A 57,671-nucleotide genomic window follows, 5' to 3' on the forward strand; every position below is an offset into this window, starting at 1 on the left:
GGCCAAGAAGGCGGCGACCGCCAAGAAGACCGTCGCCAAGAAGGCGGCGACGGCCAAGACGGCCGCGAAGAAGACCGTGGCGAAGCGGGCGACGAAGAAGACCGCGGCGGCCGAGCAGCAGTCGCTGCCCTCCGTCTCGGCTCCGACCGAAGCCTGATCCGCCTGGACCGTGGGCCCCGCCGAGTGGCGGGGCCCACGGCCGTGCGGGACCCGGTTTGACCCCCTGGAACCGGCCCCGTAACCTAGACCGTCGGCATGTCTTAGACGATTACGTTTAAAACGTGCCGCGCTCCTGAGCACCTTCCTCCCGCTGAGCACCATGCGCGGGAGAGGCCGCTCGTCCAATCCGGATCGTTCTGGCCCCGTCCTCGCGACGGGTCCTGCCTGAGCGGCTGGCTTCAGGAGCATCCGTCCCGAGTGAGAGAGAGATCCGCGTGTACGCCATCGTGCGCAGCGGTGGTCGCCAGCACAAGGTTGCTGTCGGCGACATCGTTGAAGTTGACAAGATTCCCACTGCCAAGGTTGGCGACACGGTCGAGCTCTCGACCCTGCTCGTTGTCGACGGCGAAGCCGTGACCAGCGACCCGTGGGTCCTGGCCGGCATCAAGGTCCAGGCCGAGATCGTGGACCACCACAAGGGTGCGAAGATCGACATCCTTCGGTACAAGAACAAGACCGGCTACCGCCGTCGCCAGGGTCACCGCCAGCAGTACACGGCGATCAAGGTCACCGGTATCCCCGCGGCTGCGAAGTAAGAGGGACTGAGACATGGCACACAAGAAGGGCGCATCGTCCACCCGGAACGGGCGCGATTCCAACGCTCAGCGGCTCGGCGTGAAGCGCTTCGGCGGTCAGGTCGTTTCCGCTGGTGAGATCCTCGTCCGCCAGCGCGGCACCCACTTCCACCCGGGTTCGGGTGTCGGTCGTGGTGGCGACGACACGCTGTTCGCGCTGCTGGCCGGTTCGGTCCAGTTCGGCACGCACCGCGGCCGCAAGGTCGTCAACATCGTTCCGGCCGCCTGATCCAGCTTCTGCTGAATCAGTCGTTCGAAGCATCCCGAGGGCGGATCTCAACTCTTCCCGGCGCGAGCCGGGAAGAGAGATCCGCCCTCGGCGCGTTGTCACATAGACACGTTTAATGGGCAGCAAGGCCTGCCCGGGACATTCCCGTATGTATCTGGAGGAACACCCATGACCACCTTCGTGGACCGCGTCGAGCTGCACGTCGCCGCGGGTAACGGGGGCCACGGCTGCGCCTCCGTTCACCGGGAGAAGTTCAAGCCGCTCGGCGGCCCCGATGGCGGCAACGGCGGCCGTGGCGGCGACGTCATCCTGGTGGTGGAGCAGGCGATCACCACGCTGCTCGACTACCACCACAGCCCCCACCGCAAGGCCACCAACGGCAAGCCCGGCGAGGGCGGCAACCGCTCCGGCAAGGACGGCCAGGACCTGGTCCTGCCCGTGCCGGACGGCACCGTCGTCCTCGACAAGGAGGGCAACGTCCTCGCCGACCTCGTCGGTCAGGGCACCACCTTCGTCGCCGCCGAGGGCGGCCGCGGCGGTCTCGGCAACGCCGCGCTCTCCTCCGCCCGCCGCAAGGCTCCCGGCTTCGCGCTCCTCGGCGTCCCGGGCACCACCGGCGACATCATCCTGGAGCTGAAGACCGTCGCCGACGTGGCGCTGGTCGGCTTCCCGAGCGCCGGCAAGTCCTCGCTGATCTCGGTGCTCTCCGCCGCCAAGCCGAAGATCGCGGACTACCCGTTCACGACGCTGGTCCCCAACCTCGGCGTGGTCACCGCGGGCTCCACCGTCTACACGATCGCCGACGTCCCGGGCCTGATCCCCGGCGCCAGCCAGGGCAAGGGCCTCGGCCTGGAGTTCCTGCGCCACGTCGAGCGCTGCTCGGTGCTCGTGCACGTCCTGGACACCGCCACCCTGGAGTCCGACCGCGACCCCGTCGCCGACCTCGACGTCATCGAGGAAGAGCTGCGGATCTACGGCGGGGGCCTGGAGAAGCGCCCGCGCCTGGTCGTCCTCAACAAGGTCGACATCCCGGACGGCAAGGAGCTGGCCGAGATGGTCCGCCCGGACCTGGAGGCCCGCGGCTACAAGGTCTTCGAGGTCTCCGCGGTCGACCGCACGGGTCTGAAGGAGCTGTCCTTCTTCCTCGCCGAGGGCATCGCGAAGGCCCGTGCGCGCAAGCCGAAGGAGGAGGCGACCCGCATCGTCATCCGTCCCAAGGCCGTGGACGACGCCGGCTTCACCGTCACCTACGACGAGGTCGAGGAGCTGTACCGCGTGCGCGGCGAGAAGCCGGAGCGCTGGGTCCGCCAGACCGACTTCAACATCGACGAGGCCGTCGGCTACCTCGCCGACCGGCTCAACCGCCTCGGTGTCGAGGAGGCCCTGCGCAAGGCCGGTGCCCGTGCGGGCGACGGCGTGGCCATCGGCCCCGACGAGAACGCGGTCGTCTTCGACTGGGAGCCGACCATGATGGCCGGCGCCGAGATGCTGGGCCGCCGCGGTGAGGACCACCGCCTTGAGGCGCCGCGTCCGGCCACCACCCGCCGCAAGGAGAAGGAAGCCAAGCGCGGGGACGCGGCCCAGCAGGAGTACGACGAGTTCCGTCCCTTCTGACCGGACCGCGACGGGTACCCGGCCGGGCTACGGCCGGGTACCCGCCGGGCCCGCGGGGTTCCGCTTGAACCTCTGCTCGAGCCCCGTTCGGTCGACTGGTCTTAAGGTCACCTTTACTCGCGTGGCCTAGGATCCACGGGTGACGAGCACCCATACCCCCACAGTCTCCGTTGTGGTGATCGCGTACAACGACGCCGAGCTCGTGGGCGAGGCCGTTGCCTCGGCCCTCGCCCAGGGTCCGGTTGTCGCCGAAGTCATCGCGGTCAACGATGCCTCCTCCGACGGCACCGCTCTGGTGCTGGACGAGCTGGGCGCCCGCCACCCCCGCGTGAAGGTCGTACACCGCACGGAGAACAGCGGGGGGTGCGGCACCCCGCGCAACGACGGGATCGCGGCCGCGACCGCCCCGTACGTCCTGTTCCTGGACAGCGACGACGTCCTGCCGCCGGGGGCGGTCGACGCGCTGGTCCGGGCCGCCGGGGAACACGAGGCTCCGGTCACGGTCGGCGCCTGCGTCCGCCGCGAGCTGCCCGAGGGCCGCGACGTGCCCTGGGTACCGGGCCTGTACACCCCGGGCGAGGTCATCGAGACGCCGGCGGACCGTCCCGAACTGGTCCGGGACACCCTCTGCGTCAACAAGCTGTACAGCCGGGCCTTCCTGGACAAGCACGAGATCCGCTTCCCCGACGGCCGGTTCGTCTACGAGGACTTCGTCTTCACCGCCCGCGTGCTCGCGGCCGGCCCGCGCATCGCGGTCATCGGCGACCTCGTCTACGTGTGGCACGTGCGCCGGGACGCGGCCCAGGTGTCGATCTCCCTGGACCGCAAGGACGTCGGCAACTGGCGGGCGCGCGTCGAGGCCCACCGCACGGCCTCCCGGATCATCACCGGGTCCTCGCCCCGGCTGGGCCGGGCCTGCCAGGTCAAGTTCCTGGAGTACGACCTGCGCATGTACCTGCGCGAGCTCGGCAAGGACCCCGGGTACCAGGCCGCCTGGTGGACGCTGACCCGCGACTACGTCGCCGGTTTCGCCGACGCCGACGTGGAGGCCGCCGGCGCGCACGCCCGCTGGATCGTACGGGTGCTGCTCGCCACCGCGGCTGTGCCCGCCCCCGCCGACCTGCTGCGGCTGACCCGCTTCGCGGCCGACCCGCCGCGGCTGCTCCCCCCGTACGCGAAGCGCGCCGACGGGACACCGGTGTGGAGCGAGGCGCTGCCGGTGGAGCTGGACCGGCTGGACGAGCTGGAGACCTCCGAGCTGCCCGTCACCGTCGACGCCGAGCCGAGCGGCGTCGCCAGGATCCGGCTGCGCGTGCACGACCTGTACGGACGGCTCGCCGCGGCCGGCCCGCGCACGGTCCAACTGCGCTTCCTGCCCCGCAACGACCCCGGCAAGCCCCTGGTCGCCGAACCGGTGGAGCTGCGCCGCACGAGCGACGGCAGCCACTGGACCGCGGAACTGCCCTTCCGGCTCACCACGCTGGCGACCCTGGGGCGCGGCGAGGGCCGGCGCGGGATGCAGGCGTGGGACGTCAAGGTGGGCGTGGAGTGCGCCGACGGCAGCTCCCTGCTCACCTCTCCGCGCCCCCTGGGCAGCCTGCTCCACCGGCGGGTGCTGCCCAGCAGCCGGTACGGTGTGCTCTTGGCCCAGCCTTACCGCACCGCCGGCGGATCACTGGCGCTGCGGCTCGCGCCCGGTGCCGCGGGAGTCGTGAGCCTCGCACGCAACCGCATCTACCGGGCCCGCAGGAAAGTCGGCTAGAGCGGGGCCGGGGGCCGGTAGCCGCGGCCAGGGACACGAAAGAGAACTAGGGAGTTACGCATGACGTTTCTGATCACTGGTGGTGCTGGTTACATCGGGGCGCACGTCGTCCGCGCGATGCTGCTCGCGGGTGAGGAGGTCGTGGTTCTGGACGACCTCTCCACGGGCAACGCCGACCGCGTCCCGGAGGGCGTGCCGCTGGTGGTCGGTTCCGTGCTGGACCGGAAGGTCCTGGACGAGACCTTCGCCCAGCACGAGATCACCGGCGTGGTCCACCTCGCGGGCAAGAAGCAGGTCGGCGAGTCCGTCGAGAAGCCCCTGCACTACTACCACGAGAACGTGCACGGCCTCACGGTCCTGCTCGGTGCCGTGGCGGCCGCGGGCATCCGCAACTTCCTCTTCTCCTCCTCCGCCTCCGTGTACGGGATGCCCGACGTAGACCTCGTCACCGAGGACACGCCGTGCCTGCCGCTGAGCCCCTACGGCGAGACGAAGCTGGCCGGCGAATGGCTGGTCCGCGCCGCCGGCAAGGCACACGGGATCTCCACCGCCTGCCTGCGCTACTTCAACGTGGCGGGCGCCGCCACCCCGAAGCTCGCCGACACCGGGGTCTTCAACCTGGTCCCGATGATCTTCGAGCGCTTCGACAAGGGCGAGGGCGCGCGGATCTTCGGCGACGACTACCCGACCCCGGACGGCACCTGCATCCGCGACTACATCCACGTCGCGGACCTCGCGGAGGCCCACGTGGTGGCGGCCCGCAAGCTCGTCGAGTGGGGCGCGCAGGGCGAGTTCAGGGACCTGACCGTCAACATCGGCCGCGGCGAGGGCGTGTCCGTCCGCGAGATGGTCGAGCTCGTGAACGAGACCACCGGCCACACCGACGCCGCCTACGCGCCCGCGGTCTCCCCGCGCCGTGCCGGCGACCCGGCGAAGGTCGTCGCCTCCGCCGACCGGATCACCGCCGAGCTGGGCTGGAAGGCCCGCCACGACGTGCGCGAGATGATCTCCTCGGCCTGGGAGGGCTGGGAGGCCCGCGACAAGGCCTGACAGGCCCGGCCACGGCCGCGTACGAAGGCGCCCGCCCCGGACTCGACCGGGGCGGGCGCCTTCGTGCGTACGGTCTGGATCAGCGCTCCAGGAAGGAGAACAGCTCCTCCCACCGGTCGGTGATCTCGGCGCTGGAGTACCGCTGCACGTGGTGGAACGCGGTGTTTCCCAGCCGGTCGCGCAGTGCGCGGTCGGACATCAGCCGGTTCAGCAGTCCGGCGAGCTCCATCGTGTTGCCGAGCCGGGCCAGCAGCCCGTCCTCGCCGTGCTCGACGATCTCCCGTACGCCCGGCGCGCAGTCGAAGGCGGCCACCGGCACGCCCGCGGCCATCGCCTCCAGCAGCGTGATCGGGAACCCCTCGGCGCGCGAGGCCTGGGCGAAGACCGAGGCCCCGCGCAGCGCTCCCAGAACGTCGTCCGTGCTGCCCATCCACTCCACGGAGTCCTCGACCCCGAGCTCGGCGGCGTGCGCCCGCAGCGTGGGCTCCTCCACGCCCGCCCCGTAGATCCGCAGGACCCAGCCGGGGTGTTGGGGCGAGGCGTCCGCCCACGCGTCGAGCAGCAGGTCCACGCCCTTCTCGAAGGCGAGGCGGCCGACGCTCGCCACGACCTTCTCGGTGCGCGGGGCGGGGGAGTCGGGCATGAACGGCAGCGGGTTCGGCATGCTGGCGACGTTCTCCATGCCCGAGCGGATCCAGAGGTCCGCGTCCTCGGGGGTCAGCACGAGCATCCGGTCGACCTCCCCGTAGAGGCGGCGGACGCGCTGGCCCCGGGTGGACTTCTGGCTGGCCTCGAAGGACTCGTGGCTCATGCCGATGACGGTGAACCCCTTGGTGTCGGCGAGGGCCACCCACTCCATCGCCCAGACCTGGGTCACGATCAGGACGCCGCCGGGACGGGCCGCGCGCAGCAGCTCGCCCAACTGGTCCGCCTTGGCCCGCATCTTGGCCCGGCGGGCCGCCTGGCGGCGCCGCTCGGGCGCGTTGAGCCGGCCCTTGATGCCGCGCAGCTTGCGGGCCGCGGGCGGCGGGGCGTCGTACAGCGTGGTCGTCTCGTACGGCAGGTCGGCGGGGAGCTTCTGACGGATCTCCTCGGCGACGGGGGAGATGCCGACGACGTGCACCCGGTGTCCGCGCTCGCTGAACAGCCGGGCCATCTGGTGCGACCAGGTCGTCACGCCGCCGAGCTCGTCGACGCTGTTGGAGACGAGGAAGACGTCACGTCCCCCGGCCGGGTCCCGCGGGGCCTCGGCGCTGTGCACGGAGGCGGTCTGCTGGGTCACTTGCCGCTCCTGGTGAAGAACTTCTCGACGATCCGGGCGGCCGCGTCCCCGCGGTCGTACTCGCCGAACTCGGTGAGGAAGCGCTGGCGCGCCTCGGCGTACTTGGCGTCGGCCTCGTCGAAGGCGGCGAGGGCCTGCAGCAGTTCGTCCGCCGTGGCCACGACCGGGCCCGGGGCCTTCTCCTTCAGGTCGAAGTAGGTGCCGCGGATGTCCGTCGCGTACTGCTCGTAGTCGTACGCGAAGAACAGCATGGGCCGGTCCAGGACCGCGTAGTCGAACATCACGGACGAGTAGTCGGTGATCAGCCCGTCGGCGAGCGCCAGCAGCGGCGTGATGTCGTGGTGCCTGGACACGTTGATGACCCGGCCCGCGACCGACGGCGGCAGCGAGACGCTGTTGAGGTAGTGCGTGCGCACCAGCAGCGTGAAGCGGTCACCGAGCCGGTCGGCGAACTCCTCCACGTCGAAGGGGAACTCGAAGCCCTCGACGGCGCCGTCCGCGTTCGCCCGGAAGGTGGGCGCGTACAGCAGCACCTTCTTCTCCGGGTCGATCCCCAACTCGCCGGCGAGGGGCCCGCGGACCCGCTCGCCGCTCTGCGCCTCGGAGCGCTGCGCCGCGACCAGGGCGTCGTTGCGCGGGTAGCCGGTGCGCAGCAGCACCTCGTCCCGCAGGCGGAAGCCCTTGGCGAGGGTGCGGGTGTCGTGCTCGGAGCGGATCAGGAAGTGGTCGAAGCGGTCGACGGCCGCCTGGAAGCGGAGCTGGCCCGCGCGGTCCTGAGCCTTGGTGCGGGGCTCGTGGAAGCCCATCCGCTTGAGCGCCGAGCCGTGCCAGGTCTGGATGTACGTGGTTCCCGGGCGCTTGGCCAGGGCCAGCGGGAAGCCCTGGTTGTCGACCCAGTACTCGGCCTGCGCCAGCGCGCGCAGGTACGGCCAGCTCCAGCGCCGCACCAGCGTGGCCTCCTTGGGGAAGCCGGTGGGCTTGCCGCCCGCGTACGACCAGATCGCCTCGAAGGGCACGCCGCGCCGCACCATCTCCTCGTAGATCGCCTTCGGGCTGTCGCTGTACTGCTTGCCCATGTGGCTCTCGAAGACGACGGTGCCCTTCTTGACCGGCAGCTTCGAGAAGACCTCGTGGTAGATCTTCACCTTCTGCTCGCCCGAGCCGAGGTTGCGGCGGGTCCGCAGCGCCTTGCGCAAGCCCCGCTTGACCACGCCGGCGGCCTTGCCGTGCATCGCGCTGTTGATCAGCGTCTGGGTGCGCACGGCTGCGGCGCCCTCGGCGGTCAGGACGTAGGAGAGGTTGCCCTTCTTGGTGACCTCGGGCTCGAAGCGGTCGGAGACCAGCCGCGTCAGCCGGGGGCGCACGCGCAGCCGGGCCGCCCTCTCCAGGTCGACCCCGCCGACCGAGACGCGGGTGGTGAGCCGGGAGCCGCCGGCCGTCAACTTCAGGCGTACGTCCCAGACCGCGTCGATGATGCCGAGGGGGCGGACGGTGCTCCCGATGTCGGCCGTGACGTTCCACTCGATCGTGTCACCGGCGTGGCGCACGGTTGACACCGGGAAGCTGAACGAGCGGACCCCGATCTGCCGGCGCGCCCGGAGTTCGAGCGAGGCCTTCAGTTCCGTTTCGGGGCTGATCCGGCCCAGCGGGTTCACGACGGCGCCGGACAGGGTGACGGTGCCGCGGCCGTCGTCCTCGTAGGAGGTGAGTCGGTTGCCCAGGGTGAGAGCGGTCAGCGGCGTGGTGTCGAAGCCCTGGTCGGTGACGTCCAGTATCCGGCGGGCCTCGACGTCGTCGAGGTGTGCCGCGCACCAGTAGACGCGGCCATCGCGCTCGGCGAGCGGGGAGGTGAGCCGCCCCTTGTTGATCATGGCGTCGGCGGCCGCGAGGAGGTTGTCCCAGTCCTCCTTGCCCAGCAGGTAGGCGCAGATGGCCTGGAGGTTCGTGACGTGGCCGTACGCCGCCGGGTCGATGCCGGCCAGATAGCCGTTGGCGAGCCGGGCGAACTGCCGGCGGTAGGCGTCGCCGACCAGGGGCAGGTCCCGCAGGTGCAGCACCAGGTCGTGCTTGAGGAACTTGGCGTCCTTCGCGGACTTGATCTCCGAGTGGCCCTTGGCGGCCAGCAGCTCGTCGACGCGGCGGTGGATCTCCATCCGGTGGGCGAAGTTCTCGATCTCGTGGCGCCGGTTGCTGATCGACTTCGCCGCCGCGTTCTCGATCACGTTCCAGAAGTAGACGCGGTTCGGGATGAGCGTGATGCGGCGGGCGGCGACGTAGGCCTGCGCGGAGAAGAGCAGGTCCTCGTAGTGGATGCCGACCGGGAACTCCAGGCCCTCCTCCAGCAGGAACGCGCGCCGGTAGCACTTGTTCGTGGAGAGGGTGTCGTAGACCAGCAGGTCGGGGTACTCGGTGATCGACTCCAGCGTGCGGGTGTGCGCGTAGATCCACGGGTACCACTCCGTGGTCTTGCCCCACCGGTTGTCGAGGTGCACGCGTACGCACATGCCCGAGACCAGGTCGGAGTCCGTCCGCTCGGCGGCGTCCAGCATGTTGCGGCAGGCATTGCGTTCCAGCACGTCGTCGCTGTCCAGGAACATGACGTAGGTGCCGGTGGCCTGCTTGATGCCGTGATTGCGCGGGGCGCCGCAGCCCCCGCTGTTCTCCGGAAGCCGGAAGGCGCGCACCCTCCCCGGATGCGCGGCCTCGAGCTCCTGGGCGACCGCGTAGGACCGGTCCTTGCTGCAGTCGTCGACGATCACGACTTCGACCCCGTGCAGGGTCTGGTCCAAAACCGACTGGACGGCTGTCGGCAGACGCTCTGCGTCGTTGTAGACGATGACGACCACGGAGACGTCAGGCACGTGCACCTCGATCCCTTTGTTTCATTCCGTTTATCCAGTCAAAGCTACCGTGTGCCGCACTCACCCCCGGCAGCCCCGCGACCGGCGTGCATACTTCTAAGGAAGAGGTGAGTGGCTGGTCCGGTCGCCGACAATCACCCGTTCGGACCCGCAGGAAGTGCTCATGAAGCTGTCCGTAGTAGTCCCTTGCTACAACGAGGAAGCCGTCATCGACAGCTTCGACACGGAGATCCGCAAGGTCCTGGACGCCCTCCCCGTCGCGTACGAAGTCTGCTACGTCGACGACGGCAGCCGGGACGGCACCCTCGGCAAGCTCCGCAAGATCGCGGCCCAGTACACCGACCAGACCCGCTACGTCTCCTTCAGCCGGAACTTCGGCAAGGAGGCCGGCATGCTCGCGGGCCTGCGCGAGGCCACCGGGGACGCCGTGGTCATCATGGACGCGGACCTCCAGCACCCGCCGGAGCTCATCGCCACCATGCTCGACTACTACCGGCAGGGACACGACCAGATCATCGCCCGCCGCACCCGCGAGGGCGACAAGAAGCTCCGCACGGCGCTGAGCCGCCTCTACTACCGGGGCATCAACCGGTGGGTCGACGTGGAGCTCACCGACGGTGTCGGCGACTTCCGGCTGCTGTCCCGTCCCGCCGTGGACGCCCTGCTGTCTCTGCCCGAGTACAACCGCTTCTCCAAGGGCCTCTTCTCCTGGATCGGCTTCGACACCGTCCACTTCGACTACCGCAACGCCCAGCGCGAGGCCGGCGAGACGAAGTGGAAGTTCGGCTCCCTGGTGAACTACGGCATGGACGGGTTGATCTCCTTCAACAACCGGCCGCTGCGCATCGGGATCTGGGCGGGCGTGTCGCTGGTCGGGCTGACCGCCCTGTACGCCCTGTGGATCGCGATCTCGGCGATGACCAACGGCGTGGACTCCCCGGGCTACGTCACCCTCGTCGCGATCATCGTCGGCCTCGGCGGCGTTCAGATGATCATGCTGGGGCTGATCGGCGAGTACATCGGCCGCATCTACTACGAGACCAAGCGCCGGCCGCACTTCCTCGTGAAGGAGTCGCACGGCGCCGAGCCGTCGTCCCGGGACCTGCGCGGCGCCGGGGACGCGAGGAAGACCGGGGGCACCATCGTGTCCGAGAGCGTGATCGCGGAGCGCAGCAGCTGATGCCGAACACATCCGACAGGAAGACGCAGCTGGGCCAGATCGTCCGGTTCGCACTGGTGGGCGGCGTCAACACCGGCACCTTCTTCGTGCTGTACCTGCTCCTGCACCCCTTCATGCCCTACTTCGCCGCCTACTCCCTCGCCTTCGTGCTGGCCATGGTCGGGTCGTTCTTCATGAACACCTACTTCACCTACCGGACCCGGCCCACCTGGAAGAAGTTCCTGCTCTTCCCGCTGACCAACATCACGAACTACGTGATCCAGTCCGCCGGCCTGTACGCGCTCGTGACCTGGGCCGACATGAACACCAAGATCGCACCCTTGGTAGCGGCGGTCCTGGCCATCCCGTTCACCTTCGTCCTCTCCCGCAAGATCCTCATCCCGGGGACGAAGCCGGAGGCCGGAGAATCGGAGCAGGCGCGCAGTACGTCCACGGTCTGAAACCCGAGGGCGGCCCCGTCCGGCTACCCCGTAGATTGAGCGGACAGGGTCAGTCACGGCGAGGGGCAAGGGGACAGAAGTGTCAGCGGCTAGGCAGGGTGTGCTCGACGCGCGCAGGATCGTGGTCAAGGTCGGCTCCTCCTCCCTGACCACGGCGGCCGGCGGACTCGACGCCGACCGGGTCGACGCCCTGGTCGACGTACTGGCCAAGGCCCGCAGCGGCGGCGAGAAGGAGATCGTCCTGGTCTCCAGCGGAGCCATCGCCGCCGGACTGTCCCCGCTCGGCCTGCGCCGCCGCCCCACCGACCTGGCCCGCCAGCAGGCCGCCGCCAGCGTCGGCCAGGGCCTGCTCGTCGCCCGGTACACCGCCTCCTTCGCCCGGTACGGGGTCCGCGTGGGCCAGGTGCTGCTCACCACCGACGACACCAGCCGGCGCGCGCACTACCGCAACGCCTACCGGACCCTGGACCAGCTCCTCGCCATGGGCGCGCTGCCCGTCGTGAACGAGAACGACACCGTCGCCACCGACGAGATCCGCTTCGGCGACAACGACCGGCTCGCCGCGCTCGTGGCCCACCTCGTCCGCGCCGACCTCCTCGTCCTGCTCTCCGACGTCGACGGCCTGTACGACGGGGACCCGTCCCTGCCCGGCACCAGCCGCATCGACGAGGTCCGCGGCCCCGAGGACATCGCGCACGTGAGCATCGGCAGCGCCGGCAAGGCGGGTGTCGGCACCGGCGGCATGGCCACCAAGGTCGAGGCGGCGCGCATCGCCGCGGCGGCCGGCATCCCGGTCGTCCTCACCTCGGCCAGCCAGGCCGCGGACGCCCTGGCCGGACGGGCGACGGGCACCCTCTTCCACTCGACGGGCCGCCGCTCCACCGACCGGCTGCTCTGGCTCCAACACGCGTCGACCCCGCAGGGGCACCTCGTACTGGACGACGGGGCCGTCCGTGCGGTGACCGAGCGCGGCAGCTCGCTGCTGCCCGCGGGCATCGCCTCGGTCGAGGGCGACTTCGTCGCCGGCGACCCCGTCGAACTGCGCTCGGCCGACGGCCGGGCCGTCGCCCGCGGCCTCGTCAACTTCGACGCCAAGGAGCTTCCGCGGCTCCTCGGCCGCTCCACGCGCGAGCTCGCGCGCGAACTCGGACCCGAGTACGAGAGGGAGGTCGTCCACCGGGACGATCTGGTCCTGCTGCAGGGCTGAGGTTCGGCAAAACCGCCGCGCGGTCGGCCGGGGACTGGTCAACTGTGAGGGGCGGACAGGTAGGCGCAGACAAGGAGGCGGCTGGTGAGACGAGCGCTGACCAGCGTCGGCACCGGGGACGGTGACGTCGGCGGGAGCGTGGAGGAGCGCGACTCCTCCCGCCTGTGGCACATCACCCTGAGCGTCTCCGGGAAGCCCGCGCCGCTGTGCGAGGTCCGCCGCGGGCTGGAGCAGCTCGCCCACGACCACCCCTTCCTGCTGACCAGCCGCTACGCCGACGACCACGCGGAGATCCGCTACTGGGAGGAGGCCCGCGACCTCCACGACGCGGCGGCCGTCGCCCTGCGCCTCTGGGGCGAACACCGCTCCTCGGCGAAGCTCCCGGCCTGGGAGATCGTCGGCCTGGAGGTCATCGACCGGTCCACCTACCACCAGCGCGTGGCCGAGGGCTACGGTCCGCCCCCCGCGCACCCGGTGGGCGTACACCCCTACTGACGCGCCGCCCGGCCCCGGCGACGGGACCGCGTCCTCCTGGCCGGGGCGGAGCCGACCCCGGAAGGTGCCCAGGCGCCGCCCGGTGCGAGCGCCGCGTGAGAAAGGCGTCTCGCGGGGTGGAACCCCACCGACCGGGCCCCGCCGGGGGATTACCCTGGCCGCATGACCTCGCTCGATGCCACCACCTCGCCCGTGATCGCCACCGCGCAGCGGTCCCGCACCGCCGCCGCGGCCATCGCCCCGCTCCCGCGGTCCGCCAAGGACACCGCCCTGCTGGCCATCGCGGACGCGCTGGAGGCCCGTACCGCCGAGATCGTCGAGGCCAACGCGGTCGACACGGCCAAGGCCCGCGAGGCCGGGACGAGCGAGACCGTCATCGACCGCCTCACCCTCACCCCCGACCGCGTCAAGGCCATCGCCTCCGACGTCCGCGACGTCGCGGCCCTGCCCGACCCCGTCGGCGAGGTGGTCCGCGGATCCACCCTCCCCAACGGCATCGACCTCCGCCAGATCCGCGTCCCGCTCGGCGTCGTCGGCATCATCTACGAGGCCCGCCCCAACGTCACCGTCGACGCCGCCGCCCTCTGCCTGAAGTCCGGCAACGCCGTCCTGCTGCGCGGCTCCTCCTCCGCCTACGCCTCCAACACGGCCCTCGTGGGCATCCTGCGCGACGCCATCACCGGGGCGGGCCTGCCCGCCGACGCGATCCAGCTCGTACCCGGCGAGTCCCGCGACTCCGTCCGCGAGCTGATGCGCGCCCGCGGCCTCGTCGACGTCCTCATCCCGCGCGGCGGCGCCTCCCTCATCAAGACCGTGGTCGAGGAGTCCATCGTCCCGGTCATCGAGACCGGCACCGGCAACTGCCACGTCTACGTGGACGCGCAGGCCGACCTGGCCATGGCCGTGGACATCCTCGTGAACTCCAAGGCGCAGCGGCCCTCCGTCTGCAACTCGGCCGAGACCCTCCTCGTCCACCGCGACATCGCCGCGGCCTTCCTGCCGCTGGCCCTGGACGCCCTCGCCGAAGCCGGCGTGACCGTCCACGGCGACGGCGAGGTGCTCTCGTACGCCGAAGGCACCAAGGTCACCGCGCTGCCCGCCACGGACGAGGACTGGGCCGCCGAGTACCTCTCCTACGACATCGCCGCCGGCGTCGTCGACTCCCTCGACGACGCCGTCGCCCACATCCGCCGCTGGACCTCGGGCCACACCGAGGCGATCGTCACCACCTCGCAGGCCGCCGCGCGCCGCTTCACCCAGCTGGTCGACTCGACCACCGTCGCCGTGAACGCGTCCACCCGGTTCACCGACGGTGGTCAGTTCGGATTCGGCGCGGAAATCGGGATCTCCACCCAGAAGCTGCACGCCCGGGGCCCGATGGGTCTCCCGGAGCTCACCTCGACCAAGTACATCGTCACCGGCGACGGTCACGTACGGTAGTCGACCCCCGAACACCGTGTGGCCGGATCTCGGCGTACACCCTGCCCAAAGGTGCCCCCCAGGTCTACGCTGGATGCGTGCCGGACGACGTGGGGGGCAAAAAGTTCCCGGACGACGGGGAGCCCGACGACGACCGCGGAGGCGCGGACAAGGACTTCGCCTCCGTGGTGTTCGACGAGGACTTCGTCCGGAACGCCGAGATCCGTGAGCCGAGCGCCGCGGAGCGCCAGCGGGCAGGCGAGCGGGCGCGCGCCGAAGCGGCCGAAGCCGCCCGCGCCGCCTTTGCCGGCGGCTGGACGGGCGACGAGGACTACGACGGCTACGCCTACGGCCACCCGGACGGGTACCCGTCCGACGACTCCGGCTGGGACCACGGCCACGGCCACGGTTTCGGCTACGCGGACGGCCCCTACGGCGCGTACGGCGGCAGCCTGCGTCCCTACCGGGGCCGCGCGCCCTGGCTGCGCCCCGTCGCCTGGATCCTCGCCTTCGTGATGGGCCTCGGCATGGTCGCGCTCGCCTTCAGTGCCGTCTACCGCAGCGCGGCCGGCGACACCGAACCCGCTCCGGCGCCCGCCAGTACCCCGATGGGCGAAGTCGCCGGGGCCGGCAAGTTTATGGACCGCGTCGGCCGCCAACCCTGAAGGTACGACCCCGCTCCCTTTCACCGGAGCCGGGGGCTTCTCTGAAGCGGGGACAGCGGGGAGAAGCGATGGCCGTATCAGGAGATCCACCCAACGGCACCCCCGAAGGCACCGACGGGGGCGACGACGAATTCCGGTCGGACGAGTACCGGTCGGTGGTCTTCGACGACGACTTCGTCCGAGCTGCCCGACTCCAGGAGTTCTCCGCGCAGGAACGCATGGGCGAACACGCCCGCGCCGTACGGAGCCGGTCGTTCTGGTCGGCCGGGGGATCCGCCGGACCGGGCGGCGGCTCCCGCGGGGCGGCGGCCCGGCAGGGCCGGATCATCGTGCTGTGCATCACCCTGGCGCTCGCCGCAGCCGTCTACATGGGCCTGCGCAACCCCTACGTGCCGGCGCCCGAGGGGCCGGCGGAGGCGCTCACCAGCACCGTCGTGCCGCTCGCGCCCTCCGAAGCCGTCCCGGGCGGCCGCCCGGCCGACCTGTACGCGAAGAGTCCGGCCGCGCAGTACCGCGTCGGGGCGGCCGGCATCACCCTTCCCGCCGTGCGCCGCACGCACCATTTCGCGGACAGCCAGGTACTCGCCGCCCTGACCATCGCCAAGGACTACCTGGTGCAGTCCTCGCTGGACCCCGACATCCTGTCCGGAGCCGCCTCCCGGCCCGTGCGGGTCCTGCTCGACCCCGACCAGCTGACCCAGTTCGACCAGAGCATGCTCGCGCCCGCCGGCGACGGGCGGCACTCCGTCACGGGCTGGCTGGTCCGTTTCGACCCCGCCGTCGCCGTGGTCGCCGACACCCGGGTACGGGTCAGCGGCACCCTCGCCTTCCAGGAGGTCACCCCCGACAAGCTGGAGGTGACCACCGACCACACCTTCGTCTACGCCGTCCACCCGGCCACCGGTCAGCCCGCCGCGGCCGACGGGTCCTCGCTCTTCACCGTCCGCCGCGAACTACGGCTGCGCTTCGACCGCGAAGACCTCACGGCCCGACGGGCCGAGCTCGTCTCCGCCTACGTGATGGCCGGCCCGCAGGACTGCTCCGCCGACCCGGCGCCGGGCTTTCGCCCGATGCCGGCCGGAGCGGGCCCCGCGACGGTCGGCCCGGCCGCGAGCGATCCCTACGCCAGCGGCCACCCGCGGCGCACGGCCGGGCTCTGCGGGGTCCTGGCACCGACGGCCGCCCCGGAGCAGGGCGTCAGCCCTGTCCAGTAGCCCCGCCCGGGGCCGCGCCCTTGTCCTGGCCGCCGGGAGCGCCCGCGGCGGTTCCCGTACCCGCACCGGTGAACCTGTCCCGGAGCTTGCCGCCCAGGTCCGCCGTGCCGCCGGCGATGTCGCCGACCAGCTTCATCAGCGGGTCCTTGCTGGTGCGCACCGAGTCGGCGTAGTGCGCCGCGGACTGGCGGAAGGAGTCGGTCACCGAGGTGTCCTTGTCCTCCTCGCGCCGCGGATAGTGGCCGTCCATGATCCGCTGGTAGTCGCGGTTCTGCGCCCACTTGTTCAGCTCCGCCGCCCGCACCGTGGCGAAGGGATGCGTCCGGGGGAGCATGTTGAGGATCTTGAGCACGGAGTCGCGCAGGTCCCCGCTCTGCTCGTACTCCTCTGCCTGGGCGAGGAACGCGTCCACATTCATCTCGTGGAGGTGGTTGCCGCCCGCGAGCTTCATCAGACCGCGCATCGAGGCGTTCACGTCCTGCCCCACCAGAAGGCCGGCCCGGTCCGCCGACAGCTCCGACTTGCGGAACCACTCGCGCAGCGCGCTCACGATCGCCGTGATCGCCATGGTGCCGAGGGGGATCCACGCCACCTTGAGCGCCAGGTTCGTCAGGAACAGCAGGATCGTGCGGTACACGGAGTGTCCCGACAATGCGTGGCCGACCTCGTGGCCCACGACCGCCCGCATCTCCTCCTCGTCCAGCAGCTCGACCAGAGCCGTCGTGACCACGATGATCGGCTCGTCCAGCCCGATGCACATGGCATTGGGCCTCGGGTCCTGCTGCACGTACATCTGCGGGACCTTCTCCAGGTCCAGGATGTAACAGGCGTCCCGCAGCATCGAGTGAAGGTGCGGGAACTGCGTCTCGCCCACCCGGACGGAGTCCGACAGGAAGAGCAGCCGCAGGCTGCGCTCGGGCAGCAGCCCGCTCAGGGCCTTGAAGACCGTGTCGAAGCCGGTCAGCTTGCGCAGGGCCACCAGCGCCGAGCGGTCCGCCGGATGCTCGTACGCGCGTGATGAAATCCCGGGGAACCTCCTGCGGTCCCGCGCCGGTGCCTTGTCGAAGCCCGTCCCCGTCATAACGCCCTCCCCATTGGTCCGTCCGTCTGCCGGTCCGTCTATCCTCTCCAACGCCTGAGTCGGCGTGAGCGTGCCCCAGGCCCCCGCATACGATGTGAGCGAAGTCTCCGCCCGCTCCCCGACTCGATAGGTACCTGCCTGATGAGCCTCGCCTCCACCGCCCAGACCCTGGTCGTCCTCGCCTCGGAGGGCGCCGAGCAGCACGGCGGCAACCACGACAGCCTTTCCCCGTACCTGACGGGCGGCGCAGCCTTCGGCATCCTCCTCCTGCTGCTGTGGATCACCACGCGCCTGAACCGCGACCGCTGAAGCCCGCGCGCGCATCGCGCAAGCGATCGAAGGCGGGTCCCCGCCGTCCCACCGGGCCAGTAGGCTCTGCGCTCATGGGAGAGCAGGAAATGCCTACCGGCCCGGTCAAGCGCCGGCTCGGCGTGATGGGCGGGACTTTCGACCCGATCCACCACGGACACCTCGTGGCCGCCAGCGAGGTGGCCGCGCTGTTCCACCTCGACGAGGTGGTGTTCGTACCGACCGGTGAGCCGTGGCAGAAGTCGCAGGGGGCCGTGTCGGCGGCCGAGGACCGGTATCTGATGACGGTCATCGCGACCGCCTCGAACCCTCAGTTCTCGGTGAGCCGCATCGACATCGACCGCGGCGGACCGACCTACACGATCGACACCCTGCGGGACCTGAGCGCTCTCAACGACGACGCCGAACTGTTCTTCATCACCGGCGCCGACGCCCTCGCCCAGATCCTGACCTGGCGGAACGCCGACGAGCTCTTCGCCCTCGCCCACTTCATCGGCGTCACCAGGCCCGGCCACGTCCTCACCGACGACGGTCTGCCCGAGGGCGGCGTCTCCCTCGTAGAGGTGCCCGCGCTGGCCATCTCCTCCACGGACTGCCGCGCACGCGTCGCCGAGGGGGATCCTGTCTGGTACTTGGTGCCCGACGGCGTGGTCCGCTACATCGACAAGCGTGAGCTGTACCGGGGAGCCTGAGCTTCCGGAGAGAGGGGCCCCGCGGTGAACGACCGACAGGATCCGTACGACCGGTACGGTCCGCCCACGGCCGAGGAGCAGCAGCTCGTCGGCTACGACGCGTACGGGCGGCCCGTGTACGGCCAGGCTCCCGCGCGGCCGGCCCCTGCCCCCGCCCCCCAGTACGAGCAGCCTCAGCAGTACGAGCAGCAGTCGTACGACCAGCGCCAGTACGACCAGCAGTACGGCTACGGCCACCAGGCGTACGGCGGGCAGCCGCAGCAGCCGCAGCAGTACTACGCGCAGCCGCCGCAGCAGCAGGAGTACCCCCAGGCCCAGTCCTACGGGTACGACACCCAGGCCACCCAGCAGTGGATCCCGCAGCAGTCCGCCCCGCAGGCCCCGGCCGCGGAGAGCGCGCCCGGACCGGCGCCCCTGCCCGAGCCGGAGTTCCGGCCGGGCGCCGCGCAGGTACCGGAGCCCCGCCGGGCCGACGGGCAGGCCGCGCAAGGGACCTCGTACCGCACCGAGCAGTTCGACTTCATCGACCAGCCGGACGAGGACTCCGAGGACGTCATCGACTGGCTCGCCTTCACCGAGAGCCGGACCGAGCGCCGCGAGGAGGCCCGGCGGCGCGGCCGCAACCGCGTGGTGGCGCTGATCGTGGTGCTGGCCGTCTTCGTCGCCGGCGGTCTCGGCTACCTCTGGTACGCGGGCAAGCTGCCCTTCCTGGAGGGCCCCGGCAAGGGATCGGGCGCCGCGGCCGCCAACGGGCCGCAGAAGCGCGACATGATCGTCGTCCACCTGCACAACACCAAGAAGGGCGGCACCTCCACGGCGCTGCTCGTCGACAACGTCACCACCCGGCAGGGCGCCACCGTCCTCGTGCCGAACGGGCTGAACGTCACCAAGGACGACGGCACCGGCACCCAGCTGGGCAAGGCGGTCGCGGACGGCGGCCTGGGCGTGAAGGAGTCGCTCGACTCGGTGCTCGGCACCCACATCGGCGGCACCTGGCGCCTGGACACCCCCTTCCTGGAGAACTTCGTCGAGCTGGTCGGCGGCATCGAGGTCGACACCGACGCGGCGGTCCCCGCCGACGACTCGGTGAAGGCCCCCGCCGTCGGGGCGGGCCCGAAGCAGAGCCTCAGCGGCGCCATGGCCGTCGCGTACGCCACGTACCGGGCCCAGGGCGAACCGGAGGCCAAGCAGCTGGACCGGCTCGGCAAGGTCCTGTTCGCCCTGCTGCGCAAGGTGCCCGGCGATCCGAAGTCGGCGGCCATGACCGTCGAGACCACCGGCCAGATCCTGGATCCGGCGCTGGACGCGCAGAGCCTCGGCGCGCTGCTGTCCAAGCTCGGGGAACACGCCAAGGTCGGCGCCTACCGCACCGACGTGCTCGCCCTGAAGCCCGACGGCGGGCTCACGGACGACGCCAACAAGAAGGTCGTCAAAGAGGTCCTCGGCGGCTCCGCCACGGAGGCCCAGCCGGGCGCCGCCCCCAGGGTCGGCCTGAAGGACGCCACCGGCGACGACAAGTCCCAGACGGCTGCCAAGGCGGCCCTGCTCAACGGCGGCTACGGCCTGGTGGACGGCGGCAAGGCCGACAAGACCGCGCCCGCGTCGCAGATCACCTACCAGGACGACGCCCAGCGGGACAGGGCGATCGAGGTCGCCAAGACCCTGGGGCTGCCCGAGACGGCCGTCAAGAAGGCCGAGAACGCGGTCAACGCGGACGTCGTGGTGACGCTGGGCAAGGATTACAAACCGTCCTGAGCCTTCTGCGGCGGCGCCTGTGAGGTGCGGGTCCGCCCGCGCGGGACGTTCCGCGCGGGCGGTGTCGGCGGTACATGAGACCCTTGTATGGATCTGCCCGCCAACCCGAAAGCATGGCCAGTGACCGCCACGGACCGCTCCATCGAGCTCATCACCGCCGCCGCCCAGGCCGCGGCCGACCGGCTCGCGCACGACATCATCGCGTACGACGTCAGCGACGTGCTGTCGATCACCGACGCCTTCCTGCTCGCCTCGGCGCCCAACGACCGCCAGGTCAAGTCGATCGTGGACGAGATCGAGGAGAAGCTCCAGAAGGAGCTGGGCGTCAAGCCGGTGCGCCGCGAGGGCGACCGCGACGCCCGCTGGATCCTGCTCGACTACATCGACATCGTCGTCCACGTCCAGCACAGCGAGGAGCGGGTCTTCTACGCGCTGGAGCGCCTGTGGAAGGACTGCCCCGAGATCGACCTCCCCGAGGACGCCAAGCTCACGAAGGGCAAGGCCGAGGAGCACGCCGCCCTGCGTGCGACGCAGGGCGACGACGAACTGGACGGTGATCTGTTCTGAGCGCCCCCCAAGGCGGCACGAACCTCGACGGTACGACCACGCCGGGCAAGACCGGCCGGAAGATCGTCCTCTGGCGGCACGGCCAGACCTCGTGGAACCTGGAGCGCCGCTTCCAGGGCTCGACGGACATCGAGCTGACCGAGGACGGTGTGGCGCAGGCGCGCCGCGCCGCCCGGCTGCTCGCATCCCTGAGGCCCGACGCCATCGTCGCCTCGGACCTGCGCCGGGCCTCGGCGACCGCTGCCGAGCTGGCGGCCGTCACGGGTCTGTCCGTGGTGCACGACGAGGCGTTGCGCGAGACGTACGCCGGCGAGTGGCAGGGCCTCACGCACGACGAGATCCTCGAGAAGTACGGCGAGCAGTACGCGGCGTGGAAGCGCGGCGAGGCGGTCCGCCGCGGCGGCGGTGAGCTGGAGACCGAGGTGGCCGACCGGGCCGCTCCGGTGGTCCTGGAACACGCCGGCCGGCTGCCCGCGGGCGGCACGCTCGTCGTGGTCAGCCACGGCGGCACCATCCGTACGACGATCGGCCGCTTGCTGGGCCTGGACTCGTACTACTGGGAGGGCCTGGGCGGGCTCTCCAACTGCTGCTGGTCCGTCCTCGGCGAGGGCGCGCGCGGCTGGCGTCTGATGGAGCACAACGCCGGCACGCTGCCGGAACCGGTGCTCGGCGACGACGACTGACACCGCCTCGGGGCGGCTTCCACCCGGCTCCCGCCCGGCCCCACCCGGATTTCACTTTCCGGCTGGTCGCAGGCTAGAGTTCTTCTTGTTCGCAGCGCAGAACACCGGAAACGGGGGGAGCGTCGCGAAGAGCGGGGCTATAGCTCAGTTGGTAGAGCGCCTGCATGGCATGCAGGAGGTCTGGAGTTCAATTCTCCATAGCTCCACACAATCAAGATCCCGTCCCCAACAGGGGGCGGGATCTTTGCTTTTGTACCTAGCTGCCCAGGCGCGCACCGGCATGGCAGAATCGGACCGCCGGAGGGGGACGACGACGGCCCGACGCGGGAGGGAGTCGCTGACGGATGGGTGCACACCGGCGGCGGTGCGACTGGTGCAACAACGGCACGCCGATCGTGCGGGACATGGAGCCGATCAACCCCGACTACCAGTACTGGTGCGAGGAATGCGCGCGGGCGCTGATCATAAAGGGCGACCCGATCGAGACCTACCGAGAGCTGGAAGGGGAGCCGATCTACGGTCGGCTGCTCGACGAGCACTGCACGCTGAAGCGGTTCTACCAGTTCGCCCGTGCGTGACGCGTACGGGGCTCGCGCATGACGATGTGGGTCAAACCGGACATGGCCCGTGGTCGGCGGAAACCGATTTTTGGACCAGGGCCATGACCGTGTAATGTTTGGGACGTCGCCAAGGGGAACCGGAAACGGAGAACGAAGCGGCAAGCGAGGCAAGGGGCTATAGCTCAGTTGGTAGAGCGCCTGCATGGCATGCAGGAGGTCTGGAGTTCAATTCTCCATAGCTCCACAATGAAGAAGCGGGCCACCCGGATCGGGTGGCCCGCTTCTCGTCGTGCGTCCGCGGGCCGGAAGGCCGCAGCGCCCGCGGGGACCGCTGCGGTACCCTGGCGCCATGCGTGCCGTACGCCTCCTGCTTACCGAGCCGCGCTGAACAGCACCGACCCCACGAGACGGTCGGCCTCGGCGCGGCGCCCCCTCCTGTGCGAGGGGTTTTTTCGTTTGGGCAGGCAGAGACGGCAGAGACGATCGATGGAGCTTCAGAAATCATGAGCGAGACGAACACCCCGGCCCCCGAGGCGGCCGAGGCGCACCGCTACACGGCTGCCATGGCCGCCGACATCGAGGCACGCTGGCAGGACGTTTGGGACGCGCAGGGCACCTACGAGGCCCCGAACCCGACCGGTGACCTGGCGGGGACCGAGTCCTCGAAGGCCGCGGCGGTCGTGGCGCGGCCCAAGAAGTTCATCATGGACATGTTCCCGTACCCGTCGGGTGCGGGCCTGCACGTCGGCCACCCGCTCGGGTACATCGCCACCGACGTCTTCGCCCGCCACCAGCGGATGACCGGCCACAACGTCCTGCACACCCTGGGCTTCGACGCCTTCGGCCTGCCGGCCGAGCAGTACGCCGTGCAGACCGGCACGCACCCGCGCGTGTCCACCGAGGCGAACATCGAGAACATGAAGGTCCAGCTGCGCCGGCTGGGACTGGGCCACGACAAGCGCCGCTCGTTCGCGACGATCGACCCGGACTACTACAAGTGGACGCAGTGGATCTTCCTGCAGATCTACAACTCCTGGTACGACGCCGAGGCGAAGACCGCCCGCCCGATCGCCGAGCTGGTCGCCGCCTTCGAGGACGGCTCCCGCGAACTGCCCGGCGGCGCCTCCTGGGCCGCGCTGAGCGCGGCCGAGCGGGCCGACGTCCTCAATGAGTACCGGCTGGCGTACGCCTCGGACGCACCCGTCAACTGGTGCCCCGGGCTGGGCACCGTACTGGCCAATGAGGAAGTCACCGCCGACGGCCGGTCCGAGCGCGGCAACTTCCCCGTCTTCAAGGCCAAGCTGAGCCAGTGGAACATGCGGATCACCGCGTACGCCGACCGGCTGATCGACGACCTGGACGCGCTGGACTGGCCCGAGGCCATCAAGCTGCAGCAGCGCAACTGGATCGGCCGCAGCGAGGGCGCCCGCGTCGACTTCGCCGTCGGCGACGGCGACGCCATCACCGTCTTCACCACGCGCCCCGACACCCTGTTCGGCGCCACCTACATGGTGCTGGCGCCCGAGCACGAGCTGGTCGGGAAGATCGTCCCCGCCGAGTGGCCCGAAGGCACCCGCCAGGTGTGGACCGGCGGCGCCGCGACCCCCGCCGACGCCGTGGACGCGTACCGCAAGCAGGCCGCGTCGAAGTCGGACGTCGAGCGGCAGGCCGAGGCCAAGGACAAGACCGGTGTCTTCACCGGCGCCTTCGCCGTCAACCCCGTCAGCGGCGAGCAGGTCCCCGTCTTCATCGCGGACTACGTCCTGATGGGCTACGGCACCGGCGCGATCATGGCCGTACCGGCCCACGACACCCGCGACTTCGCCTTCGCGCAGGCCTTCGAGCTGCCGATGCGCTGCGTCGTGCAGCCCTCGGACGACCGCGACGCCGACCCGGCCGAGTGGGACGACGCCTTCGCCTCGTACGACGGCACGATCGTCAACTCGACGGGTGACGGCATCTCCCTGGACGGCCTGGGCGTGGTCGAGGCGAAGGCCGCGATCACCGACTGGCTGGCCGGGCGCGGCATCGGCGAGGGGACCGTCAACTTCCGGCTGCGCGACTGGCTGTTCAGCCGTCAGCGCTACTGGGGCGAGCCCTTCCCGATCGTCTACGACGAGGACGGCGTCGCACACGCGCTGCCCGAGTCGATGCTGCCGCTGGAACTGCCGGAGGTCGAGGACTACTCGCCGCGCACCTTCGAGGCGGACGACGCGACCTCCAAGCCGGAGACCCCGCTGTCGCGGAACGAAGAGTGGGTCTTCGTCGACCTGGACCTGGGCCGCGGCGAGGGCCTGAAGCGCTACCGCCGCGAGACCAACACCATGCCGAACTGGGCCGGCTCCTGCTGGTACGAGCTGCGCTACCTGGACCCGAACAACTCCGAGGCGCTGGTCGACCCGGCGATCGAGCAGTACTGGATGGGCCCGCGCGAGGGCGCGCCGCACGGCGGCGTCGACCTGTACGTGGGCGGCGCCGAGCACGCCGTGCTGCACCTGCTGTACGCGCGCTTCTGGTCGAAGGTGCTGTTCGACCTGGGCCACGTCTCGTCGGCGGAGCCGTTCCACAAGCTGTTCAACCAGGGCATGATCCAGGCGTACGCGTACACCGACGCGCGCGGCGTGTACGTGCCCGCGGCCGAGGTCGAGGAGCGCGACGGCGGCTACTTCTACCAGGGCCAGCCGGTCAAGCGCGAACACGGCAAGATGGGCAAGTCCCTGAAGAACGCCGTCACGCCGGACGAGATCTGCGAGGAGTACGGCGCGGACACCCTGCGCCTGTACGAGATGGCGATGGGCCCGCTGGACGTCTCGCGTCCGTGGGACACCCGAGCCGTGGTCGGCCAGTACCGCCTGCTGCAGCGCCTGTGGCGCAACGTGGTGGACGAGGAGACGGGCGCCGTGACGGTGGTCGACTCCGAGCCGGACGAGGACACCCTGCGCGCCCTGCACAAGGCGATCGACGGGGCCGGTGCCGACATGGCGGCGCTGCGCTTCAACACGGCCATCGCCAAGATCACCGAGCTGAACAACGCCCTGACGAAGGCCGGCCGGCCGCTGGAGCGCTCGGTCGCCGAGCGGCTGGTGCTGCTGGTCGCCCCGCTGGCTCCGCACATCGCGGAGGAGCTGTGGCACCGCCTGGGCCACAGCGAGTCGGTCGTCCACCAGGACTTCCCGGTCGCGGACCCGGCGTACGTCGTCGACGAGAGCGTCACCTGCGTCGTCCAGATCAAGGGCAAGGTCAAGGCCCGGCTGGAGGTGCCGCCGACGATCTCCGACGCCGACCTGGAGCAGCTGGCGCTGGGCGACGAGGCGGTCGTGGCGGCGCTGGGCGGGGCCGAGATCCGCAAGGTGATCGTGCGGGCGCCGAAGCTGGTGAACATCGTCGTCTGACGCGTCTAGGGGTATTCCCGTACGGGCAGGTTGGGGGTTCGAAGGGAACCCGTTGCCTGCCCGTGGCGTTTACGGTGGAGGGGAGCTATTCGGCAGGGGAAGGGAACCTCATGGAGGCGGCTTTTATCATCACGGTCCTAGTGCTGCTGTTCGCCTTTCTGGGTCTCGGGGTCTACGTGACGGCGAAGGTGGTCGGGGCCGCCAAGCGCGGCGTGGACCGCACCATCACCCAGGCCCGCCGCACCGTGGAGGACACCACGTTGCGGGCGCGCAGCTTCGGCCAGGTCGGTGTCTCGGGCGCGCTGGCGCAGCTGCGGCTGGATCTGCGGACGTCGATGCGGGCCACGCAGCAGGCGCTGTACGCGGGGGTGCAGACGGACGCCTCCCTCAAGGAGTCGGTGGGCCTGTTCGAGCGGCTGAGCGCCCACGGGTACGAGCTGGACGACGAGCTGAAGCGGCTCGAGGCGGAGCCGGACCGCGCTCGGATCGAGGCGAACCTGCCTGACCTGCGGAAGCGCACGGCGAAGATCACGGAAGCGGCCGACTCGCTGCGCTGGGCGGCGCGCGACCGCGCCCGCCGCTTCGCCGCCGACGACCTCTCCACGCTGTCGGACCAGATCGAGGTCGAGTCGGGTGCCCTGCGGGACTGGTCCCGCGAATCCATCGACGACCTCACGTACCCCGCTCCGGCGCCGAACCCGTCCGAGGCCCCGTCGCCCGCTCAGACTCCCCACCCGACCGGTTCCTGGGGAGGCCCCCTGACCCCCGAGGCACCGCCGGCGGCGCTGACGCAGCCCGCCGCGGCGCCGCAGTACCCCTGGCAGAAGTCCCGCCGCCCGGAAACGACGACCTGAGTCGTCGGTTTCGACGAACCGAGTCCGGACCCGGGCTGAGGGGTGGCGGGGGCTGGGAGAGGGGCTGGGAGAGGCCGGGCGAGGGCTCGGCGAGGGGCCGGGCTGCCGGAAGACCTCGGCTGCCGGTAACCTCCGCCTCATGTCCCGCCATGTCGCGATCGTCACCGATTCCACGGCCTACCTGCCGCAACCGGCCATGTCGCGGCACGGAATCACCTCCGTCCCGCTGACCGTGGTCCTCGGTGACGAGGCCCTTGAGGAGGGCACCGAGATCTCGGCACGGAGCCTTGCCCTGGCCCTGCAGAAGCGCCGCTCCGTCACCACGTCCCGGCCCAGTCCGGAGGACTTCGTCCGGGCCTACCAGGCGGCCGCGGACGCCGGTGCGGCCGGCATCGTCAGCCTGCACCTGTCCGCCGAGTTCTCCGGCACGTACGACGCGGCCGTGCTCGCCGCGAAGACCGCCCCCGTGCCCGTGCGCGTCGTGGACACCGGCATGGTCGCGATGGCCCTCGGCTTCTGCGCGCTGGCCGCCGCCGAGGTGTCCGAGGCCGGCGGATCCGTGGACGAGGCCGTCGCGGCCGCCGAGAAGCGGGCCGCCGGGATGTCGGCGTACTTCTACGTGGACACGCTCGACTACCTGCGCCGTGGCGGCCGGATCGGCGCAGCGCAGGCGCTGCTCGGCTCGGCCCTCGCCGTCAAGCCGTTGCTGACGCTGGACGGCGGGCGGATCGAGATGCTGGAGAAGGTGCGTACGGCGTCCAAGGCCATCGCCCGGCTGGAGGAGCTGGCCGTGGAACGCGCCGGGTCCGGTGCCGTGGACGTGGCCGTGCACCACCTGGCAGCCCCGGAGCGCGCGGACAAGCTCGCGCAGCGGCTCCGTGAGCGGATCCCCGGGCTCGTCGAACTGCACGTCAGCGAGGTCGGTGCGGTGATCGGCGCGCACACCGGCCCTGGGCTGCTGGCGGCGGTCGTATCCCCGCGCTGATCGCCGGGCTGATCACCGCGCTGGTGGTCGGGCTGGTGGTCGGGCTGGTGGTCGGGCTGATCACCGGTTCGAGTGACGGAGATATCCACAACGCGATGATTATCCACCGGAATTGAGGGTTCCGAACGGGGTTCCGGGTTCGCTCCTACCGTCGTGCCATGACTCTTCGTGCACGTACTCCGTCGTTCTCTCCGTCACCCTCTTCGTCTCCCGCAGGTGCAGGCAGCGGCCCCGGCCGCTCCCGGCTCTCCGACAGCCGTCTGAGGCGCCGCCGGGGTCGCCGTGCCCCCGGCCCCGAGCCCGCCGCGGTGCGACGCAGGGCAGAGGCGCTGCTCGGCGGCGGCCGTCCGCCGGGCGCTCCGCCACCGCCTTGGGCGGCGGCCGCCGGGCCGGGTGGCGCCCGGCCCGGAGCGGCCCAGGTTCCGGGCCTGGCCCAGGTTCCGGGCCTGGCTCCGGCTCTGGGCCTGGCTCCGGTTCCGGACCTGGCTCCGCCGGTGTCCTTGGCCGCGCCCCCGCCTCGGCCCGCGCCCCCGGCCGAGTCCGCGCCGCCGGCCCAGGCCGTGATTCGCCCCGAGGAGGGCGTGCTGCCCGGCGGGGTAGGCCGGGGGCTCGCGGTGCGGGAGCGGCTGCCCCTGTGGTTGCAGGCCCGCTGCGGGGTGGAGCCGCGCACGGTGGCCGCCGTCTGCGTGGTGCTTGCCCTGGCGGTCGGGTTCGCCGGCCGGCACGTGTGGTCGGCCCGGCCGCGTCCGGTGACCGCTCCGGCCCTGGTGGCGCCGCCGCCCTTGCCCGCTGGGGCCGCCGTGCCCGCAGCCGGGGTCGTGGGCGCGGGTCCGGGAGCCGGTCCGATCCTGGTCGACGTCAGCGGCAAGGTCCTGGACCCGGGAGTACGCCGGCTGCCGGCCGGCTCGCGCGTGGAGGACGCCCTGGCCGCCGCCGGGGGAGTGCGGGCCGGGACGGACACGACCAGCCTCAACCGGGCCCGGGTCCTGACGGACGGCGAGCAGGTGCTGGTGGGCGCCCCGGCGCCGCCGCCGGCCGGCGGGAGCGGTCCCGCCGCCGGGCCGCTGAGCCTCGGCACGGCCACGGCCGAGCAGCTGGACGGCCTGCCGGGAGTCGGGCCGGTCCTCGCGCAGCACATCGTCGACTTCCGTACGGCGCGCGGGGGGTTCCGTACCGTCGAGGAGCTCCGGCAGGTCAACGGGATCGGTGAGCGGCGGTTCGCCGATCTGCGGAAGCTGGTGCGGCCGTGAGCAGGGCCGGGGAAGCGGAGCCGGGTCCGGCCGTGAGCCGGGCCGGGGGAGCGGAGCCGGGTCCGGACGCGAGTCGCGCCGGGGGAGCGGAGCCGGGTCCGTCCGGCCGGGATCCGGTGGACGCCCGTCCGCCGGACCCGCGCCCGCCCGACCTGCGTTTGGTGGTCCCCGCGGTGGCCGCTTGGGCGGCGGCTGCCGTCGCACTCGGCGCACCCACCGCCGGGAGCCTTTCCGCGGCCGGGCTGGGGGTCGCCGGCGCGGTACTGCTCCTCCTGGCCGGACGCCGGCGCCCAGAGCCGTTCCGACAGGCCTGGACGGCGCTGGCCGCGGCCCTGCTGTGCGCGGCCGCCGGGGCCGGGGTGGCCGGGCTCCAGAGGGCCGAGGCGGGTGCGGGGCCGGTCGCGGGGCTGGCCCGGGAACACGCCCGGGTGCTGGTCGAACTCACCGTCGGCTCGGATCCGCGGACCGCCCGGAGCGGGAACGGGCCGCCGGTAGCGGTGCTCGACGCGGTGGTCACCCGGGTGACCGGGCCCGATGGCGCGCGGACCCGGGTCGCGACCCCGGTCCGGGTCCTCGCGGCGCATCCGGATTGGACCCGGCTGCAACCCTCGACCCGGGTCGAGGTGGTCGCCCGGCTGGCGCCCGCCCGGGGCGGGGAGCGGGCCGTCGCCCTGCTGCGCCCCGCCGGGGACACACCGCCGGGGGTGACCGGCGGCCCGGACGCCGTGCAGCGGATCGCCGGGCGGCTTCGGGCGGGGCTGCGCGAGGTCACCGAGGGGCTGGCCCCGGATGCCAGGGCACTGCTGCCCGGGCTGGTGGTCGGGGACACTTCCCGCGTGGAGCCGGACCTGCACGAGGCGTTCCGGGCCACCGACCTGCTGCACCTGCTGGCCGTCTCCGGCTCCAACCTGACCGTGGTGCTCTTCCTGCTCATCGGCGCACCCGCCCGGGCGCAGCGGGCCGAGCGGGGCGGCCTGGCGCCGCGCCTCGGGCTCTCGCTGCGGGCGACCGCGCTGTGCGGGGCTGCGCTGACCCTGGCGTTCGTGGTGGTGTGCCGGCCCGAGCCCAGCGTGCTGCGGGCGGCTGCCTGCGGCTCGGTGACCCTGCTGGCCATCGCCACCGGGCGGCGCAGATCCCTGATCCCGGCGCTGGCCGCCGCCGTACTGCTACTGGTGCTCTACGACCCCTGGCTGGCCCGCAGCTACGGTTTCCTCCTCTCCGTCCTGGCCACGGGGGCCCTGCTGACCCTTGCCCCCCGGTGGAGCGGGGCCCTGCGACGGCGCGGGGTGCGGCCGCGCCTCGCCGAGGCGCTGGCCGCCGCGGCGGCCGCCCAGGCGGTGTGTGCGCCGGTCGTCGCCGTCCTGTCGGCCCGCGTGAGCCTGGTGGCGGTGCCGTGCAACCTGCTGGCCGAGGTGGCCGCGGGCCCCGCGACTGTCCTGGGCTTCGCCGCGCTGGCGACGGCCCCGCTGTGCCGGCCGGCGGCCGAGCTGCTCGCCTGGTGCGCGGGGGTGCCGGCGGGGTGGATCGCCGCCGTGGCCCGGGCCGGTTCGCGGCTGCCCGGTGCCGAGCTGGGATGGCCCGGTGGAGCGGGCGGAGGTCTGCTGCTCGCCGCCGGCACCCTGGCGGTGGTCGGGATCGCCAGCCGGTTCGGCCGCCAGCGGTGGTTCGCCTGCGTCGTGGCCGTGGCGCTGCTCCTCGCCGTGTGGAGGCCGCCGCTCGTGATACGTACGGTCAAGGGCTGGCCGCCGCCCGACTGGAGTTACGCGCAGTGCGCGGTGGGCCAGGGGGACGCAGCCGTACTCGCGGTCGCCCCGGGGAGTGCCGTGGTGGTGGACGCGGGCCCGGAGCCGGGGGCCGTGGACGCGTGCCTGCGGGAGCTGGGGGTGAGACGGGTGCCGTTGCTCGTGCTGACGCACTTTCACGCCGACCACGTGGGCGGGCTGGTGGGTGTGCTGAGGGGGCGGTCGGTGGGCGCGGTGCAAGTCACCGGACTGGAAGAGCCGTCGCAGCAGGCGCGGTCCGTGCGGCGCACGGCCGCGGCCGCCGGGATTCCCGTCGTCACCGCCGCGGACGGGGAGCGGCGCCGGGCAGGGCCGCTGGAATGGAGGGTGCTGTGGCCGCCGGCGGCGGGCCCGCCCGCAGAGGGGCCCAACGACGCGAGCGTGACCCTGCTGGTGCGCGGCGCGGGCCTGACCCTCCTGCTGCTCGGTGACCTCGAACCGGCGTCGCAGCAGGAACTGCTGAGGAGCCATCCGGAGCTGGGCCCGGTCGATGTCCTCAAGGTCGCCCACCACGGCAGCGCGCACCAGGATCCCGGGCTGTACGAGCGGGTCCGGCCCCGCCTGGCGATCGTCCCGGTCGGCGCGGAGAACAGGTACGGTCACCCGGCGGCGAGTACGCTCGCGCGGTTGCGGGCGCTGGGGGCCGCGGTACTGCGCACGGACGAGGACGGTTCGATCGCGGTGGTGGGCAGCGGCTCGCGACTACGAGCGTTCCCGGCCATTCGTCGACGGACCCGGTGCACGCGTTCCGGACGCCACCGCTGTGTTTGCCCCCAACCCGACAGCATGATCGAATGCGTTTCCGCCAGAGAGGTCCAAGGCCATACAGCACGGGGGTGCACGAAACATGTTCAGTCGCAGACGGGGGACGGAGGCGGCGGGAAGCGCCAGTCCCCAGACATCCGCGACACTGACGCTTCCTCATACGGCGCGGCTGCTCAGCTGCCGGGTTCTCGACACGGTCCACCAGCCGGTGCGGCAGGCCAAGTTCGAGGTGACCGACCCGATCGGCCGCCGGATCGTCAGCGGGGAGACCGACCCGTACGGAGGGTTCACGGCGGCCGTGCCGGCGGGCGAGTACCGCCTGTCCGTCACCGCCGAGGGCTATGCGCCCTTCCACGGCGCGACGCTGGTGGGGGACCCGGCGCAGCCCGGAACCGGGGAGATCGTCCTCGACGCGGTGGAACCGCCGCTGCTGCCGCAGCCCGGCCACTGGGAGCTCGACCCGGCGCATTCGTCGATCGGCTTCTCGGCCCGGCACATCGGCTTCGCCCGGATCAACGGCCGGTTCAACACCTTCGCCGGCGGCGTGCGGATAGCCGACCGCATGGAGGACTCCTCCATGCACGTGATCATCGACGCGGCGAGCATCGACACGGGGCTGCGGATGCGGGACGACCACCTGCGCTCCGCGGACTTCCTGGACGCAGCCCGCTACCCGACGGTGGAGTTCTACAGCGAGCGGTTCATCCACCGCAGCGGCAGCCAGTGGTCCGTGGCGGGCGCACTCACCCTCCACGGGGTCAGCCGGTCCGTCACCCTGGACACCCAGTACCTGGGCCTCGGCACGGGCCTGGAGGGCGAACCGCGGTCGGCGTGCAGGGCGACGGCGGAACTGCACCGCGAGGACTTCGCGCTGAACTGGCAGTCGATCCTGGCCCACGGGATCGCGGCGATCGGTTCAGGCGTGGAAGTGGCGCTGGACGTCCAGATCGTGCACAAGGCCTGACCGGAAAAGCGGCTACGGAGCTTCGATCCAGCCGTCGTACTCGGCGGCCAGGTCGTCCAGGACCGTGGCGTCGAGCCGTTCGCGCGGGTCCTCGACCACCACCAGCCACTGGGCGTCCTCGGCGTCGTCCTCACCGGCCAGGGCGTCGCGGACCAGTTGCGGCTCCTCAGGGAGTCCGAAGCGGTCGACCACCTCCCGCGCCACCTCCTCGGCTGCGTCGCGGTCGGGCAGCACCAGTACATGTCGCACGTTCACCCGGACATTCTCGGGCACGGGCAGGGGGCCGCTGAGCGGGGGGCTGTCAGTACGGCGTGGGATGCTGGATCCGATGGCCACCAGGAAGAATTCCACCGACGATCCGCTCGCCTCGCTCACCCTCGCGGTGGGGCAGGAGGACCTGCTGCTCGACCGCGCCGTGCGGGAGGTCGTGGCGGCGGCGCGAGCCGCCGACCCCGACACGGACGTACGCGACCTCGCGTCGGAGCAGTTGCAGCCCGGCACGCTGTCCGAGCTGACCAGCCCCTCGCTCTTCTCGGAGCGCAAGGTACTGGTCGTGCGCAGCGCGCACGACCTGTCCGCGGACACGGTCAAGGAGGTCAAGGCGTACATCGACTCGCCCTACGAGGAGATCAGCCTCGTCCTCCTGCACGCGGGCGGCGTCAAGGGCAAGGGCCTGCTGGACGCCGCGCGCAAGGCCGGCGCCCGGGAGGTCGCCTGCCCGAAGATGACGAAGCCGGCGGACCGGCTGGCCTTCGTACGGGGTGAGTTCCGCACGCTGGGCCGTTCGGCCACTCCCGAGGCCTGCCAGACCCTGGTGGATGCGATCGGCAGCGACCTGCGGGAGCTGGCGAGCGCGGCCGCGCAGCTGTGCGCCGACGTCGAGGGGACGATCGACGAGGCCGTGGTGGGCCGCTACTACACCGGCCGGGCCGAGGCTTCGAGCTTCACGGTCGCCGACCGGGCGGTCGAGGGACGGGCCGCGGAGGCGCTGGAGGCCCTGCGCTGGTCCCTGTCCACCGGGGTGGCGCCGGTCCTGATCACCAGCGCTCTGGCCCAGGCGGTACGGGCGATCGGGAAGCTGGCCTCGGCCCCACGGGGAGCCCGGCCCGGAGACCTCGCCCGGGATCTGGGTATGCCGCCGTGGAAGATCGACCGGGTCCGGCAGCAGATGCGGGGATGGTCGGCGGACGGTGTCGCGGACGCGCTGCGTGCGGTGGCCGCGGCCGACGCGGGGGTCAAGGGCGGGGGCGATGATCCGGAGTACGCGCTGGAGAAGGCGGTCGTCGCGGTGGCGAGGGCGGCCCGGCTCCAGCGGGGCTAGGCGCTGCCGGCGCTGACGCGGGGGCTGATCCGGCTCGATCGTGCGATCCGGCCGCCTGCTCGGTGGGTCGGCCCGCGGAGCTCGTCCCCTACCCGCCCTTCCACCGTTCCCGGGCTCCGCCCGGACCCCGCGGAGCTCCGCCCCGGACCCCGCGCCTCGAACGCCGGCGGGTCTGGGTGGGGCTCCGCCCCGGACCCCGCGCCTCGAACGCCGGCGGGTCTGGGTGGGGCTCCGCCCCGGACCCCGTGCCTCGGACGTCGGCGGGGCTGGGTGGGGCTCCTCACCGGACCCCCCGCCTCGGACGTCGGCGGGGCTGGGTGGGTGGTCGGGGTAGTGCGAAGGCCCCGGTCGACACCCAGGGGAAGGGTGGCGGCCGGGGCCTTCGTTACTGCTTTGGTTGCGCCGCACCCGCGTGGCGAACGCTTCGTGTGCGGCGCGGGGTGCCGGTCGGGAGCGGGAGAGAGGGCCCGCTGGATCCCTACCCGGCGATCACATCAGGGGCTCAGCCCTGAAGGGAGGCAACCTTGGTGGCCAGCGCCGACTTCTTGTTGGCGGCGGCGTTCTTGTGGATGACACCCTTCGAGACGGCCTTGTCGAGCGCACGAGCGGCGGCGCGGGAAGCCACGGTGGCCTTCTCGACGTCACCGGCGACGACGGCCTCACGGGCCTTGCGGATCGCGGTCTTGAGCGACGACTTGACGGCCTTGTTGCGCAGGCGCGCCTTCTCGTTCGTCTTGTTCCGCTTGATCTGGGACTTGATGTTCGCCACGAAAGAGCCTTTGCAGGTTCAGAGATTCGATCTTCGGATTTGTGTCCCGAAAGCTTAGAGGGCACACGAGACACAGCTGCTCAGGCTACCAGCCGCGCTCCCGCCAGCCCAAACCGGGCGCACTCCCGCTTCCATGGGACCATGGGAGCCTGCGTACAGATCCGACTTCGCGCAGACCGAAGCCCACTTCGTTCCGACTGCGACCCGAGAATCAGGACACTGCGTGCCCGCGATCCCCAGCCACGTGCCCGAGCCGAGCCGTACCGACCCGGCGCTGATCCGCAATTTCTGCATCATCGCGCACATCGACCACGGCAAGTCGACCCTCGCCGACCGGATGCTCCAGCTCACCGGTGTGGTGGACTCGCGGCAGATGCGCGCCCAGTACCTCGACCGCATGGACATCGAGCGTGAGCGCGGCATCACGATCAAGTCCCAGGCGGTCCGACTGCCCTGGGCGCCGACCACGGGCGAGGACCTGGGTACGACCCACATCCTCAACATGATCGACACCCCCGGGCACGTCGACTTCACCTACGAGGTCTCCCGCTCGCTGGCCGCCTGCGAGGGCACGGTGCTCCTGGTGGACGCGGCCCAGGGCATCGAGGCGCAGACCCTCGCCAACCTCTACCTGGCGATGGAGAAGGACCTGGCGATCGTCCCGGTCCTGAACAAGATCGACCTGCCGGCCGCGCAGCCGGAGAAGTTCGCCGAGGAGCTCGCGAACCTGGTCGGCTGCCAGCCCGAGGACGTCCTGCGCGTCTCGGCGAAGACCGGTCTCGGGGTGGACGCCCTCCTCGACAAGATCGTCGCCACGGTCCCGGCCCCCGTCGGTCCCAAGGACGCCCCGGCCCGCGCGATGATCTTCGACTCGGTCTACGACTCGTACCGCGGTGTCGTGACCTACGTCCGTGTCGTCGACGGCCAGCTCAACAAGCGCGAGCGCATCCGGATGATGTCGACCGGCGCAACGCACGAGCTGCTGGAGATCGGCGTCTCCTCCCCGGAGATGACTCCGGCCGACGGCATCGGCGTCGGCGAGGTGGGCTACATCATCACCGGCGTGAAGGACGTCCGTCAGTCCAAGGTCGGCGACACGATCACCAGCCTGCACAACGGGGCGACCGAGGCACTCGGCGGCTACAAGGACCCGCGTCCGATGGTCTTCTCCGGCCTGTACCCGCTCGACGGCTCGGACTACCCGGACCTGCGCGAGGCCCTGGACAAGCTGCAGCTCAACGACGCCGCGCTGGTCTACGAGCCGGAGACCTCGGCGGCGCTCGGCTTCGGCTTCCGCGTCGGCTTCCTCGGCCTGCTCCACCTGGACGTGGTGCGCGAGCGCCTGGAGCGCGAGTTCGGCCTCGACCTGATCGCCACCGCGCCGAACGTGGTCTACCGCGTCGTCATGGAGGACGGCAAGGAGGTCACGGTCACCAACCCGAGCGAGTTCCCCGAGGGCAAGATCTCGGACGTGTTCGAGCCGGTCGTCCGGGCCACCCTGCTCGCGCCTTCCGAGTTCATCGGCGCGATCATGGAGCTCTGCCAGCAGCGCCGCGGAACCCTCCTCGGGATGGACTACCTCTCCGAGGACCGGGTCGAGATCCGCTACACGCTCCCGCTCGCGGAGATCGTCTTCGACTTCTTCGACCAGCTGAAGTCCAAGACGCGCGGTTACGCCTCCCTCGACTACGAGCCCACCGGCGAGCAGGCCTCCGGCCTGGTCAAGGTCGACATCCTGCTGCACGGGGACAAGGTCGACGCCTTCTCCGCCGTCACGCACAAGGACGCCGCCTACGCCTACGGTGTGCGCCTCGTCGCCAAGCTGCGCGAGCTCATCCCGCGGCAGGCCTTCGAGATTCCGATCCAGGCGGCCGTCGGCTCGCGCGTCATCGCGCGCGAGACCATCCGCGCCATCCGCAAGGACGTCCTCGCCAAGTGCTACGGCGGTGACATCTCCCGTAAGCGGAAGCTGCTGGAGAAGCAGAAGGAAGGCAAGAAGCGCATGAAGATGGTCGGCTCGGTGGAGGTCCCGCAGGAGGCCTTCATCGCCGTCCTCTCCAGCGACGAGTCCGGCGGCAAGAAGAAGTAGCCCCCGCTCGTGAGGCAGGCCCCCGTGCTCCGGCACGGGGGCCTGCTCCGTTCGCGGGGCGCGGGCGGGGCGTCCGGTCGCGAGGAGGGCGGTCCGCTTCGTTATGAATCGGCTCCCCAACGCCTCTTACGCGCCAGGCGGAGGGCCCCTAGTCTGATCACTGCCCGTTGGTTACTCGCCAGTTACAAGCCCTGACTCAGCCACCCACCCTGACCCACCACCCAGTCAGTCCGCTCCTGTGATGAACAGGCCCTGCCGCGTGGTCCGGAGGATGTCCGTGAGCGACACACAGACCTTGATCGAGAACCGTCCGCCCACCGTGGCGACCCTCTTCCTGGAGCGTGTCGCCGCCACGCCGAACGGCGAGGCCTACCGCTACCCCGTCCCCGCCGAGGACGGCCGGGGCGGCCCGGACGAGTGGAAGTCGCTCAGCTGGGGACAGGCCGCCGAGCGGGTTTTCGCCATCGCGGCGGGCCTCGTCGACCTCGGGATCCAGCCCGAGCAGCGCGTCGCGCTGGCCTCCAACACCCGGGTGGAGTGGATCCTGGCCGACCTCGGCGTGATGTGCGCCGGCGGCGCCGTCACCACGATCTACCCGAGCACGAACGCCGAGGAGTCGGCGTTCATCCTCGCCGACTCCGAGAGCCGGATCCTGATCGCCGAGGACGCCGCGCAGCTGGCCAAGGCCCGCGAGCGTCGCGCCGAGCTGCCCGAGCTCGCCCACGTGGTGGTCCTGGACCCCTCCGGCGCGGACGCGGCCGAGGGCGACCCGGAGGGCTGGGTGCTCTCCCTCGCCGACCTGGAGGCGCGCGGCCGCGAGTACCTCGCCAAGCACCCCGAGGCGGTCAAGGAGCGGATCGCGGCCATCACCGCCGACCAGCTCGCCACCCTCATCTACACCTCCGGCACCACCGGGCGGCCCAAGGGCGTGCGGCTGCCGCACGACAACTGGTCGTACATGGCCAAGGCCACCGTCGCCACCGGTCTGATCACCAAGGACGACGTCCAGTACCTCTGGCTGCCGCTCGCGCACGTCTTCGGCAAGGTGCTCACCTCCGGCCAGATCGAGGTCGGGCACGTCACCGCGGTCGACGGCCGCATCGACAAGATCATCGAGAACCTGCCGATCGTCCAGCCGACCTACATGGCGGCCGTCCCGCGCATCTTCGAGAAGGTCTACAACGGAGTCGCGGCCAAGGCCCGGGCCGGCGGCGGAGCCAAGTACAAGATCTTCCAGTGGTCCGTCGGCGTCGCCCGCGAATACGCCAAGGTCACCCAGGACAACTTCCGCCGCACCGGCAAGGCGAGCGCCCCCCTCGGCCTCAACACCAAGCACAAGATCGCCGACGCGCTCGTCTTCTCGAAGCTCCGCGAGGCCTTCGGCGGCAACCTGCGCGCCGCAGTCTCCGGAGCCTCCGCGCTCGCACCCGAGATCGGCTACTTCTTCTCCGGCGCCGGCATCCACATCCTGGAGGGCTACGGACTCACCGAGTCCAGCGCCGCCTCCTTCGTCAACCCCGGCGAGGCCTACCGCACCGGCACGGTCGGCAAGCCGCTCCCCGGCACCGAGGTCCGCATCGCGGACGACGGCGAGGTCCTCCTGCGCGGCCCCGGCATCATGCAGGGCTACCACGGGCAGCCCGAGAAGACGGCCGAGGTCCTGGAGGCCGACGGCTGGCTGCACACGGGAGACATCGGCGAGCTGTCCGCGGACGGTTACCTGCGCATCACCGACCGCAAGAAGGACCTGATCAAGACCTCGGGCGGCAAGTACGTCGCCCCGGCCGAGATCGAGGGTCAGTTCAAGGGGATCTGCCCCTACGTCTCCAGCATCGTCGTCCACGGCGCCGACCGGAACTTCTGTTCCGCCCTCATCGCCCTCGACGAGCCGTCCATCCTGGTCTGGGCCGCCGCGAACGGCCTGGAGGGCAAGACGTACTCGCAGGTCCTGGCCGCCCCCGAGACCGGCCGGCTCATCGAGACCTACGTCCAGACCCTCAACGAGGGCCTGCAGCGCTGGCAGACGGTCAAGAAGTTCCGCCTCCTGCCGCGCGACCTCGACGTCGAGCACGGCGACCTCACCCCCAGCCTCAAGCTGAAGCGTCCGGTCGTCGAGCGTGAGTTCAAGCACCTGATCGACGAGATGTACGAGGGCTCGCGCGAGGCGTAGCGCCTGCGGCGAGCGGGGCGGGGCGGGGCGGCGGACCGCCCCGCGAACCCCCGCGCCCCCGGGTCGTTCGTGCCCGCCCGGGGCGCCCGGCCCGCCGTGCCCGCCCCGGCGGGCCCGGCCGGCCCGCGCCGAGGGCAGGACCGTCCCGGGCGGCCCGGATCGGTCGGGTTGGCCCGGCGGCCCCGGCCGGCGGCAGGACCGTCCTGGCCTGCCCGACTGGGCCGGTCTGGCAGGGCGTGCCCGGCCCGGCGTGCCCGCCACGGCGGGCCGGCCCGGCCCGAGCCGAGGGCAGGACCGTCCCGGGCGGCCCGGATCGGTCGGGTTGGCCCGGCGGCCCCGGCCGGCGGCAGGACCGTTCTGGCCTGCCCGACTGGGCCGGTCTGGCAGGGCGTGCCCGGCCTGCCCGGCGTGCCCGGCGTGCCCGGCCTGCCCGGCCTGCCCGGCGTGCCCGGCGTGCCCGGCCTGCCCGGCGTGCCCGGCCTGCCCGGCCTGCCCGGCCTGCCCGGCCTGCCCGGCCTGCCCGGCCTGCCCGGCCGGCCCGGGTCAGTCCGGGTCAGTCCGGGTCAGTCCGGGTCAGTCCGGCCCGGGTCGGTCCGGCCCGGGTCGGTCCGGCCCGGGTCGGTCCGGCCCGGGTCGGTCCGGCCCGGGTCGGTCCGGGCGGGGTCAGTCGGGCCCCGGACGACCGGCCTGCCCGGCAGGGCCAGGACCGGGCCGGGCCGCTCGGCCCCGCAGTCGGGGCGGCGGCGGGGGTCGTGGGGGTGCGGGACAATGGGGGTATGCCTTCCGCACTGCCCGATGGTGAACCCATGCCCGAAGACGGCTCGCTGCCGTCGCACGCCCTGGCGGGAGCCGGGGAGCGTCCGCTCGGGTTCTACCTGCACGTCCCGTACTGCGCCACGCGCTGCGGGTACTGCGACTTCAACACCTACACGGCCACCGAGCTGCGGGGTACCGGCGGCGTGCTCGCCTCCAGGGAGAACTACGCCGACACGCTGATCGACGAGGTCAGGCTGGCACGCAAGGTCCTCGGGGACGACCGCAGGGCCGTGCGGACGGTGTTCGTGGGCGGCGGCACGCCCACGCTGCTGCCCGCGGGGGACCTCGTACGGATGCTCGCGGCGATCCGCGACGAGTTCGGGCTGGCCGAGGACGCGGAGATCACCACCGAGGCCAACCCCGAGTCGGTGAACCCGGAGTACCTGGCGGAGCTGCGCGCCGGCGGCTTCAACCGGATCTCCTTCGGCATGCAGAGCGCGAAGCAGCACGTCCTGAAGGTGCTGGACCGCACCCACACCCCCGGGCGGCCCGAGGCGTGCGTCGCGGAGGCGCGCGCGGCGGGCTTCGAGCACGTGAACCTGGACCTGATCTACGGGACGCCGGGCGAGTCCGACGAGGACTGGCGGGCGTCGCTGTCCGCCGCCCTGGGGGCCGGGCCGGACCACATCAGTGCCTACGCGCTGATCGTGGAGGAAGGCACGCAGCTCGCGCGGCGGATCCGGCGCGGCGAGGTCCCGATGACGGACGACGACGTGCACGCGGACCGGTACCTGATCGCCGACTCCGTGATGGCCGAGGCCGGCTACTCCTGGTACGAGGTCTCGAACTGGGCCACGTCCGAGGCCGGGCGGTGCCTGCACAACGAGCTGTACTGGCGCGGGGCCGACTGGTGGGGCGCGGGACCCGGAGCCCACTCGCACGTGGGCGGGGTGCGGTGGTGGAACGTGAAGCACCCGGGCGCGTACGCGGCCGCGCTGGCGGAGGGACGGTCGCCGGGGGCCGGGCGTGAGCTGTTGTCCGCGCAGGACCGGCGGGTGGAACGGATCCTGCTGGAGCTCCGGCTCGTGGACGGCTGCCCGCTGTCGCTGCTCGCCCCCGCCGGTCTGGCCGCCGCCGGTCGGGCGCTGGCGGACGGCCTCCTGGAGCCGGGCCCGTACGAGGCGGGCCGCGCCGTACTGACGCTGCGCGGCCGCCTCCTGGCCGACGCGGTGGTCCGCGACCTGGTCGACTAGTGCCGCGCCGGGCGGCGTGACCCGGTGGACCTTCCCGGTCACAGCACCGGCTAGTAGCCCCAGCGGGCCTGGCTGCCGTCCTGGCGGCAGTAGATCATCCGGCCGTTCCCGGCGTGCGTGGAGCGGCCGATGTCCGCCTTGCGGCAGAACTGGCCCGCGTTGTAGCAGTTGCCCGCGTTGGAGACGATCTCGCACTCCGCGGCCGCGGGCGGGGACGGCGGCGCCGGGGCCTTGGTCGTCGGTTTCGGTGCGGGCTTGGTGGCCGCCCGGGTCGCGGGGGCGACGGGCGCCTTCTGGTCGGTGCCGGCGGCGGGGGCCGTGGTGGCCGGCGGGGCCGGGGCCTGCGAGGGGGCGGCCGACGGCGTCGGGGTGGGGGACGGAGTCGGTGTCGGGGAGGCCGTCGTCGGGGCCGCCGAGGTGAGGGAGGGCGGCGCGGGCGCCGCGGGCCCCTCGTTCGCGGCCGGACCGCAGGCGACGGCCGCGCCCGCCACCAGGAGGGCGACCAGGGCCCGCCGGATCCGGGCCCCGGGACGTATGCGGCCTCTCGGACCGTCGCTGTCGCTGCTGCTGCCGTCGGTGCTGTTGCCGTTCGTGCTCTTGCCGTCCGTGCTGTGCATCGGTGCCCCCACCTGAAAGCCAGTCAAAGGACGCACATCATATGAACGGCGGTCCGGCCGCGAGGGGTTTCGCCGCAATCGTGACCGACGGCCTTCTTCCCCCGCGCGCTACGGCGCGGTGACGTGGTCGATGAGGTGCTCCACCGCTCCCAGGAGGGTGGGCTCCAGGTCCTTGTACGAGGTCACGCGGGACAGGATGTGCTGCCAGGCGGCGCCGGTGTTCTCCGGCCACCCCAGCGCCCGGCAGATGCCCGTCTTCCAGTCCTGGCCGCGCGGGATCACCGGCCACGCCGCGATGCCCAGCGCGGACGGTTTCACCGCCTGCCAGACGTCCACGTACGGGTGTCCCACGATCAGGACGTGCGGGGAGGTCACCGACGCGGCGATGCGGGACTCCTTCGTGCCCGGCACCAAGTGGTCCACCAGGACTCCCAGGCGGGCGTCCGGGCCCGGGGCGAAGTCGGCGACCACCGACGGCAGGTCGTCGATGCCCTCCAGGTACTCGACCACCACGCCTTCGATCCGCAGGTCGTCACCCCAGACCCGTTCCACCAGCTCGGCGTCGTGGCGGCCCTCCACGTAGATCCGGCCCGCCCGGGCCACCCGGGCCCGCGCGCCGGGCACGGCCACGGAGCCTGACGCCGTGCGCAGCGGGGCGGAAGGGGAGCGGACGGGGCGGATGAGCGTCACCACCGCGCCGTCCAGGAGGAAGCCGCGGGGTTCGAGCGGGAAGACCCGCCGCTTGCCGAAGCGGTCCTCCAGGGTGACGGTGCCCGCCTCGCAGCCCACCACCGCGCCGCAGAAGTCCGCACCCGCCACCTCGACCACCAGGTCGGGGTCGGCCGGAACCTCCGGGACGGGCTTGGCGCGCTTCCACTGCGGGGTCAGGTCGGGGGAGTACTCACGCATCCGGCCGAGGGTAGGAGAGCGGGCGGGCTCAGGCGTCCGACACGCCGAAACGGGCCGCCAGTGTGGCGCGTTGCGCACGGACGAAGGCAGCGTCGACCACCGCTCCGTGACCCGGCACGTACAGTGCGTCGTCGCCGCCCAGGGAGAGCAGCCGGTCCAGCGCCGCCGGCCACTGGCGGGGCACGGAGTCGGGGCCGGCCTGGGGCTCGCCCGACTCCTCGACGAGGTCCCCGCAGAAGACGACCTCCCGGCCGCCGCCCGGGACGAAGACGGCCAGGTCGTGCCGGGTGTGGCCGGGTCCCACGTTGGCCAGCAGAACCTGTACCCCGCCCAGGTCGAGTGTCCACTCGCCCGAGACCAGGTGCCGGGGCACCACCAGCAGGTCCACCGCCTCGGCGGCCTCGGCCGGCGCCAGGCCGTGGCGGACCGCGTCGGCCCGCAGGTCGTCATGGCTGATGGAAAGCAGGGTGTCCAGGCCGACGGGACCGTACACCTCGGCCCCCGCGAACACCGCGCCGCCCAGAACGTGGTCGAAATGTCCGTGTGTGAATGCGATATGGGTCACGCGCCGGCCCGCCAGCCGCTCCGCCTCGGCCCGCACCAGGGCGCCTTCGCGGACGGAGGACCCGGGGTCGATCAGGAGGGCCGAATCGTCGCCCAGCACCAGTCCCACCGTGCAATCCCACACCGGCAGCCGCCGCCGGCCGGCCCGATCGGTGAGCCGTTCCCAGCCCGCCTCTTCCCAACGCGCGTCCATGCCGCGACGCTACCTTGGCGGGCCACCCTTGCTACGGGTACACCACCCCGCCGTACACTGACCGGGGGATCTCTGGCACTCGAACGCCCGGAGTGCCAACAGTCCGAACCGCGAACGACGGAAACGATGGAGGTGTGCGCGATGCTCAGCGAACGCAGACTCGAAGTGCTGCGCGCCATCGTCCAGGACTACGTCGGGACGGAGGAGCCGGTCGGCTCCAAGGCGCTCACCGAGCGGCACCGGCTCGGCGTCTCGCCCGCCACCGTGCGCAACGACATGGCCGTGCTGGAGGAGGAGGGCTACATCGCCCAGCCCCACACCAGCGCCGGCCGGATCCCCACCGACAAGGGCTACCGCCTCTTCGTCGACAGGCTGGCGGGGGTCAAGCCGCTGTCGACGCCCGAGCGCCGGGCCATCCAGAACTTCCTCGACGGAGCCGTCGACCTCGACGACGTCGTCGGCCGGACCGTACGGCTGCTCGCGCAGCTGACCCGGCAGGTCGCGGTCGTCCAGTACCCGAGCCTGACCCGGTCCACCGTCCGGCACGTGGAGCTGCTCTCGCTGGCCCCGGCCCGCCTGATGCTCGTCCTCATCACGGACACCGGCCGGGTCGAGCAGCGGCTCGTCGACTGCCAGACGCCCTTCACCGAGTCCTCGCTGGCCGATCTGCGGGCCCGACTCAACGCCCGCGTCGTCGGCCGCCGGTTCACCGACGTGCCGCCGCTGGTGCAGGACCTTCCGGAGTCCTTCGACTCCGGTGACGACCAGGCGACCGTCAAGGCCGTCCTGGCGACCCTCCTCGAAACGCTGGTGGAGGAGGCGGAGGAGCGGCTGATGATCGGCGGCACCGCCAACCTCACCCGCTTCGGACACGATTTTCCCCTGACGATCAGGCCGGTGCTCGAAGCGCTGGAGGAGCAGGTCGTGCTCCTCAAGCTGCTGGGCGAGGCCAATGAGTCGGGAATGGCCGTAAAGATCGGGCACGAGAACGCCTACGAGGGACTGAACTCCACGTCGGTCGTCTCGGTCGGCTACGGTTCGGGCGGCGAAGCAGTCGCCAAACTCGGCGTGGTCGGACCGACCCGCATGGACTACCCCGGAACGATGGGAGCGGTACGCGCAGTGGCACGTTACGTCGGACAGATCCTGGCGGAGTCGTAAGTGGCCACGGACTACTACGCCGTTCTCGGCGTGCGCCGCGACGCATCGCAGGACGAGATCAAGAAGGCCTTCCGCCGCCTCGCGCGCGAACTCCACCCGGACGTGAATCCGGACCCGAAGACGCAAGAGCGCTTCAAGGAGATCAACGCGGCCTACGAGGTGCTCTCGGACCCGCAGAAGAAGCAGGTCTTCGACCTCGGCGGCGACCCGCTGTCCTCCTCCGGGGGCGGCGGAGGCGCGGGCGGATTCGGTGCCGGCAACTTCGGCAACTTCTCCGACATCATGGACGCCTTCTTCGGCCAGTCCTCGCAGCGCGGACCGCGCTCGCGGACCCGCCGCGGCCAGGACGCCATGATCCGCCTCGACCTGGAGCTGGACGAGGCAGCCTTCGGCACCACCAAGGACATCCAGGTCGACACGGCCGTCGTCTGCACCACCTGCTCCGGAGAGGGCGCCGCCCCCGGCACCTCGGCGCAGACGTGTGACATGTGCCGCGGCCGCGGCGAGGTCTCGCAGGTCACCCGGTCCTTCCTGGGCCAGGTCATGACCTCGCGCCCCTGCCCGCAGTGCCAGGGCTTCGGCACCGTGGTCCCGACGCCGTGCCCCGAGTGCGCGGGCGACGGCCGGGTCCGTTCCCGCCGCAGCCTCACGGTCAAGATCCCGGCCGGTGTCGAGAACGGCACCCGGATCCAGCTCGCGGGCGAGGGCGAGGTCGGCCCCGGCGGCGGCCCCGCCGGCGACCTGTACGTGGAGATCCACGAGCTGCCGCACCCGACCTTCCAGCGGCGCGGGGACGACCTGCACTGCACGGTCACCATCCCGATGACCGCGGCGTCCCTGGGCACCAAGTGCCCTCTGGAGACGCTGGACGGCCTGGAGGAGATCGACATCCGGCCCGGCACCCAGTCGGGCCAGGCCATCCCGCTGCACGGCCGGGGCGTCACGCACCTGCGCGGCGGCGGGCGCGGCGACCTGATCGTCCACGTCGAGGTCACCACCCCGAGCAAGCTGGACGCGCAGCAGGAGGAACTGCTCCGCCAGCTGGCGAAGCTGCGCGGCGAGGAGCGGCCCACGGGCCAGTTCGCGCCGGGCCAGCAGGGGCTGTTCAGCCGCCTGAAGGATGCCTTCAACGGGCGCTGAGCAACCCGCGGACGTACCTGCGCGAACGCCTGCGAGCCCGGTCCGGGGATGCCCCGGACCGGGCTCGCGGCGCAGGTGGGGGCAGGTTCTCGCCGCTCCGGTGAAGGGGACTATGCCAGGCGAATGCCGTGATTCGGCGCCCTGAGCGGGACGTGGCACGATGCAGCTCATGTCCTCCGCACCGAACGGTCTCTTCGTGTACCCGATCGTGCAGGCTCCCATGGCGGGCGGCGCGTCCTGTCCGCCGCTCGCGGCCGCCGTGTGCGAAGCGGGCGGACTGGGCTTCCTGGCCGGCGGCTACAAAACCGCCGACGGCATGTACCAGGAGATCAAGCGGCTGCGCGCGCTCACCCGCCGCCCCTTCGGCGTGAACCTCTTCATGCCGCAGGCCGCCTCCGTGGACCCGGCCGCGCTCGAGGTGTACCGCGGGCAGCTCGCGAGCGAGGCCAGCTGGTACGAGATCTCCCTCGCGGAGGAGGACCTCCTCGGTACCTGCGACGACGGCTACGACGCCAAACTCGCCATCCTCATCGAAGACCCGGTCCCCGTGGTCTCCTTCACCTTCGGACTGCCCTCGCCCGCGGCCTTCACCTGCCTGCGCAAGGCCGGGACGTACACGATCGCCACCGTGACCTCGGTCGAGGAGGCCCGAGCCGCGCAGAGCGCCGGGGCGGACGCCGTCTGCGTCCAGGGCCTGGAGGCCGGCGGCCACCAGGGCACCCACCGCGACGACCCGCGGGCCGACGGCACGGCCGGCGTCGGCCTGCTCGCGCTCGTGGCGCAGGTACGGGAATCGGTGTCCCTCCCGATCATCGCGGCGGGCGGCCTGATGCGCGGCTCGCAGATCGCCGCGCTGCTCGCGGCGGGCGCGGAGGCCGCACAGCTCGGCACGGCGTTCCTGGCCTGCCCGGAGTCCGGCGCCGACCCGCTGCACAAGAAGGCGCTGACCGACCCGCTGTTCGTCCGCACGGAGCTGACCCGGGCCTTCTCGGGGCGGCCGGCCCGGGGGCTGGTCAACCGGTTCATGCGCGAGCACGGGCCGTACGCCCCGGCCGCCTACCCGCAGGTCCACCACCTGACCTCACCGCTGCGCAAGGCTGCCGCCGCGGCCGGGGACCCGCAGGGCATGGCCCTGTGGGCGGGCCAGGGGCACCGGCTGGCGCGGGCGCTGCCCGCCGGGGAGCTGGTGGAGGTGCTCGCGGCGGAACTCGCCGCCGCGCAGCACGCGTTGAAGACAATGCAGATGAGGAGTGCGTCATGACCGCCCCCGTGTTCGTGGTCGAAGAGGTCCCCGCGGGGCCGGAGTTCGTCCTGGACGGCCCCGAGGGCCGTCACGCGGTCTCCGTGAAGCGGCTGGCCCCGGGCGAGGCCGTCGTGCTCGCCGACGGCCGGGGCGGCTGGGCCGAGGCCGTGGTGAAAGCGGCCGAGGGCAAGGACAGGCTCGTGGTCTCCGTGTCCGGGACCTTCGAGGAGGCGGAGCCGGCCGTCCGGATCACCGTCGTCCAGGCCCTGCCCAAGGGGGACCGGGGCGAGGTCGCCGTCGAGACGATGACGGAGACCGGCGTCGACGTGATCGTGCCCTGGCAGGCCTCGCGCTGCATCACCCAGTGGCGCGCCGACCGGGGCGCCAAGTCCCTCGCCAAGTGGCGGGCGACCGCCCGGGAGGCGGGCAAGCAGTCCCGTCGGGTCCGCTTCCCCGAGGTCACGGAGGCCATGTCGACGAAGCAGGTCGCGGCGCTGCTCGCCGGGGCCGACCTCGCGGTGGTCCTGCACGAGGACCGGGACACCCCCTCGGGCGCCCTGGCGACGGCGCAGCTGCCCGCCGCCGGCTCCGTCGTGCTGGTCGTCGGCCCCGAGGGCGGGGTCTCCCCGGAGGAGCTCGCCGTGTTCGCGGCCGCCGGCGCGCACCCGTACCGGCTGGGCCCCTCGGTCCTGCGCACCTCCACGGCCGGCACGGCGGCCGCGGCGGTCCTGCTGTCCAGGACGGGCCGCTGGTCCTGACGGCCGGCGCCGCTCCCGACACCGCCGCTGCTCCCGACACCGGCGCCGCTCCCAACACCGGCGCTGCTCCCGACACCGGCGCCGGTCCTGACACCGGCGCCGCTCCTGACGCACTGCGGTCCTGACGCACTGCGGTCCCGACGGACCGCGGTCCTGACGCGCTGCCGGTCGCGGCCGGTCCGACCGGAGGCGGTGGATACGATGCGCGGAACCGATCACTGTCACGAAGGGCTCAGCAATGGCCGGGGAACCGCAGGCCGACTGCCTGTTCTGCAAGATCGCCGCGGGGACCGTCCCGGCGACCGTCGTCCGGGAGACCGAGACGACCGTCGCCTTCCGGGACATCAACCCGCAGGCGCCCACCCACGTCCTCGTCATCCCGAAGGCGCACTACCCCGACGCCGCCTCCCTCGCGGCCGCCGAGCCCCAGCTCGCCGCCGACGTACTGCGCGAGGCCGGCCAGGTCGCCGCCGACGAGCAGATCGCCGAACGCGGCTACCGGCTCGTCTTCAACACGGGCGCCGGCGCCGGCCAGGTCGTCTTCCACGCCCACCTGCACGTGCTCGGCGGCCGCGGCCTCGAGTGGCCCCCGGGATAAGCCGTGTCGGCCAGAGAGTTCGTCGTCCTGGGCACCGCCAGCCAGGTGCCCACCCGCCACCGCAACCACAACGGCTACCTGCTGCGCTGGGACGGCGAGGGCATCCTCTTCGATCCCGGCGAGGGCACCCAGCGCCAGATGCTCCGCGCCGGAGTGGCCGCGCACGACATCAACCGGATCTGCGTCACCCACTTCCACGGCGACCACAGCCTCGGTCTCGCCGGGGTGATCCAGCGCATCAACCTCGACCGGGTCCCGCACCCCGTCAGCGCCCACTACCCCGCCTCCGGACAGAACTTCTTCGACCGGCTGCGCTACGCCACGGCCTACCGGGAGACCGTTGAGATAGCCGAGGAACCGGTGGCCGGGGACGGGGTGCTGGCGCGGACCGGCTCCTACACCCTGGACGCCGTAAGGCTCTCGCACCCGGTGGAGTCCTTCGGCTACCGGGTCACGGAGCCCGACGGCCGCCGGATACGGCCCGAACTGCTCGCGCGGCACGGGATCAAGGGGCCGGACGTGGGCCGGATCCAGCGTGAGGGCCGCCTCGGTGAGGTCACCCTCGAAGACGTCAGCGAGCCGCGTCCCGGGCAGCGGTTCGCCTTCGTGATGGACACCCGGCTCTGCGACGGCGTCGAAACGCTCGCGGCGGGCTGCGACATGCTGGTGATCGAGTCGACGTTCCTCGACGAGGACGTCCGGCTGGCCACGGACCACGGGCACCTCACCGCCGGCCAGGCCGCAGCGGTGGCACGCGACGCGGGCGTACGGCACCTCGTGCTGACGCACTTCTCGCAGCGCTACACGGACCCCTCGGAGTTCGAGCGCCAAGCCCGTGCGGCCGGCTTCGAGGGCGAGCTCACGATCGCCGCCGACCTCGTGAGGGTTCCCGTGCCGAAGCGGGCCTGAGGGCGGACCCGGCACCGCCGCCGGAGCCGACCCCGCCTCCGGCCCGCCCCCTCCCTCCCGGGCGGTGATCTGCGTCACACTGGATTCCGGCTCCACCCGGGAGGGAGGGGCCGCGCGGCGGGCGTGTGCCAACCCCTTGGGAAGAAACGACCCGCCGCGAACGTCGACCCGATGCGTCGACCGGATGCCGATGCCAGCGAAACGCGCGCCGAACGGGGAGTACAACGTGAGCAGTCGCACCAGCCGGGACAGCCGTGCCGCCGCCGTGGACCCGCTCGGTCCGCTGCGCGATCCCCAGGGGCCCGGGTGCGACGTCTTCCTGACGGGCGCCGTCTTCCTCGACATCATCTTCACCGGACTCGACTCCGCCCCCGTGCGCGGCACGGAGTCCTGGGCGCGCGGCATGGGCTCCAGCCCCGGCGGCGTCGCCAACATGGCCACCGCCCTCGCCCGGCTCGGCCTGCACACCTGCCTCGCCGCCGCCTTCGGCGACGACCACTACGGCGAATACTGCTGGGACGCACTCGAACAGGGCGAGGGCATCGACCTGTCGATGTCACGGACCGTGCCCGGCTGGCACAGCCCCGTCACCGTCTCGATGGCCTACGAGGGCGAGCGCACGATGGTCTCGCACGGCCACGAGGCCCCGCCCCCGTCGGGCCCGGGCCCCTTCCCGCAGTGCCCGCCCCGCACCCGCGCCGCGGTGGCCTCGCTCGGCCTGGGCGGCGGCGAGCCGTGGGTGGCCGAGGCGGCCCGGGACGGGGCGCGGGTCTTCGCCGACGTCGGATGGGACGAGAGCGGGCAGTGGGACCTGGGCGCGCTGGCCGACCTGGAGCACTGCGAGGCGTTCCTGCCCAATGCGGGGGAGGCGATGGCCTACACGCGCACCGACTGTCCGCGCGCGGCGGCCCGCGCGCTGGCCGAGAAGGTCCCGATCGCGGTGGTGACCATGGGAGCCGAGGGCTCGTACGCGGTGGACGGGCGGACCGGGGAGACGGCGGAGGTCCCGGCGATCACGGTCGACGCCCTCGATCCGACCGGTGCGGGCGACGTGTACGTGGCGGGATTCCTCACCGGCACCCTTGCCGAGTGGCCGCTGGTGGACCGGCTCGCCTTCGCGGGTCTCACGGCCGCCCTGTCGGTGCAGGAGTTCGGGGGGTCGCTGTCGGCCCCCGGCTGGCCGGAGGTCGCCGCCTGGTGGCGCACGGCGCCGCGCGAGCTGCGCGGTCGGTACGGCTTCCTCGACGCGCTCGTCCCGCCGGACGCGGCCGCGGCCAGCAGGCGCCGGGCGGTGCCGACGATCGGCTTCCGGCAGCCGGCGTAGGGGGCCGGTGCAGAGCGCGGGACGGGGCGGGAGGGCCCCGGAACGCAGGGCGGGGGGTGCGGGGCGGGCCCCGGCGCGGGGGCCGCGCCCCGCCCCCGTACCCGGCCAGGGGTGGGAGCCTGTAAAACCCCTCGGGGATGCCGCGGCGGCGACGTACGCTTGGAAGTCCGGAGGCCGTCGATCGGCGCGGCCCCTCAGTGGGAGGTATGCGCAGGCCACAGTGCCGGCCCATGACTCAGACACCGACAGCCAAGACCCCCCCGCCGGGGCAGGCGCGAGCACACTTCACCGTCCCGGCAGCCCACCCGATGGTGTCCGTCCTCGGTTCGGGCGACGCCCTGTTGCGCGTGATCGAGAAGGCCTTCCCGGAGGCCGACATCCATGTGCGGGGCAATCAGGTCAGCGCGCTCGGCCTGGCGGCGGAAGTCGCTCTGATCCAGCGCCTGTTCGACGAGATGATGCTGGTGCTCCGCACCGGGCAGCCGATGACGGAGGACGCAGTGGAACGCTCGATCGCCATGCTCAAGTCGAGCGGCAACGGCGAGGGACCGGACGAGACGCCCGCGGAGGTGCTCACCCAGAACATCCTCTCCAGCCGCGGCCGCACCATCCGCCCCAAGACCCTCAACCAGAAGCGGTACGTCGACGCGATCGACAAGAACACGATCGTCTTCGGCATCGGCCCGGCCGGAACCGGCAAGACCTACCTCGCCATGGCCAAGGCGGTCCAGGCCCTGCAGTCCAAGCAGGTCAGCCGGATCATCCTGACCCGTCCCGCCGTGGAGGCCGGCGAGCGCCTCGGCTTCCTGCCGGGAACGCTCTTCGACAAGATCGACCCGTACCTGCGCCCGCTCTACGACGCGCTGCACGACATGATCGACCCCGACTCGATCCCCCGCCTCATGGCAGCGGGAACCATCGAGGTGGCCCCCCTGGCCTACATGCGTGGCCGCACCCTCAATGAGGCGTTCGTCGTCCTCGACGAGGCGCAGAACACCAGCCCCGAGCAGATGAAGATGTTCCTGACCAGGCTCGGCTTCGAGTCGAAGATCGTCATCACCGGTGACGTCACCCAGGTCGACCTGCCGGGCGGTACCAAGAGCGGTCTGCGCCAGGTCCAGGAGATCCTCGAAGGGGTACCGGACATCCACTTCTCGCGGCTCACGTCCGACGATGTCGTCCGGCACAAGCTGGTCGGCCGTATCGTCGACGCGTACGAGAAGTACGACGACAGCCAGGACGCGAAGCAGTCCCGGAACGGCTACCAGCGGAAGTAGAACCCAGCGCACCATGTCGATCGACGTCAACAACGAGTCCGGAACCGAGGTCGACGAGCAGGCGATCCTCGACATCGCCCGCTACGCGCTCACCCGGATGCGGATCCACCCGCTCTCGGAGCTCTCCGTCATCGTCGTCGACGAGGCGGCGATGGAGCAGCTCCACATCCAGTGGATGGACCTGCCCGGGCCCACCGACGTCATGTCCTTCCCGATGGACGAGCTGCGTCCCCCGTCGAAGGACGACGAGGAGCCCCCGCAGGGGCTCCTCGGTGACATCGTGCTCTGCCCCGAAGTGGCGAAGCAGCAGGGCGCGGACGCGCCCACGCGGCACTCCATGGACGAGGAGCTCCAGCTCCTGACCGTCCACGGGGTGCTGCACCTGCTCGGCTACGACCACGAGGAGCCGGACGAGAAGGTCGAGATGTTCGGCCTCCAGGCGGCCATCGTCGACGGCTGGCGCGGTGAGCGCGGCGTGACCGGCCCGTCCCCGGCACCGACCGTCTCGTGACCGGCGCACCTCAGCTGATCACCGGGGCCGTCCTGCTCGTCGTGGTGGCCTGGTTCGCCGCGTGCGCCGAGTCCGGGATCGCCCGGATCTCCGCCTTCCGCGCCGAACAGGCCGTACGGGCGGGCCGGCGCGGCAGTGCGAAGCTGGCCCAGGTCGCCGCCGACCCCACCCGCTACGTCAATGTCGCGCTGCTGGTCCGGGTCACCTGCGAGATGGCGGCGGGCGTGCTCGTCACCTACATGTGCCTCGACGAGTTCGGGGAGAACTGGACCGCGCTGCTCGTCGCCATCGCCGTGATGGTGCTCGTGTCGTTCGTGGCGGTCGGCGTCTCGCCGCGCACCATCGGCCGGCAGCACCCGCTGAACACGGCGACGGCGGCCGCGTACGTCCTCGTACCGCTCGCGCGCGTCATGGGTCCGATCCCGCAACTGCTGATCCTCCTCGGCAACGCGCTCACGCCCGGAAAGGGTTTCCGCAAGGGGCCCTTCGCCTCCGAGGCCGAGCTGCGCGCCATGGTCGACCTGGCCGAGAAGGAATCGCTGATCGAGGACGAAGAGCGCCGGATGGTGCACCAGGTCTTCGAGCTGGGCGACACCCTCGTGCGCGAGGTCATGGTGCCCCGCACCGACCTCGTCTGCATCGAGCGGTACAAGACGATCCGTCAGGCGACCACGCTCGCGCTGCGTTCGGGTTTCTCGCGCATCCCGGTGACCGGCGAGAACGAGGACGACATCGTCGGCATCGTGTACCTCAAGGACCTGGTCCGCAAGACGCACATCAGCCGCGAGACGGAGGCCGACCTGGTCTCGACGGCGATGCGGCCGGCGGTCTTCGTGCCGGACACCAAGAACGCGGGCGACCTGCTGCGCGAGATGCAGTCGGTACGCAACCACGTGGCGGTCGTCATCGACGAGTACGGCGGTACGGCCGGCATCGTCACCATCGAGGACATCCTGGAAGAGATCGTCGGCGAGATCACCGACGAGTACGACCGTGAGATCGCGCCGGTCGAAGAGCTGGGCGCGGACCGCTACCGGGTCACCGCCCGCCTGGACATCACCGACCTCGGTGAACTGTTCAAGGTCGACTCGTTCGACGACGAGGACGTGGAGACGGTCGGCGGCCTGCTCGCCAAGGCGCTGGGCCGGGTGCCGATCGCGGGCGCTTCGGCGCTGGTGGACCTGCCGGACGGGCGGCCGCTGCGGCTGACCGCCGAGTCCCCGGCGGGACGGCGGAACAAGATCGTGACGGTGCTCGTGGAGCCGGTGGTCGCCACGGTGGGCACGGGCGAAGGCGAGGAGGGCGAATGACGCCGGCGGAGCTGCGCGACTTCTGCCTGGGCTTCAACGCGGCGGTGGAGGAGTTCCCCTTCACCCCGGAGACCTCGGTGTTCAAGGTGCTGGGGAAGGTGTTCGCCCTGACCGCCCTGGACGCGGAACCGCTGAAGGTCAACCTCAAGTGCGAACCGGAACTCGCGGTGCGGCTGCGCGAGGAGCACGAGGCGATCGTCCCGGGCTGGCACATGAACAAGCGGCACTGGAACACGGTGACGGCGGGCGGGCCCGGGGCTCTGCCCGACGCGCTGGTCCGGGAGCTCGTGGAGGACTCGTACGACCTGGTCGTCGCGGGTCTCCCGCGGGCCGAGCGGCTGCGGCTCGACCGGCCGTAGCCCCGCACCGCGGGCCGGGGCCGCGGCGTGCGTCCGCGGGGTCGTCGTGCGACCCCGCGGACGCGCTCCCTATGCTTCGGGCTATGACCGAGAGCACCGGGATCGACCCCGAAGACAGCAAGATCATCACGCTGGCGCGCAGCGCCCGGGCCCGCAACGGCGTGCCCGAGGGGGCGGCGGTCCGGGACGAGACCGGCCGTACGTACGTCGCCGGAACCGTCGAGCTGGACTCCCTGAAGCTGAGCGCCCTCCAGACGGCCGTCGCCATGGCGGTGGCCAGCGGCGCCCAGTCCCTGGAGGCGGCCGCGGTCGTCAGCGCGGCGGACGCCCCCGCCGACGCCGACCGCGCGGCGGTCCGCGACCTCGGCGGCCCGGACACCCCGGTCCTGTTGGCCGGCCCGGACGGCACCCTGAAGTCCACCACGGCGGCGGGAGCCTGAGCCCTGCGGGGGTGCGGGGGCGGGTCGTCGTGACCTGCCCGGCGCCCGTCCGCCGGCTCCGGGGGTGACCGGAGCCGGTCCCGCAGGTCGATGCTCGGGCTGCTGCCGTATCCAGGTCCGCGGGAGGGAGGCCGTCCCGGTGTGGCCGATGCGCCCGACCCGCTGCGGCATCGGGCAGGTCGGGCCCGTCAGGCCGTGGCGGCCTTGGCGGTGGAGCGCCGGCGGATGACCATCGCCATCAGCGCGGCCATCGCGCACAGCGCGCCCGACGCGTACCAGACGGGGTCGTAGGAGCCGAAGGCGTCGCGGGCCAGGCCCCCGAGGAAGGCCACCGCCGCCGCGCCGACCTGGTGCGAGGCCAGGACCCAGCCGAAGACGATGGCGCCGTCCTCGCCGTAGTGCTCGCGGCACAGCGCGATCGTCGGCGGGACGGTCGCGACCCAGTCCAGGCCGTAGAAGACGATGAAGAACACCATCGGCGGGTGCACGGACGGGGCCAGCAGCATCGGGAGGAAGAGCAGCGAGACCCCGCGCAGGGCGTAGTAGACGGCGAGGAGCCGGCGCGACTCGAAGCGGTCCGTCAGCCAGCCGGAGAACACGGTCCCGATCACGTCGAACACGCCGATCACCGCCAGCAGCCCGGCCGCCGCCGTCACCGGCATGCCGTGGTCGTGGGCCGACGGGATGAAGTGGGTCTTGACCAGGCCGTTGGTGGACGCTCCGCAGATCGCGAAGGTCCCCGCCAGCAGCCAGAAGGGGCCGGTCCGGGCCGCCTTGGCGAGCACGGTCACCGCCCGGCGCGCGGCTCCCGGGACGGGGGCCGGCTTGGCCGCGTAGGTGCCCCCGTACGGGGCGAGTCCGAGGTCTGCCGGGTGGTCGCGCAGCAGGAGCCAGACGAAGGGCACGACGGCGAGGGCCGCCAGGGAGACGGTGACCGACGCCGGGCGCCAGCCGTGGTGCTCGACCAGCCAGGCCAGCAGCGGCAGGAAGACCAGCTGTCCGGAGGCGCCGGCGGCGGTCAGGATGCCGGTGACCAGGCCGCGGCGTGCGGTGAACCAGCGGTTGGTCACCGTCGCCGCGAAGGCCAGCGCCATCGAGCCGCTGCCCAGGCCGACCAGGACGCCCCAGTACAGGACCAGCTGCCAGGAGGCGGTCATCCAGACCGTGGCCACCGAGCCGCCGGCTATGACGGTCAGCGCGACCGCGACGACCTTCCGGATGCCGAAGCGGTCCATCAGCGCGGCCGCGAACGGCGCGGTGAGCCCGTACAGCGCGAGGTTCACGGAGACGGCGAGGCCGATCGTGCCGCGCGACCAGTCGAACTCCTCGTGCAGCGGTTCGATGAGCAGCCCGGGGAGGGAGGCGAAGGCGGCCGCGCCGATGATCGTCACGAAGGCGACGGCCGCGACGAACCAGGCGCGGTGGACGCGGTGCGGCCGCCGGGGCGCGTCGGCGGGCGTTTCGGCGGGTGCGTCCGCGGGCGCGGGCGTGGAGGCGGGGGAGGGGCCGGGGCCGGGGGCTGTTTGCGTCACGACGACAGTTTCCGGTCGGCGGAGCCCCGTACGACAGTGGCCTGACCGACACCCTTCGATATGATCGGGCCATGGAGACTCGCACGCACCGTGTCGTCGTCCTCGCGCTCGCCGGGCTGCTGCCCTTCGAGCTCGGGATCCCGCACCGGATCTTCGGCCGGGCCAAGGACAGCGCCGGACGGCCGCTGTACGAGATCCTCACGTGCGCGATCGCCCCCGGAAGGGTGCCCACGGACGCCGACTTCGACATCCGCGTCGAGCACGGCCCTGAACTGCTGGCCACGGCCGACACGGTGGTGGTCCCCGCCTCCTACGAGCTGGGCCCGGTCCACGACGAGGGCCGGCTCACTCCCGAACTCGCCGCCGCGCTCGCGCACATCAGGCCCGGTACCCGGCTCGTCTCCATCTGTACGGGCGGCTACGTGCTGGCCGCCGCCGGGTACCTGGACGGCCGCCGGGCCACCACCCACTGGGCATCGGCGGGCCACTTCCAGCAGATGTTCCCGGCCGTGCTCGTCGACCCGGGCGTGCTCTACACCGACGACGGGGACGTGCTCACCTCGGCCGGAGTCGCCGCCGGCATCGACCTGTGCCTGCACATCGTGCGCCGCGACCACGGCGTGGCCGTCGCCAACGACGTGGCCCGGCGCACCGTCGTACCGCCGCACCGCGAGGGCGGACAGGCACAGTTCATCGAGCGCCCGGTGCCGCAGCCGCAGCGGTCCGCCACCACCGCGGCCCGCGCGTGGGTGCTGGACCGGCTGCACGAGCCGCTGCGGCTGACCGACCTGGCCCGGCAGGAGTCGATGTCGGTCCGGACCTTCACGCGCAGGTTCCGCGAGGAGTCGGGGCTCAGCCCCGGCGAGTGGATCGTCGGGCAGCGGGTGGAGCGGGCCCGCTCGCTGCTGGAGCAGACCGACCTGCCGATGGAACAGGTGGCGCGCGAGGCGGGTTTCGGGACGGCGCAGTCGCTGCGCAAGCACGTGCAGGCGGCGATCGGGGTGAGCCCGTCGGCCTACCGGCGGACGTTCCGGGAGACCTCGGCAGGCCCAAGTGGCCTCACCCTCCCATCTCCTGATGGGACATCAGTCGCTGCGGGGTCCGTGCATTGACTTATCCCGCCGCCCGCTCGTGAATGACCCCCAGTCGGGGTACGGGATCGCAGGGGGCGGGCAGTGCGGACATCGGCGCGGAGCAGGGGATGGTCGGCGGCCGTCGGCGTGGCGGCGCTGGCAGCCGCCGCCGGGGGCGCGCTGAGCCCGCCCGCCGCCGCCGAAGGGGAACCGCCCGCCGGCCGAGTGCCCGGGCAGGTGACCTTCCCGACGCACTGCCTGCCGCCCCAGGAAGCCGGCCTGCCGCCCGCCGACGGCCCCACCACCGCCCGGATCACCGTCGACGACCCGACGCCGCGCGTGGGCGACACCGTCACCGTGACCTACCAGGTGACCCGGACCCCGGCCGTGAACCCGCTCGCCGTCGACCTGCCCGCCGACGTGCTCACCCCGACCGGCCGGATCGTGCTCGGGGGCGCGCAGAGCGGCGAGGTCACGGTCGTCGGAGCCAAGCGCAACGACCCCGTCAAGGCGGGCGAGGCGCTGCCCGCCGTCACCATGACGGGCACCTTCACCGTCACCGCGCCCGGCGAGATCACCCTGGCCCCGGGCGGCTACACGCTGCACACCGGCCACCTGCTCGACCTCGACACCACCTGCGCGGCCGCCGCGACCCCGGATCCGGATACGCATCCCTCACCGAACCCGAACCCGAACCCGAACCCGAACCCGAACCCGAACCCGTCGCCCGAGCCGCCCGCGCCCGCGTCTCCGGTCGCGCAGCGGATCACCGCGTCCCCGCTGCCGACGGCCAACCTCCGGTCGGTCGCGCTCGCCGCCGCCGCGGGCGGACCGGGCGCCAAGGTCAAGGTCATGGGCGCCGGCTTCGTCCCCGGTGCGGCCGTCACCGTGGCCGGTCGGGCGGGAGCGGCCGAAACCGCGGACCGGGTGTCGGCGAGGGCCGACGAGCTGGGCGTCGTCCTGGCGGAGCTGGCGGTCACGGACAAGGCGACCACCGCCGTCGTCGCGTACGAGGGCGCGGCCTGGTCGCCCACCCAGGGCTCCGGGCCGGCCGCGTACACCGTCATCGGCGCCGCCCCGCCGGCGCCGGGCACCCTGGAGGTGACGGCGGTCGTGGAGCCCGGCGCACTGGGCCTGACGCAGGACGGCGCGGCCGTGACCCTGAGCGCGGTCCCGTACGGGGACGGCGGCGCGGCGGCCGGCCGGATCGGCACCGTCACCGTCAAGGACGCCCGGGGCGGCCCTGCCGGGTGGTCGCTGATCGGCAAGGTCACCGATTTCACGGGCGCCGGCGGTGTCCGCATCCCCGGCGCCTCCCTGAGCTGGACCCCGTCGTGCACGGCCGCGCCCGGCAGCCCGAGCGCGTGTACGCCGGGCAGCGCGGGCACGGTCGGACCGGACGGGGCGGTACTGGCCTCCACCGGGGACGCGGCGCTCACCGGGGGCACCTTCACCATCGACGCGGCCGTCGCCCTCCAGGTCCCCCCGTACACCCCGCCGGGCGCCTACACGGCGGTGCTGACCCTGACCCTGTCGTGACGACCG

51 protein-coding genes, 2 tRNA genes and 1 pseudogene (1 of these 54 cut by a window edge) are annotated in these 57,671 nt (G+C 72.2%); 45 read left to right on the plus strand and 9 right to left on the minus strand.

Translation table 11 applies throughout. The features are described 5' to 3' along the window. From ACFWBY_RS07070 to galE, 6 genes are all read left to right on the plus strand, one after another. Positions 1–157 carry the final stretch of a ribonuclease E/G gene (locus ACFWBY_RS07070; RefSeq protein WP_385409633.1) on the plus strand. Its footprint begins 3,476 nt before the window's first position, so the window shows 157 of its 3,633 coding nt (coding positions 3,477–3,633); its start codon lies off the left edge, out of view; it ends in the stop codon at positions 155–157. Between the two features lie 277 nt (positions 158–434). Next, positions 435–755, plus strand: coding sequence for a 50S ribosomal protein L21 (rplU, locus tag ACFWBY_RS07075; RefSeq protein WP_214950890.1), 321 nt, complete (start codon positions 435–437; stop codon positions 753–755). Positions 756–768: 13 nt separating this feature from the next. After that, positions 769–1,023 (plus strand): 50S ribosomal protein L27, encoded by a 255-nt coding sequence (gene rpmA, locus ACFWBY_RS07080; protein WP_112446573.1) that lies wholly within the window; start codon positions 769–771, stop codon positions 1,021–1,023. A 168-nt stretch (positions 1,024–1,191) separates the two neighbouring features. Further along, a complete protein-coding gene (obgE, locus tag ACFWBY_RS07085; protein WP_385337363.1) occupies positions 1,192–2,637 on the plus strand; it encodes a GTPase ObgE in 1,446 nt (481 codons plus the stop codon). Positions 2,638–2,776: 139 nt separating this feature from the next. Beyond that, entirely contained in the window at positions 2,777–4,399 is a 1,623-nt protein-coding gene (locus tag ACFWBY_RS07090; RefSeq protein WP_385337360.1) for a glycosyltransferase family 2 protein, read from the plus strand. Positions 4,400–4,459: 60 nt separating this feature from the next. Then, the gene (gene galE / locus ACFWBY_RS07095; RefSeq protein ID WP_385337357.1) at positions 4,460–5,449 is read left to right on the plus strand and encodes a UDP-glucose 4-epimerase GalE; all 990 of its coding nucleotides are present in this window, start codon (positions 4,460–4,462) and stop codon (positions 5,447–5,449) included. A gap of 79 nt (positions 5,450–5,528) precedes the next feature. On the opposite strand, the gene ACFWBY_RS07100 is transcribed toward galE, so the two are convergent. Beyond that, positions 5,529–6,731 (minus strand): glycosyltransferase, encoded by a 1,203-nt coding sequence (locus tag ACFWBY_RS07100; protein ID WP_385337354.1) that lies wholly within the window; start codon positions 6,729–6,731, stop codon positions 5,529–5,531. Then, positions 6,728–9,598 carry a CDP-glycerol glycerophosphotransferase family protein gene (locus tag ACFWBY_RS07105; protein WP_385337351.1) on the minus strand — a complete coding sequence of 957 codons (2,871 nt, stop codon included), beginning with the start codon at positions 9,596–9,598 and terminating at the stop codon, positions 6,728–6,730. The genes ACFWBY_RS07100 and ACFWBY_RS07105 overlap by 4 nt, the downstream gene beginning before the upstream one ends. 157 nt (positions 9,599–9,755) lie before the next feature. On the opposite strand from ACFWBY_RS07105, the gene ACFWBY_RS07110 reads away from it, so the two are divergent. The 7 genes from ACFWBY_RS07110 to ACFWBY_RS07140 all read left to right on the plus strand — a co-directional run bounded on the left by ACFWBY_RS07110 (position 9,756) and on the right by ACFWBY_RS07140 (position 16,212). Then, positions 9,756–10,772 (plus strand): glycosyltransferase family 2 protein, encoded by a 1,017-nt coding sequence (locus ACFWBY_RS07110; RefSeq protein WP_385337349.1) that lies wholly within the window; start codon positions 9,756–9,758, stop codon positions 10,770–10,772. Then, the gene (locus ACFWBY_RS07115; protein WP_385337346.1) at positions 10,772–11,212 is read left to right on the plus strand and encodes a GtrA family protein; all 441 of its coding nucleotides are present in this window, start codon (positions 10,772–10,774) and stop codon (positions 11,210–11,212) included. The genes ACFWBY_RS07110 and ACFWBY_RS07115 overlap by 1 nt, the downstream gene beginning before the upstream one ends. 79 nt (positions 11,213–11,291) lie before the next feature. Next, on the plus strand, positions 11,292–12,419 hold the full coding sequence (proB, locus tag ACFWBY_RS07120) for a glutamate 5-kinase (protein ID WP_385337343.1): 1,128 nt from the start codon (positions 11,292–11,294) through the stop codon (positions 12,417–12,419). A gap of 84 nt (positions 12,420–12,503) precedes the next feature. Next, on the plus strand, positions 12,504–12,914 hold the full coding sequence (locus ACFWBY_RS07125) for a hypothetical protein (protein WP_385337340.1): 411 nt from the start codon (positions 12,504–12,506) through the stop codon (positions 12,912–12,914). A 162-nt stretch (positions 12,915–13,076) separates the two neighbouring features. Continuing rightward, the gene (locus ACFWBY_RS07130) at positions 13,077–14,354 is read left to right on the plus strand and encodes a glutamate-5-semialdehyde dehydrogenase (RefSeq protein WP_385337337.1); all 1,278 of its coding nucleotides are present in this window, start codon (positions 13,077–13,079) and stop codon (positions 14,352–14,354) included. Between the two features lie 77 nt (positions 14,355–14,431). After that, positions 14,432–14,998, plus strand: a complete 567-nt coding sequence (locus ACFWBY_RS07135) for a hypothetical protein (protein WP_385337334.1) — start codon at positions 14,432–14,434, stop codon at positions 14,996–14,998. 68 nt (positions 14,999–15,066) lie between these two features. Beyond that, entirely contained in the window at positions 15,067–16,212 is a 1,146-nt protein-coding gene (locus ACFWBY_RS07140; RefSeq protein ID WP_385337331.1) for a hypothetical protein, read from the plus strand. Here the strand turns inward: ACFWBY_RS07140 and ACFWBY_RS07145 are convergent. Beyond that, a complete protein-coding gene (locus ACFWBY_RS07145) occupies positions 16,196–17,293 on the minus strand; it encodes a M48 family metallopeptidase (RefSeq protein WP_385337328.1) in 1,098 nt (365 codons plus the stop codon). The two genes, ACFWBY_RS07140 and ACFWBY_RS07145, sit on opposite strands and share 17 nt — an antisense overlap. Positions 17,294–17,434: 141 nt before the next feature. Here ACFWBY_RS07145 and ACFWBY_RS07150 point away from each other — a divergent pair, with 141 nt between their 5' ends. The 14 genes and pseudogenes from ACFWBY_RS07150 to ACFWBY_RS07215 all read left to right on the plus strand — a co-directional run bounded on the left by ACFWBY_RS07150 (position 17,435) and on the right by ACFWBY_RS07215 (position 31,850). After that, entirely contained in the window at positions 17,435–17,602 is a 168-nt protein-coding gene (locus tag ACFWBY_RS07150) for a hypothetical protein (protein WP_385337325.1), read from the plus strand. Positions 17,603–17,676: 74 nt separating this feature from the next. Further along, entirely contained in the window at positions 17,677–18,294 is a 618-nt protein-coding gene (gene nadD, locus ACFWBY_RS07155) for a nicotinate-nucleotide adenylyltransferase (RefSeq protein ID WP_385337322.1), read from the plus strand. A gap of 24 nt (positions 18,295–18,318) precedes the next feature. Beyond that, a complete protein-coding gene (locus ACFWBY_RS07160; RefSeq protein ID WP_385337318.1) occupies positions 18,319–20,049 on the plus strand; it encodes an LCP family protein in 1,731 nt (576 codons plus the stop codon). 120 nt (positions 20,050–20,169) lie between these two features. Further along, positions 20,170–20,616, plus strand: coding sequence for a ribosome silencing factor (gene rsfS, locus ACFWBY_RS07165; RefSeq protein WP_215023265.1), 447 nt, complete (start codon positions 20,170–20,172; stop codon positions 20,614–20,616). Beyond that, positions 20,613–21,299 carry a histidine phosphatase family protein gene (locus tag ACFWBY_RS07170; protein WP_385337454.1) on the plus strand — a complete coding sequence of 229 codons (687 nt, stop codon included), beginning with the start codon at positions 20,613–20,615 and terminating at the stop codon, positions 21,297–21,299. The genes rsfS and ACFWBY_RS07170 overlap by 4 nt, the downstream gene beginning before the upstream one ends. Before the next feature lie 133 nt (positions 21,300–21,432). Continuing rightward, a tRNA-Ala gene (locus ACFWBY_RS07175) sits at positions 21,433–21,505 on the plus strand. Positions 21,506–21,643: 138 nt separating this feature from the next. Beyond that, the gene (locus ACFWBY_RS07180; protein WP_112446589.1) at positions 21,644–21,877 is read left to right on the plus strand and encodes a hypothetical protein; all 234 of its coding nucleotides are present in this window, start codon (positions 21,644–21,646) and stop codon (positions 21,875–21,877) included. Between the two features lie 153 nt (positions 21,878–22,030). Then, positions 22,031–22,103 (plus strand) — tRNA-Ala (locus ACFWBY_RS07185). 259 nt (positions 22,104–22,362) lie between these two features. After that, positions 22,363–25,251, plus strand: a complete 2,889-nt coding sequence (gene leuS / locus ACFWBY_RS07190; protein WP_385337314.1) for a leucine--tRNA ligase — start codon at positions 22,363–22,365, stop codon at positions 25,249–25,251. A 110-nt stretch (positions 25,252–25,361) separates the two neighbouring features. Further along, on the plus strand, positions 25,362–26,105 hold the full coding sequence (locus tag ACFWBY_RS07195; RefSeq protein WP_385337311.1) for a hypothetical protein: 744 nt from the start codon (positions 25,362–25,364) through the stop codon (positions 26,103–26,105). Between the two features lie 139 nt (positions 26,106–26,244). Continuing rightward, positions 26,245–27,090 (plus strand): DegV family protein, encoded by an 846-nt coding sequence (locus tag ACFWBY_RS07200; RefSeq protein ID WP_385337308.1) that lies wholly within the window; start codon positions 26,245–26,247, stop codon positions 27,088–27,090. A gap of 308 nt (positions 27,091–27,398) precedes the next feature. Next, positions 27,399–28,340, plus strand: a complete 942-nt coding sequence (locus ACFWBY_RS07205) for a helix-hairpin-helix domain-containing protein (RefSeq protein ID WP_385337305.1) — start codon at positions 27,399–27,401, stop codon at positions 28,338–28,340. A 32-nt stretch (positions 28,341–28,372) separates the two neighbouring features. Continuing rightward, positions 28,373–30,832: pseudogene (locus ACFWBY_RS07210) on the plus strand (ComEC/Rec2 family competence protein); the annotation flags it as partial. Between the two features lie 136 nt (positions 30,833–30,968). After that, positions 30,969–31,850 carry a YceI family protein gene (locus tag ACFWBY_RS07215; protein ID WP_385337302.1) on the plus strand — a complete coding sequence of 294 codons (882 nt, stop codon included), beginning with the start codon at positions 30,969–30,971 and terminating at the stop codon, positions 31,848–31,850. Between the two features lie 12 nt (positions 31,851–31,862). Here the strand turns inward: ACFWBY_RS07215 and ACFWBY_RS07220 are convergent, their stop codons facing one another. Continuing rightward, positions 31,863–32,105: a hypothetical protein gene (locus ACFWBY_RS07220; protein ID WP_385337299.1), complete on the minus strand. Its 243-nt coding sequence runs from the start codon at positions 32,103–32,105 to the stop codon at positions 31,863–31,865. 73 nt (positions 32,106–32,178) lie between these two features. Here ACFWBY_RS07220 and holA point away from each other — a divergent pair, with 73 nt between their 5' ends. Then, entirely contained in the window at positions 32,179–33,171 is a 993-nt protein-coding gene (gene holA, locus ACFWBY_RS07225; protein WP_385337296.1) for a DNA polymerase III subunit delta, read from the plus strand. A gap of 502 nt (positions 33,172–33,673) precedes the next feature. Here holA and rpsT read toward each other — a convergent pair. Then, the gene (gene rpsT, locus ACFWBY_RS07230; protein ID WP_030384651.1) at positions 33,674–33,940 is read right to left on the minus strand and encodes a 30S ribosomal protein S20; all 267 of its coding nucleotides are present in this window, start codon (positions 33,938–33,940) and stop codon (positions 33,674–33,676) included. A gap of 223 nt (positions 33,941–34,163) precedes the next feature. Here rpsT and lepA point away from each other — a divergent pair, with 223 nt between their 5' ends. The 3 genes from lepA to hemW all read left to right on the plus strand — a co-directional run bounded on the left by lepA (position 34,164) and on the right by hemW (position 40,208). Beyond that, the gene (gene lepA, locus ACFWBY_RS07235) at positions 34,164–36,029 is read left to right on the plus strand and encodes a translation elongation factor 4 (protein WP_385337292.1); all 1,866 of its coding nucleotides are present in this window, start codon (positions 34,164–34,166) and stop codon (positions 36,027–36,029) included. 277 nt (positions 36,030–36,306) lie between these two features. Further along, a complete protein-coding gene (locus tag ACFWBY_RS07240) occupies positions 36,307–38,199 on the plus strand; it encodes an AMP-dependent synthetase/ligase (protein ID WP_385337289.1) in 1,893 nt (630 codons plus the stop codon). Between the two features lie 776 nt (positions 38,200–38,975). Then, positions 38,976–40,208 (plus strand): radical SAM family heme chaperone HemW, encoded by a 1,233-nt coding sequence (gene hemW, locus ACFWBY_RS07245; protein ID WP_385344387.1) that lies wholly within the window; start codon positions 38,976–38,978, stop codon positions 40,206–40,208. A 50-nt stretch (positions 40,209–40,258) separates the two neighbouring features. Here the strand turns inward: hemW and ACFWBY_RS07250 are convergent, their stop codons facing one another. From ACFWBY_RS07250 to ACFWBY_RS07260, 3 genes are all read right to left on the minus strand, one after another. Then, positions 40,259–40,825 (minus strand): hypothetical protein, encoded by a 567-nt coding sequence (locus ACFWBY_RS07250; protein WP_385344384.1) that lies wholly within the window; start codon positions 40,823–40,825, stop codon positions 40,259–40,261. 108 nt (positions 40,826–40,933) lie between these two features. Then, complete coding sequence (locus ACFWBY_RS07255) at positions 40,934–41,734, minus strand: DUF3097 domain-containing protein (RefSeq protein ID WP_385344381.1); 801 nt, start codon at positions 41,732–41,734, stop codon at positions 40,934–40,936. A 28-nt stretch (positions 41,735–41,762) separates the two neighbouring features. After that, a complete protein-coding gene (locus ACFWBY_RS07260; RefSeq protein ID WP_385344377.1) occupies positions 41,763–42,491 on the minus strand; it encodes an MBL fold metallo-hydrolase in 729 nt (242 codons plus the stop codon). 141 nt (positions 42,492–42,632) lie between these two features. On the opposite strand from ACFWBY_RS07260, the gene hrcA reads away from it, so the two are divergent. From hrcA to ACFWBY_RS07320, 12 genes are all read left to right on the plus strand, one after another. Further along, positions 42,633–43,652: a heat-inducible transcriptional repressor HrcA gene (gene hrcA, locus ACFWBY_RS07265; protein ID WP_385344374.1), complete on the plus strand. Its 1,020-nt coding sequence runs from the start codon at positions 42,633–42,635 to the stop codon at positions 43,650–43,652. Continuing rightward, positions 43,653–44,792, plus strand: a complete 1,140-nt coding sequence (dnaJ, locus tag ACFWBY_RS07270) for a molecular chaperone DnaJ (RefSeq protein ID WP_385344371.1) — start codon at positions 43,653–43,655, stop codon at positions 44,790–44,792. Between the two features lie 169 nt (positions 44,793–44,961). Further along, a complete protein-coding gene (locus tag ACFWBY_RS07275; RefSeq protein WP_385344368.1) occupies positions 44,962–46,053 on the plus strand; it encodes a nitronate monooxygenase in 1,092 nt (363 codons plus the stop codon). Next, the gene (locus ACFWBY_RS07280) at positions 46,050–46,793 is read left to right on the plus strand and encodes a 16S rRNA (uracil(1498)-N(3))-methyltransferase (protein ID WP_385344365.1); all 744 of its coding nucleotides are present in this window, start codon (positions 46,050–46,052) and stop codon (positions 46,791–46,793) included. The genes ACFWBY_RS07275 and ACFWBY_RS07280 overlap by 4 nt, the downstream gene beginning before the upstream one ends. A gap of 238 nt (positions 46,794–47,031) precedes the next feature. Continuing rightward, positions 47,032–47,391: a histidine triad nucleotide-binding protein gene (locus ACFWBY_RS07285; RefSeq protein WP_385344363.1), complete on the plus strand. Its 360-nt coding sequence runs from the start codon at positions 47,032–47,034 to the stop codon at positions 47,389–47,391. Positions 47,392–47,394: 3 nt separating this feature from the next. Beyond that, on the plus strand, positions 47,395–48,300 hold the full coding sequence (locus tag ACFWBY_RS07290; RefSeq protein ID WP_385344360.1) for a ribonuclease Z: 906 nt from the start codon (positions 47,395–47,397) through the stop codon (positions 48,298–48,300). Between the two features lie 190 nt (positions 48,301–48,490). Beyond that, complete coding sequence (locus tag ACFWBY_RS07295; RefSeq protein WP_385344357.1) at positions 48,491–49,624, plus strand: carbohydrate kinase family protein; 1,134 nt, start codon at positions 48,491–48,493, stop codon at positions 49,622–49,624. Between the two features lie 230 nt (positions 49,625–49,854). After that, the gene (locus ACFWBY_RS07300; protein WP_385344355.1) at positions 49,855–50,901 is read left to right on the plus strand and encodes a PhoH family protein; all 1,047 of its coding nucleotides are present in this window, start codon (positions 49,855–49,857) and stop codon (positions 50,899–50,901) included. Between the two features lie 13 nt (positions 50,902–50,914). After that, the gene (ybeY, locus tag ACFWBY_RS07305) at positions 50,915–51,412 is read left to right on the plus strand and encodes an rRNA maturation RNase YbeY (protein WP_385344352.1); all 498 of its coding nucleotides are present in this window, start codon (positions 50,915–50,917) and stop codon (positions 51,410–51,412) included. Beyond that, positions 51,409–52,722, plus strand: a complete 1,314-nt coding sequence (locus ACFWBY_RS07310) for a hemolysin family protein (protein ID WP_385344350.1) — start codon at positions 51,409–51,411, stop codon at positions 52,720–52,722. The genes ybeY and ACFWBY_RS07310 overlap by 4 nt, the downstream gene beginning before the upstream one ends. Continuing rightward, positions 52,719–53,081: an MmcQ/YjbR family DNA-binding protein gene (locus tag ACFWBY_RS07315; protein WP_385344347.1), complete on the plus strand. Its 363-nt coding sequence runs from the start codon at positions 52,719–52,721 to the stop codon at positions 53,079–53,081. The genes ACFWBY_RS07310 and ACFWBY_RS07315 overlap by 4 nt, the downstream gene beginning before the upstream one ends. 83 nt (positions 53,082–53,164) lie before the next feature. Further along, the gene (locus tag ACFWBY_RS07320) at positions 53,165–53,521 is read left to right on the plus strand and encodes a cytidine deaminase (RefSeq protein WP_385409634.1); all 357 of its coding nucleotides are present in this window, start codon (positions 53,165–53,167) and stop codon (positions 53,519–53,521) included. Between the two features lie 188 nt (positions 53,522–53,709). On the opposite strand, the gene ACFWBY_RS07325 is transcribed toward ACFWBY_RS07320, so the two are convergent. Further along, entirely contained in the window at positions 53,710–55,053 is a 1,344-nt protein-coding gene (locus ACFWBY_RS07325; RefSeq protein WP_385338927.1) for an MFS transporter, read from the minus strand. Between the two features lie 71 nt (positions 55,054–55,124). On the opposite strand from ACFWBY_RS07325, the gene ACFWBY_RS07330 reads away from it, so the two are divergent. Together ACFWBY_RS07330 and ACFWBY_RS07335 are read left to right on the plus strand one after the other, a co-directional pair. After that, positions 55,125–56,165 (plus strand): GlxA family transcriptional regulator, encoded by a 1,041-nt coding sequence (locus ACFWBY_RS07330; RefSeq protein WP_385338930.1) that lies wholly within the window; start codon positions 55,125–55,127, stop codon positions 56,163–56,165. Positions 56,166–56,228: 63 nt separating this feature from the next. Then, positions 56,229–57,665, plus strand: a complete 1,437-nt coding sequence (locus ACFWBY_RS07335; protein WP_385338933.1) for a beta-xylosidase — start codon at positions 56,229–56,231, stop codon at positions 57,663–57,665. The last annotated feature ends 6 nt before the right edge of the window (positions 57,666–57,671 follow it).

This window comes from Streptomyces sp. NPDC060049, from assembly GCF_042736715.1.
Taxonomy (GTDB): domain Bacteria; phylum Actinomycetota; class Actinomycetes; order Streptomycetales; family Streptomycetaceae; genus Streptomyces.

Bases quoted from the DNA above. Each gene is read 5' to 3' on its own strand.
- hemW (WP_385344387.1), top strand. From the start codon at position 38,976: ATGCCTTCCGCACTGCCCGATGGTGAACCCATGCCCGAAGACGGCTCG.
- ACFWBY_RS07320 (WP_385409634.1), top strand. From the start codon at position 53,165: ATGACCGAGAGCACCGGGATCGACCCCGAAGACAGCAAGATCATCACG.
- ACFWBY_RS07250 (WP_385344384.1), bottom strand. From the start codon at position 40,825: ATGCACAGCACGGACGGCAAGAGCACGAACGGCAACAGCACCGACGGC.
- galE (WP_385337357.1), top strand. From the start codon at position 4,460: ATGACGTTTCTGATCACTGGTGGTGCTGGTTACATCGGGGCGCACGTC.
- ACFWBY_RS07330 (WP_385338930.1), top strand. From the start codon at position 55,125: ATGGAGACTCGCACGCACCGTGTCGTCGTCCTCGCGCTCGCCGGGCTG.
- ACFWBY_RS07140 (WP_385337331.1), top strand. From the start codon at position 15,067: ATGGCCGTATCAGGAGATCCACCCAACGGCACCCCCGAAGGCACCGAC.
- leuS (WP_385337314.1), top strand. From the start codon at position 22,363: ATGAGCGAGACGAACACCCCGGCCCCCGAGGCGGCCGAGGCGCACCGC.
- ACFWBY_RS07285 (WP_385344363.1), top strand. From the start codon at position 47,032: ATGGCCGGGGAACCGCAGGCCGACTGCCTGTTCTGCAAGATCGCCGCG.
- ACFWBY_RS07130 (WP_385337337.1), top strand. From the start codon at position 13,077: ATGACCTCGCTCGATGCCACCACCTCGCCCGTGATCGCCACCGCGCAG.
- ACFWBY_RS07295 (WP_385344357.1), top strand. From the start codon at position 48,491: ATGCCAGCGAAACGCGCGCCGAACGGGGAGTACAACGTGAGCAGTCGC.
- ACFWBY_RS07275 (WP_385344368.1), top strand. From the start codon at position 44,962: ATGTCCTCCGCACCGAACGGTCTCTTCGTGTACCCGATCGTGCAGGCT.
- ACFWBY_RS07280 (WP_385344365.1), top strand. From the start codon at position 46,050: ATGACCGCCCCCGTGTTCGTGGTCGAAGAGGTCCCCGCGGGGCCGGAG.
- ACFWBY_RS07150 (WP_385337325.1), top strand. From the start codon at position 17,435: ATGAGCCTCGCCTCCACCGCCCAGACCCTGGTCGTCCTCGCCTCGGAG.
- holA (WP_385337296.1), top strand. From the start codon at position 32,179: ATGGCCACCAGGAAGAATTCCACCGACGATCCGCTCGCCTCGCTCACC.
- ybeY (WP_385344352.1), top strand. From the start codon at position 50,915: ATGTCGATCGACGTCAACAACGAGTCCGGAACCGAGGTCGACGAGCAG.
- rpmA (WP_112446573.1), top strand. From the start codon at position 769: ATGGCACACAAGAAGGGCGCATCGTCCACCCGGAACGGGCGCGATTCC.
- ACFWBY_RS07110 (WP_385337349.1), top strand. From the start codon at position 9,756: ATGAAGCTGTCCGTAGTAGTCCCTTGCTACAACGAGGAAGCCGTCATC.
- ACFWBY_RS07315 (WP_385344347.1), top strand. From the start codon at position 52,719: ATGACGCCGGCGGAGCTGCGCGACTTCTGCCTGGGCTTCAACGCGGCG.
- ACFWBY_RS07215 (WP_385337302.1), top strand. From the start codon at position 30,969: ATGTTCAGTCGCAGACGGGGGACGGAGGCGGCGGGAAGCGCCAGTCCC.
- ACFWBY_RS07300 (WP_385344355.1), top strand. From the start codon at position 49,855: ATGACTCAGACACCGACAGCCAAGACCCCCCCGCCGGGGCAGGCGCGA.
- ACFWBY_RS07195 (WP_385337311.1), top strand. From the start codon at position 25,362: ATGGAGGCGGCTTTTATCATCACGGTCCTAGTGCTGCTGTTCGCCTTT.
- nadD (WP_385337322.1), top strand. From the start codon at position 17,677: ATGGGAGAGCAGGAAATGCCTACCGGCCCGGTCAAGCGCCGGCTCGGC.
- ACFWBY_RS07180 (WP_112446589.1), top strand. From the start codon at position 21,644: ATGGGTGCACACCGGCGGCGGTGCGACTGGTGCAACAACGGCACGCCG.
- obgE (WP_385337363.1), top strand. From the start codon at position 1,192: ATGACCACCTTCGTGGACCGCGTCGAGCTGCACGTCGCCGCGGGTAAC.
- ACFWBY_RS07115 (WP_385337346.1), top strand. From the start codon at position 10,772: ATGCCGAACACATCCGACAGGAAGACGCAGCTGGGCCAGATCGTCCGG.
- ACFWBY_RS07255 (WP_385344381.1), bottom strand. From the start codon at position 41,734: ATGCGTGAGTACTCCCCCGACCTGACCCCGCAGTGGAAGCGCGCCAAG.
- ACFWBY_RS07200 (WP_385337308.1), top strand. From the start codon at position 26,245: ATGTCCCGCCATGTCGCGATCGTCACCGATTCCACGGCCTACCTGCCG.
- ACFWBY_RS07145 (WP_385337328.1), bottom strand. From the start codon at position 17,293: ATGACGGGGACGGGCTTCGACAAGGCACCGGCGCGGGACCGCAGGAGG.
- ACFWBY_RS07260 (WP_385344377.1), bottom strand. From the start codon at position 42,491: ATGGACGCGCGTTGGGAAGAGGCGGGCTGGGAACGGCTCACCGATCGG.
- hrcA (WP_385344374.1), top strand. From the start codon at position 42,633: ATGCTCAGCGAACGCAGACTCGAAGTGCTGCGCGCCATCGTCCAGGAC.